Here is a 53,886-nt window from a genome sequence, read left to right as displayed (position 1 = left end):
CTACCGCCTGGCGTTCGCCGACCCCGAATTTTTGTTCCGCCGCGAGACGCGCGGCATCCGCTTCCAACTGGAGATGCTCAAGCCCGACCTGGGCCAGGCCGCACAGGGCATCGAGAGCACCGTGGTGGTCTATGGCAGCGCCCGCTTCGTTGCCCCCGATGAGGCGGCCGAACAGCTGACCGCAGCCGAGGCCAGCGGCGACGAGGCCCTCATTGCCAAGGCCCGGCAGGCCGTGCGCAATGCGCGCTACTACGACCTGGCGCGCCAGTTCGCCCGCCTGGTGGCCGAACACAGCGAACGCAATGCGCCGGCCGACCGCATCTACGTGTGCACCGGCGGCGGCCCCGGCATCATGGAGGCAGCCAACCGCGGCGCCCACGACGTGGGTGCGCTCAACGTGGGACTGAACATCGCCCTGCCCCACGAGCAAAGCGGCAACCGCTTCATCTCGCCCTCGCTGTGCTACAAGTTCCACTACTTCGCACTGCGCAAGATGCATTTCATGATGCGTGCCAAGGCGCTGGTGGCCTTCCCTGGCGGCTTCGGCACGCTGGACGAGCTGTTCGAGGTGCTGACCCTGGTGCAGACCGGCAAGGCCAAGCCCGTGCCCATCGTGCTCTTTGGCACCGACTACTGGAAGCGGCTGGTCAACTTCGACGTGCTGGTGGAAGAAGGCACGATCTCGAAGCAGGACCTGAAGCTCTTTCACTACACCGATGATCCCCAGGAAGCCTGGGACCTGATCAAGGCGTTCTACAAGATCTGACCTCCCCCTCTCACCACCGAAACGGTATCCATCAGCGTATCGGTGTCGGGGCGGGTGGAGCCGGAGGCAGCAGGATCACGCCGGGCGGCAGCACGAAGATGGGGATGGTGGTCGTCGGCGGTGGCGGCACCGGCCTGGGGGGCGTGGTCGTCGGGGGCGTGGTGGTTCCTGGCGTCGTGGTCCCTCCCGTGGCGGGCGGCGGCGTGGAGACCTGCGTAGTAGGCGGCGGCGGTGGCGGCACCACCTCGGGAGGTGGTATCGGAACCGGCACAGGCATGGGAGCAGGAACCGGCACGGGCACCGGTGCAGGGGGCGGCACTGGAACGGGGGCCGGTGGTGGTGCAGGAGTTGGTGGGGGTGGTGGCGGTAGTGGCACCACCGGATCGACCGGAGGTGGCACAATCGGCGGCGCTGGTGGTGGCGGAGGCACTGGCGGCGGCGGAATCACGAACACGCTGGTGCGGTGGCCATCGCCACCCAACTGATCGCCGGCCATCTGCGGCAGGGGCAGCGCGGGCAAGGGCAGCAGTGCGCGCGTGTTCGTGTACACCGGCAGCTTCTGGCTGGACAGCACCAGCACCGCCTCGCCGGCCTTCACGCCGACGCAACCAGCCTCGGTACAGACCTCGATTTCGTCCTGCTCGCCGGCCACCGTGAGCTGGCCCTGCGCATTGAAGCCCACCAGGAAGGCCGAGCCCCGAATGCCCACCACGGCCGTGGGCGTGATGACCTTGTAACTGCCCGGGTTGCGCTTGCCGATCAGGCCCGTGATCGCTCGCATGCCGCCGCGCAGCAAGGTCACCGCAAAGCCGTCCTGCGCCACGTCGCCACTGTCGGAATACCGGGTCACGGTGAACTGCGAGTCCGGGTACAGCGCCACCAGGCCGCCGTCGCTGAAGCGGATCTGGGCCCGCCCCGCACTGCCGGTGAGGAGCACATCGCCAGCGTCCACTTCGGCGCCCTTGGCCACGCCGCTGGTGGCATCGCCCCGGCGCAGGCTGACCTCGCCGGTGGCAAACTGCACCAGGCCGGCCGCAGCCAGGCCCGATGCCGGCCAGGCGGCCACCATGGCCATGAGCAGGGCGATACGGGACAGGCGAGGTTCGGTTTTCATGAAGCACCTCCTTTTTCTTTCTGCTTTACCCGACCCATGAAACTGGCGAGCCATAGGCCAGTGCCGCCGTGCAAGGGCCGCCCCGCCGCAGGGGCGGCGTCCCCCTGGGGGGAAGGCGCGAAGCGACTCAGGGGGGCCATCTAGAACTCGCGCCGAACGGTGACGGACCAGATGCGCCGCCGGTACTCCGACACGGGCAGCGTGGAATCGTTGTGCGTGCCGGTCCACTGCGGCGTGATGCGCCAGGCCGTGGTGGGAACCCATGACACCCCCAGCGAGGCATTCACCTGCCGGTCACGCCGCACCACAGCGAAGAACGGGTCGGCCGCGCCATAGCGGCGCCGCTCCCAGTCGAGGTTGGCGAACAGCGCCCAGTTGCGGGCCAGCGCCAGTTGTCCACCCGCACGCAGGCCCACCAGCCGGTGGCCCAGGTAGTCCACGCCGGCCGCGTCGGGCTCCTCGCGCCCGCCGTGCACGCCCGCATAGGCCACGCTGCCTTCGCGGAACACGTGGGCATACGTGGTACCCAGCACCGTACGCTGCACGTCGCGCAGCGGCTGCGTGGGGTAGTGCAGGCGCGCCGACTGCACAAAACTGCCCCACTGGCGAAAGCCATCGAGCCGGTAGATCCACTCGCCCAGCACCCCGCCGATGCTGCGCAGCCGCGTGCCATCCAGCGCATAGTAGGCGCCCTGCCCCTGCACGATCAATTCGTGGCGTTCCGAGCGCCAGGACACACCGGCGCTGGCATCGAACTGGTCGGAATCGAATGCGCCAGCCCCGCCCTCGTTGCGGCGTGGCGTACCCGCCGCCGCGCCGACCAGGGACCAGCGCGCGTCCATCACGTAGCGCCCGCGCACCGCCACCAGCGCCGCCAGGAAATCGGTCGACCGCGCCAGGGCCGAAGGCGCCAGCGTCCATGCCGGCGTGCCCGGCACCGGGGACGGGAGCAGCATCGATGCCGGCCCGGCGTTCACGTTCGAATCGTGGCCCAGCGCCAGCTCGGCATAGCCCTTGAGGCTGGAGCCGCCATCGCTTGCGGCCCGGTCGTAAGAGACCAGGAACTGGTCAATGCTGAGTGCGGCATCCACCGGGATGCCCTGTGCCCGGGCCAGGTCGGACAGGGCCAGCGCGCCGCGCTGGTCCCCCACGGCATACAGGGCGCGGGCCAGTGCCACCTGCGCGGCCATGTTGTCCGGCTGTGCGGCCACCACGCGCTCCCAGGCCATCACGGCGCGGCTGTACTGGCCTGCGGCATGGGCGGCGCTGCCCATGGCGGCGTCGAAGGCGGGGTCGCCCGCGCGGGCCGCTTCCTGGGCATCGAGCAGGTCAAAGGCCTCGCGGGCAGACCCACGTTGCACCAGGGCTGACGCCTGGTCGATCAGCGCGTCGGCCTGCGCCGCCACCACGGGCGCCAGCCACAGCAGGGATGAGAGGGCCAGCGGCCCTGCGCCACAGCGGGCGAGACGAAAAACACCCATGGGAAGTCTCCTCATGCGGGTTGGGCGTCTTGCCCCGAGAGAGCCGCAAGGCCACCAAGCCGGCACCCCAAAGCCGGGCCGGCCATGCAGCTTTTTGCAAACGATGTGAGCAGACGCTACCGAAATCTACTCCGATTTCAGCAGCAGAGGCGTTTTTTTACAAAAGGGCCGCCATCAGTGCACGGCCTGCGGCTTGCCCATGTTCCAGGCCAGGCGCGCACCGGCCCCCACGGCGGCGCCTACCACCCAGAACACCCCGCCCACGCCGATCACGGCACCGGCGGTGCCGAACAGCATGGGCATGAGCACGCTCGATGCGTTGATGGCCATCAGGCGCAAGCCCAGCGCCTCGCCATGGCGGTGGGAGGGCGTGATCTGGTGCAGCAGGCTCATCACCATGGGCTGCACCGAACCCAGCGCAAAGCCCAGCAGCACCGAGCACACGCCCATGGTGAGCGCGGTGGGCATCACCGGGTAAACCGCAAACAGCGCCGCCGTGGCGACCATGGCCGCGGCCACCACCACGCGCTCGCGCAGGTGCTCGGCCACCAGGGGCATCAGCACGCGGATGACCGCAGCGGCAATCGCAAACGCCCCCAGGATGGAGCCAATGACCGATGCCGACAGCCCGCGCTCATGCCCGATCAGCGGCACCACGAAGGTGTGCACATCCCAGCACGAGGAGAGGATCCAGTTGACGATGAGCAGGCGCCGGAACGGCACCTCGTTCATCAGGTCCCAGGCGCGCTGGGGCGGACCGCCGGCCGCAGCGATCACCGGGGGCAGCTCCACCGTGTCGCGCACCCAGAACCAGGTGGCCAGCGGCAGCAGCGCCATGAGCGCGAACGCAGCGCGGTAGCCCTGGGTGTCGCCGGCGATGACGCCGGCATGGTCGATCATGAGCCCGGCGCAGAACGGCCCGATGAAGTTGGACACCGCCGGCCCGATGGCCAGCCAGCTGAACACCTGCTTTAGCGCCGTGGCATCGTGCGCGGCGCGCCCCACATGGCGCTGCAGCGCAATGGTGGCCGCGCCCGTGGCGCCCCCCGTGGCCAGCGCCGCCAGGCACAGCACAGGGAACACCGGGAACACCAGCGCGGCGGCAGCGCCTGCGGTGGCCACGGCCACCGCATAGCCCACCGGGCGCTTGAGGCCATGGCGGTCGGCATAGCGCCCGGCGGGCAAGGCCAGGAACACCTGGGTGAGCGCGAACAGCGCCAGCAGCACCCCCACGGCGGCGGCGCTGTAGCCTTCGCGCAGGGCCAGCAGGGGGGCGGCCAGGCGCATGCCCGCCATGCAGGCGTGCACGCAGATCTGGCCGGCGATCAGGCGGGCCAGGGCCGCGTTCACAGCAGCTCGTCCTGCGCGTCGGCGGCCGACATCGGGGGCCGCAGCTTGGGCACGGCGCCGGCCACGTCGGGTGCGGGCAGGTCCTGCACGTCGCGCAGGCGCTTCTGGATGGCGCGGGTGCGCACGCCGACTTCTTCAAAGCGCTTGGCGGCCGAGTCGATGGACTTCTTGGTGGCCTCGACCACGTCGCCGAACTTGGCGAACTCGGTCTTGACCATGCCCAGCAGGCTCCAGACCTCGGACGAGCGCTTTTCGATGGCCAGGGTCTTGAAGCCCATCTGCAGGCTGTTGAGCATGGCCGCCAGGTTGGCGGGGCCGGTGATCATCACGCGGCAGTCGTTCTGCAGCGCCTCCACCAGGCCGGGGCGGCGGATCACCTCTGCGAACAGGCCCTCGGTCGGCAGGTAGAGCACGGCGAAATCAGTGGTATGCGGGGGCGAGACGTACTTGGCAAAGATCTTCTTCGCCTCAAGCTTGATCGAGGTCTCGAAGGCGTTGCCGGTCGAGGCGATGAGCCCCTTGTCCGCCGCGTCCTGCGCGTCCATGAGGCGCTGGTATTGTTCCACCGGGTACTTGGAGTCGATGGGCAGCCACACGGGGTGCTCGTCGCTCTTGCCCGGCAGGCGGATGGCGAATTCCACCAGGTCGTCGCTGCCTGGCACGGTCTTCACGTTGCGCGCGAACTGGTCGGGCGTGAGCACGTTCTCGATGATGGCGCCGAGCTGCATTTCGCCCCAGGTACCGCGCGACTTCACGTTGGTCATCACGCGCTTCAGGTCGCCCACACTGCCGGCCAGGGTCTGCATCTCGCCCAGGCCCTTGTGCACCTGCTCCAGGCGGTCGCTCACCAGCTTGAAGGACTCGCCCAGGCGCTGCTCCAGCGTGGCGTGCAGTTTTTCGTCCACCGTGCGGCGCATCTCTTCGAGCTTGGTGGAGTTGTCGGCCTGGATGGCGGCCAGGCGCTCGTTGAGCGCATTGCGCAGCTGCTCGGCATTGGTCTGGCTGCCTTGCAGCATGCCCGTGAGCTGCTGCGAGACGGCGTCCTGCAGCACCGAGAACTGGTGGCGGATCTGGTTGCCGTTGGCTTCGAGCTGGTCCTTGAGCGCGCCGGACATGGTGCCCAGCTGGCTCTGGATGTCGCCCTTGAGCGAGTCGAGCGTGGTGCGCGTGGCCAGGGTCAGCGCCTCGAAGCGCTCCTGGATGCGTTTTTCGAACAGCACCCCGCTCTCGGCCATGGCCTCGCGCGACTTGACGCTCTCGGCCGCCAGCCCCGCCGTGGTGGTGGTGAGCTCGGTGCGAAAACCCGTCAGAGTGTCCGACAGCTCCTTGCGCGCCACGGCCGAATCGGCCTGGCCCTGCGCCAGGTTGGCCAGCAGGGCCTTGCTGCTTTCCTCCAGCCGGCCCGCCACGGACTGCTGCAGCCCGTCGAAGCGCTTGGCCAGTTGTCCCTCGAACACGCCGAATGCCGCCAGCAGCTCGGCCCGGCCATTGCGCGACTCGGTCACGGCCTGGGCCAGGCGCTCGTCCACCGCGTGGCGCACGGTTTCGAGCGTGGCCTGCGTGGTCTGCGTGAAGCCGCGCATCTGCTGGGCCAGGGCTTCCATGGCCCCATCGTTGCGGGCCACGGCCAGTTGCGTGGCCTGGGCCGTCTGCTCCAGCGCCTGCAGGCGGGCGGCCAGCTCGGGCGGCAGATCGATGCGCGGGCGGCGCAGCAGCACGAGCACCAGCAGCAACAGGACAAGGGCCAGCGCGGCCAGCAGGATGAGGGTGTCGGTAGTCAAAAAAGAAGCCTGGCTAGGAGATTGCGCACCGATGCGGTGCGCGGTGGCAGGCGGCTATTGTGTATGCAAAAACGGATCAGCGTGCGCGTGGCACAGGGGTGTTGACAGGGGTCAGCGGTGCCCCAGCTTCGAAGAAGGCGATCAGGTTGTCCGCCGCCAGATTGGCCATGGCACGGCGCGTGGGCACGGTGGCGCTGGCGATGTGCGGGGTGAGCACCACGTTGGGCACGGTGAGCAGATCGGGGTGCACGCCGGGCTCACCCTCGAAGACGTCGAGCCCCGCCGCCGCGATGCGCTGCTCGCGCAGGGCCACGGCCAGGGCCGCGTCGTCGACGATGCCGCCGCGCGCAATGTTGATCAGCGTGGCCGTGGGCTTCATCAGCGCCAGCTCGGCCGCGCCGATGGTGTGGTGCGATGCCGGCGTGTAGGGCACCACCAGCACCACGTGGTCGGCCGTGCGCAGCAGCTCTTCCTTGCCCAAGTAGCGGGCCCTGCATTCGGCCTCGAGTTCATCCGACAGGCGCGATCGGTTGTGGTAGACCACGTTCATGCCAAAGCCGTGCGCGCCCCGGCGCGCAATGCCCTGGCCGATGCGGCCCATGCCGATGATGCCGAGCGTGCTGCCGTGGATGTCCGAGCCCGAGAACATGTCGTAGCTCCACTTGGTCCACTGCCCGGCGCGCAGGTAGTGCTCGCTCTCGGTCATGCGGCGCGCGGTTGCCATCAAGAGCGCAAAGCCGAAGTCGGCCGTGGTCTCGGTCAGCACGTCGGGCGTGTTGGTGCCCTGCACGCCTGCGGCGGTCATGGCGTCCACGTCGAAGTTGTTGTAGCCCACGGCCATGTTGGCCACGATGCGCAGGCGCGGCGTGGCCGCCAGCAGTCCCGCGTCGATGCGCTGGCTGCCGGTGGTGAAGGCGCCGTCCTTGTCGGCCAGGCGCTGGGCCAGCTCGGCCGGGGTCCAGATCACGTCCTCGGGATTGTCCTGCACCTCGAAGTGCTGGCGCAGGCGCTCGACGATGTCGGGGAAGATCGCGCGGGCGACCAGGATGCGGGGCTTGCTCATGAAAGTTCGATCTCCAGATCAGCGAAACCAGATGAAGGTCATCAGAATGAACAGCGGCACCAGAATGCCGCCCGACCACAGCATGTAGCCGAAGAAGCTGGGCATCTTCACGCCCCGGTCTTCGGCAATCGCCTTGACCATCATGTTGGGCGCATTGCCGATGTAGGTGTTGGCACCCATGAACACCGCCCCTGCCGAGATGGCGGCCAGCGTGGGTGCCAGCGTGGTCATGAGCACGGCCGGGTCGCCCCCGGCGGTGTTGAAGAACACCAGGTAGGTGGGCGCGTTGTCCAAAAAGGAGCTGAGCGCCCCCGCAGCCCAGAAGTACATGGCCGGGTCGGGCGAGCCGTCGGCCCGCGTGACAGCCGAGACGATGGCACCGAACGGGCCGTTGACGCCGGCCTTGAGCATGGCGATCACCGGGATGATGGTCAGGAAGATGCCCGCGAACAGCTTGGCCACCTCCTGCATCGGGCCCCAGCCGAACTGGTTGTCCGCATGTACCTGGGCGGGGGTGAGCTTGAACGATACCAGCGCCACGACGATCAGGCCGACATCGCGCATCAGCCCGGGCAGGCCGACCTCGGCGCCAGCTATGGTCCAGGACACCGACGACTTCCAGAAGCCGCTCGCCAGCACCAGCGCCACCACCACGCCGAGCAGCACGAAGTTGAGCTTGCCGTCGAATCCGATGGCCCGGCTGTCGGGCGTGGGGTCCACCGGCAACGTCTCTTCGCGCCGGTGGTAGTACCAGGAGTCCAGGGCGTAGAAGATGGCCAGCAGCGCGCCCACCAGGAACAGGGTCTCCGGGAAGATGTGGCTGACCGTCCAGAAGAAGTCCACGCCCTTGAGGAAGCCCAGGAACAGCGGCGGGTCCCCCAGCGGCGTGAGCGATCCGCCCGCGTTGGAAACGATGAAGATGAAGAACACCACCACATGCGCCACGTGCTTGCGGTTGTCGTTGGCGCGGATCAGCGGGCGGATCAGCAGCATCGATGCGCCCGTGGTGCCCATGAAGCTGGCCAGGACCGCGCCGATCGCCAGGATGGCGGTGTTCAGCCCCGGGCTGCCATGCAGGTTGCCACGGATGTAGATGCCGCCGGACACCGTGTACAGCGCCGTCAGCAGGATCACGAACGGGATGTACTCGGCCACCAGCGCATGCACCAGGCTGATGCCTGCGGCCGGGGCACCGAACATCACGGCAAACGGCGCCAGAAAGGCCAGGCCCCAGGCAGCCGCCACCTTGCCGAAGTGGTGGTGCCAGAAACTGGGCACCAGCAAAGGCATGAGGGCGATGGACAGCAGCAGGCCGGCAAACGGAACACCCCACAGCACGGACAAGGCGCTGCCATCGATGTCCGCCGCCATGGCCATGCCCGGCAGCGCGGCAAGGCCCGCAAGGGCCAGCCAGCGTGAAATCTTCATACGCATAACTCCATCAACTCAAAAATCGGGGTGCGCCGCTGGCGCAGAGCGGTCAGGCGCTGGCGGGAATGTCGAACACCTGGCGCAGGTAGGCCAGGTACTTCTCGTCGTCGCACATGCCCTTGCCGGGGGTGTCCGACAGCTTGGCCACGGGCTGGCCGTTGCACTGCGTCATCTTGATCACCACCTGCAGCGGCTCGTGCTCGGGCGGGCTGCCCAGGTCGTTGGTCAGGTTGGTGCCGATGCCGAAGGCCAGCTGGCAGCGGCCACGGAACTGCTGGTACAGCTCGATGGTGCGCGGCACGGTGAGGGCGTCGCTGAAGATCAGCGTCTTGGTCAGCGGGTCCACACGGTTCTTGCGGTAGTGGTCCAAGAGGCGCTCGCCCCAGGCGAACGGGTCGCCGCTGTCGTGGCGTGCGCCATCGAACAGCTTGCAGAAATACAGGTCGAAGTCGCGCAGGAAGGCGCTCATGCCGTACACGTCGGACAGGGCGATGCCCAGGTCGCCCCGGTACTCCTTGGCCCACACCTCGAAGCCGAAGACCTGGCTGTCGCGCAAGCGTGGGCCCAGCGCCTGGCAGGCCTGCAGGTACTCATGCGCCATGGTGCCCAGCGGCGTCACGCCCAGCTTCATCGCATACAGCACATTGCTGGTGCCGGCGAACTGGCCGGGCCCCACGGGCGCGCCGGGCCGGCGGTCGCCCGTGCCCAGGCGCGCGCACAGCACGCGCAGCACTTCCTCGTGCCAGGCGCGGCTGAAACGCCGGCGCGTGCCGTAATCGGCGATCTTGAGCTCCGACAGGCCATCGGCCTGCAGTTGGGCGATCTTGGTGTCCAGCCGGCGGCGGCCCTCGGGGAAATTGGGCACCTTCTGCGTGTTGCGAAAGTAGACCTCGTTGACGATGGCCAGCACCGGGATCTCGAACAGGATGGTGTGCAGCCAGGGCCCGCGGATGGTGATCTCGATCTCGCCGTTGTGCTGCGGCGTGATGGTGATGTACTTCTCATTCAGGCGGAACAGCCCGAGAAAGTCCACGAAGTCGCTCTTGATGAAGCGCATGGAGCGCAGGTAGGCCAGCTCGGCGTCCTGGAAATGCAGGCTGCACAGCGAGCGGATCTCGTCGCGGATCTCGTTGGCGTACGGCGCCAGCTGCACGCCGGGGTTGCGGCACTTGAAGCGGTACTCGACCTGCGCCCCGGGGAATTGGTGCAGCACCACCTGCATCATCGTGAACTTGTACAGGTCGGTGTCGAGCAGGCTGGTGATGATCATTGTCGAAGCGGGCCGCGGCAGATGGCCCAAGGAGCGCCGCCAGTCAGGGGCAGCAAAGCCGCAAAGTGTAGGCCATCGGGCGCCTTGCTGCAGAGCATGTCCGCCCGGGGTTTGCGCCTATGGACGGACGGCCTGGATCAGCCAGCCACCTGCAGTGCCTGCAATACCTGGCGCAGCGCTTGGGGCACCGGCACCGGGCGGCGCGTTGCGCGGTCCACATACACGTGGATGAAGTGCCCGGCCGCAGCGCAGAGCGGCTCGCCTTCGGCGAACAGCCCCACCTCGTAGCGCACGCTGGAGCCCCCCAGCCGCGCCACGCGGATGCCGGCCTCCACCATCTGCGGGAAGGCCAGCGGCGCGAAGTAGTTGCACTGCGTCTCGATCACCAGGCCGATGGTGGTGCCGGCGTGGATGTCGAGCACGCCCTGCTCGATCAGGTGCGCGTTCACGGCCGTGTCGAACCAGCTGTAGTACACGACGTTGTTCACGTGGCCATAGACATCGTTGTCGGCCCAGCGGGTGCTGATGGAGCGGAAGGCGCGGTAGGCGCTGCGCGGCTGCGGGGCTGGCCGCGCGGAGGCTGCGCAAGAAGCGGTATCGGTCATGGTCAAACAGAGGGTTGCAAGAAATTCTGCCAGCGCTGCTGGTACTGGTGGGCCACGCGCCAGGTGGTGAGCTGGGCCTGCACGGTGTCGGCAATGTCCGTGCCGTAACCGCCGCCCATGGCAAAGGCCACGGGCACGCGCCGCTGCCAGGCCCAGTCGAACACGCGCCGGTCACGCGCCTCCAGCCCGTCGTGGCTGATGTGCAGGCGCCCCAGGCGGTCGCCCACATGCGGGTCGGCCCCGGCCAGGTAGAGCACCAGGCCGGGAGCGAAGCGCTGGTCCAGCGTGTCGAGCGCCTGCTCCAGGGCCTGCAGGTAGTCGTCGTCGCCACAGCCGTCGGGCAGCTCCACGTCCAGGTCGCCCGCTTCCTTGCGGAACGGGAAGTTGCGCGCGCCGTGCAGCGAGAGGGTGAACACCGAGTCGTCGCCCTGGAAGATGCGCGCCGTGCCGTTGCCCTGGTGCACATCGAGGTCGATCACGGCCACCCGCAGCGGCAGCGGGTTGGCGCCCATGGCCGAGGCGGCGCGCGCATGCTCGTCCTGCATCAGCCGCGCGGCCACGGCCATGTCGTTGAACACGCAAAAGCCGCTGCCCTTGTCGGCATAGGCGTGGTGCGTGCCGCCAGCCAGATTGCCCGCGATGCCGCCCCCCTCGCCAGCCGCCATGGCCACGCGGCAGGCCGCGATGGTGGCGCCCACCGAGCGGCGCGCGCGCTCGGCCATGGCCGGGCTCCACGGAAAGCCGATCTCGCGCTGCGCGGGCGCCGGCAAGGTGCCGGTGGCGATGGCGTCGATATAGCCCGGCGTGTGGGCCAGGGCCAGCTCGCTGTCGGTCGCGGGCGGCGCCACCTGCAGCGCCACGCCCGGCAGGTGCGCAGCCACGGCGTCGCGCAACAGGCGGTACTTGGCCATGGGAAAACGGTGCCCCTCGGGCAGCGGCAGCACAAATTGGTCTGCGTAATAGGCATGCATGACGCCATTGTGGCAACGGCAGCGCTGTTGGGGTGTCACCTCTAAATTGCTGCAGCGCAACAAAAAGCACTTGCAATCATCCACCAAGTCCCTAAAATTCAACCCATGCTGCACTGCAACATGACTCACCAGGTCAACGACAGCGCAGATTGTCTGTAAACCACCTCGGCCCCCCGGGCCTTACTTTTAGGAGATATGACATGTCGCTGACCGCTGAACAAATTCTGGCATCCCACAAGGCCAACATCGAAACCCTGTTTGGTCTGACCACCAAGGCTTTCGAAGGCGTCGAAAAGCTGGTCGAGCTGAACGTGACCGCTTCGCGCGCTGCCCTGTCGGAAGCCTCCACCCACACCCAGGCTTTCCTGGGCGTGAAGGACGCACAAGAACTGCTGGCCCTGCAAGCCGGCCTGTTCCAGCCCCTGGCTGAAAAGACCGCTGCCTACAGCCGTCACCTGTACGACATCTCTTCGGGCACCGCAGCCGAATTCGGCAAGGCTATCGAATCGCAAGCTGCTGACGCTCAAAAGAGCTTCACCAACCTGGTCGACAGCGCTGCCAAGAACGCCCCAGCCGGTTCCGAAACCGCCGTGGCCGTGATGAAGAGCGCCGTCTCTGCTGCCAACAACGCGTTTGAATCGGTGCAAAAGGCCGTCAAGCAAGCGTCGGACGTGGCCGAAGCCAACTTCAACGCCGTGGCCAGCACCGCTGCCAACGCCGCCAAGACCGCTGCTCCCCGCAAGCGCTAAGCCATCTACTGCGTCTGGAGTGCAGACTCTAGGCGCAACGCAGGGATTACCCTGATAATTCAACCCATGGCCCGGAACGCAGTTCGGGGCCCCCAGTTGTCTCCTTGGATCCTCTCGAAACCCCCGTTTCCTGGATCCAATTCAAAGCCCGGTTACCCCCGGGCTTTTTTTTGTCCGGTTTGCTCCTCATTTAATAGCATTCAGGCGGCCTGCGATTTCGCTTGCCATGGATGGATCCACGCCCTTGGAGCACGGCATCAAATCCATCCCTCCCCCCTTGGTTTTTATTAAGAATAATTCGCGTTTGTTTTATCATCGCACCGTCGTTACACCTCGAAAGATGCATTCCATGTCGAAGACCGTGAAAGCCCTGCTGACCGCCTGCGCACTGGCCGCAGCCGCTGGCGCCGTATCTGCCCAGGAGCAGGTGGTGAACCTGTACTCGGCGCGCCACTACTCCACGGACGAAGCGCTGTACACCGGCTTCACCAAGGCCACGGGCATCAAGATCAACCGCGTGGACGCGGACGATGCCGGCATCCTGGCGCGCCTGAAGGCCGAGGGCACCGCCTCCCCCGCCGACGTGATCCTGCTGGTGGACGCAGCGCGCCTGTACAAGGGCGAGGTCGATGGCCTGTTCCAGCCCATCCAGTCCAAGGTGCTGAGCGACGCCATCCCCGCCAACCTGCGCAGCATGCCTGCGGCCGATGGCGGCATTGCCTGGTTCGGCCTGTCCACCCGCGCCCGCGTGATCGTCTACAACAAGGTCAAGGTGCAAAAGGAAGATGTGGACACCTACGAGGAACTGGGCGACCCCAAGAACAAGGGCAAGCTGTGCATCCGCTCGGGCTCGCACCCCTACAACCTGAGCCTGTTCGGCGCCGTGACCGAGCACATGGGCGAGCAAAAGGCCGAGGCCTGGCTCAAGGGCATGGTGGGCAACCTGGCCCGCGCCCCCAAGGGTGGCGACACCGACCAGATCAAGGCCGTGGCATCGGGTGAATGCGATATCGCCGTCACCAACAGCTACTACCTGGCGCGCATGATGCGCTCGGGCAAGCCCGAAGACGTGGCCGTGGTCAACAAGGTGGGCGTGGTGTTCCCCAACCAGCAATCGTGGGGCACGCACCTGAACATCGCCGGCGGCGCCGTGGCCAAGAACGCCAAGAACCGCGACAACGCCATCAAGTTCCTCGAGTACCTGGCCAGCGCCGAAGCGCAGAACTACTTTGCCAACGGCAACAACGAGTGGCCCGCCGCCAAGGGCCTGCACATCGACAACCCGGCGCTCAAGGCCATGACGGGCAATGCGCCCTTCAAGAGCGAGACCATCCCGATCAGCGCCGTAGGCGCCAATGTGACCAAGGTGCAGCAGATGCTGGACCGCGTGGGCTTCCAATAAGCCCACCACCCTGCCCCGGCCCCGGCCGGCGGCACCCCGATCAAGCCCGGCAGCGCCCGGGCTTTTTTGCGCCCGCATGGAGCTGGGCCATAATTGACGTTTACGTTAACGTCACTTACTTTTCAGGAGACAGCACATGGACATCAAGGGCAAGGTATTCATCGTGACCGGCGGCGCATCGGGCCTGGGCGAAGGCACGGCGCGCATGCTGGCCGCCCAGGGCGGCACCGTGGTCATTGCCGACATGCAGGCCGACAAGGGCGAAGCCGTGGCCAAGGACATCGGCGGCGCCTTCGTGAAGTGCGACGTGAGCAACGAGGCCGACGGCCAGGCCGTGGTGGCCAAGGCCGTGTCACTGGGCAAGCTGGCCGGCCTGGTGAACTGCGCCGGCATCGCCCCCGCGGAAAAGACCGTGGGCAAGAACGGCGCGCACGCGCTGGCCGTGTTCAGCAAGACCATCACGGTGAACCTGATCGGCAGCTTCAACATGATCCGCCTGGCCGCCGAAGCCATGAGCAAGAACGAGCCCGAAGCCACCGGCGAGCGCGGCGTGCTGATCTCCACTGCCAGCGTCGCCGCGTACGACGGCCAGATCGGCCAGGCCGCCTACGCCGCATCCAAGGGCGGCGTGGTCGGCATGACCCTGCCCATCGCTCGCGACCTCGCGCGCAACGGCATCCGCAACATGACCATCGCCCCCGGCATCTTCGGCACCCCCATGCTGTTCGGCATGCCCCAGGAAGTGCAGGACGCACTGGCCGCCGGCGTGCCCTTCCCCAGCCGCCTGGGTACCCCGCAGGACTATTCCAAGCTGGTCAAGCACATCCTCGAAAATGACATGCTCAACGGCGAAGTGATCCGCCTGGACGGCGCGATCCGCCTCGCACCGAAGTAAGCGCCCTGAAGCAACCGACAACGCCCTGGCCTGTGCCGGGGCGTTGTCGTTTACGGAGCCTGCCCAGGCGCCACCGTCACGCACCGTCCGCAGCCACCGTCGCGGGCAATGCGCCGTCACCCACGCCCAGGGGCCGCTGCATCAGCACCGTATCGAGCCACTGCCCGTGCTTGAACCCCACCGACCGCAGGGCCCCGATGCGCGCAAAACCCATGCGCGCATGCAGCGCGATGGAGCCCGCATTGCCATCGCCCTGCCCTATGGTTGCCAGCATCTGGCGCCAGGGCCCGGCCTCGCAGCGCGCGATGATCGCGGCCAGCAGCGCGGCGCCAAGGCCCTGCCCCGCCATGCCCTGCGCCACATAGACCGAGTCCTCCACCGTGTGGCGGTAGGCCGAGCGCGGGCGGTACAGCGTGGCATAGGCATAGCCGGCCACCACGCCATCAAGCTCGGCCACCAGGTAGGGCAGGCCCGCGGTGCGCACAGCGGCAAGGCGTGCGCGCAGCTCGTCCACGCCGGGTGGCACCTCCTCGAACGAGGCCAGGCCATGGAGCACGTGGTGGGCATATATCGCCTGGATGGCGGGCAGATCGGCGTCGGCGGCATCGCGCACGTGCGGCGCCGCGAAAGAGGAGGAAAGGGGCGAAGTAAGCGCAGAAGAAGAATGCATGGCGCCAGTGTGGCGCGCCACAGCCCATAAAAGAAGCTTTCACACCTTATGCAAAGTATGAGAAATTCTTTGGCATGGAACGCATCAACCTCGACCAACTGCACGGCTTTGCCACCGCCATCGAACTGGGCAGCTTTTCGGCCGCCGCCCAGCGGCTGGACCTGACCCAACCCGCCGTGAGCCTGCAGGTGCGCCAGCTCGAAAAGCGCTTGGGCACGCCGCTGGTGGAGCGCGTTGGGCGCGTGCTGCGCCCCACTGCGGCGGGCGCGGAGTTGATGGTGCACGTGGCCCGCATCGATGCTGCCGTGGCCGACGCTCTGGCCGCCGTGGCCCACCACGCCAGCGGCACCACAGGCCGCGTGCGCCTGGGCACCGGCGCCACGGCCTGCATCTTCTTGCTGCCGCCGGTGCTGGGCGCGCTGCGCCAGCGCTTTGCGGGCCTGGAGATCACCGTGCGCACTGGCAACACCACCGACATCGTGCAGGCCGTGGAAGACAACACGCTGGACCTGGGCCTGGTGACCCTGCCCGCCAGTGGGCGGATGCTCGACGTGACGCCCGTGCTGCAGGACGCCTTCGTCGCCATCGCGCCCAAGGGCACCGCCCTGCCCAGGAAGGTGACCGCCGCCGACCTGGCCCGCCACCCCGTGCTGCTGTTCGAGCCCGGCGGCCAGACGCGCCGTATTGCCGACGCCTGGTTCGCCAAGGCAGGCGTGGCCCTGCAGCCCGCCATGTCGCTGGGCAGCGTGGAAGCGATCAAGGAGCTGGTGGCCGCCGGCCTGGGCTGCGCCGTGCTGCCCGGCATGGCCGTGCAGGGCAGCCATGGCAACGCCGTGGAGGTGCGCCCGCTGTCACCACCCCTGGCCCGAACCCTGGCCGTGGTGGTGCGCAAGGACAAGCGGCTGCACCGGGGGTTGAGGGAGACGGTGGCGGCCTTGCAGGCGCTGGGGTCGCCCCGCACCGCGCACAAGCGCTCCCAGGCCACGAAACTGCTGCAGTCCTAGCAGGCTGAAGAAATACCTCCCGACCGGCGTTTCCCAGAAATCTTCGACCTCGTAGAACGCGCTACAAGCGACTTTTCTGACGCTGGCAAGGGGTAAGGCACCCTCGAATCGAACAAATTTCCGATCCGAGAACAGTATTTCTTCAGCCTGCTAGGTGGCGGCCCGGGTCACCCACCGAACCTGCTTCCTGTACGGACCGTGCACCCCATTGCTCCGTTTGCGCTAAAGTCCGTGCGCCTGGAATACCCGTGGTGCGCGGCCGCCCGGCCTCGCACCCGGTCCGTAACGGGAATCGGTTTGCAAACGAAAACACAAGGAGGGTGCCATGGAGCCAATTTTCGGATTTATTCTCTACTTCGTCGCAGTCGTCACCGTGGTCGTCATCGCCCACAAGAGAGGTCAGAAAGTTTGGCTTTATGGTCTTATCTGCATCGTCGCTGCACCCGTGGTTGCACGGCTTACGTATGGGGTGAGCGGCTCGGGAACCACAGCAGGCCTCGCCGCCTTCCTGGTGCCCATTGCAGCGCTGTTCGTGGCACTGTCAAGCAACACCAGCCAGCAAAAGGCAGTGGCCACCGGCGAACATGGAGACTTCAAGAAATGCCCCTTCTGCGCAGAATCGGTGCGCAAGGAAGCCATCAAATGCAAGCACTGCGGCAGCGACCTGGCTGCCGACCCCACGGCGTGACGCAAGCCATCATCGGCAAAGCGAAAAGCATTGCTGCAGGCCCCCAAAGCCTCCGAGCAGTGCATCTGCCTCCCGTGCCGCGCTTGATTCGGCGAGGAGCAAATCAGCAGCGCTGACACCTGGGTTACCCATAGTCCCATCGGCATCCGCAAGGCCAGCTCAAGGAAAGCCGCGCAGGCTGCGGTCCTTTCTGGCCTGTTCCAGTCGGCGCTGGCGCCCCTCTTTGTCCACGGCGTCCATCTCCTCGTCCAGCAGCACCTGCCAGTCGTAGCCAACCCGCGTCTCCTTCGCCATCGTCAAACCGATCTGCACTGTGTACAGGCCATTGGGGTTCTGCCGGTCCGGTGAGTAGATCTGGATGGTCAACTGGTACTGGCCGCAGCGCATGTCCAGCACCACCCCGCCAAAGCCGTCCCGCTCACGCACGCACGGCCCACGGTAGAGCGTGGGCAACAGGTCTCTGTACTTTTCGGCCAGGGTGAAGGCGGCGGTTCGCTCCGGCAGGCTCTTGGTCGCGTAGATGTTGCCGATGGTGTAGGTCTTGGGGGTGGTGAGCAGTTCGAGCTTCTCGAACTCGGGCGGGATCTCGGGCTTGTCGACAATGATGATGGCCCGCCCCTGGCTCCAGTAGCCCATGGTGGTCGGGGTCGTCGCGAGGCGGGCACCCAGGCGGTGGCCGAACAGGTCGCCATCGGTCACAGCGGCGGATGCGGCTGTGCAGACGCTGCCCCCCAAGGCGATGCAGCAGCCCGCCTGCCATGCGGCCCGCCTCCAAGCTGCAAATCCTTGATGGATCATGGATGTTCTCCTGTGCATCGCCAGCCGGACCAAATCGTAGCGGCTGCAGCGCGCCGCCGCCGCCCACGGCCGCCCCCAAGCTCACAGCTCGGCCTTCAACCGGGCAACCACCGCCTTGATCGCGTTCTCGTTGCGTTTGTAGTAGGACCACTTGCCGCTGCGCTTGACGGTGACCAGACCGATGCGCGCAAGGTCTGCCAGGTATTTGGATGTGGTGGAAAAAGCCAGGCCCTGGCCCGCCTGGATGGACGACACGCACACGCCATCCTGCACAGGATCACCCTCGTCCTGCGGCGGAAAGCTGGTGCGGGGCGACTTGAGCTTGCGCAGGATCTCCATGCGCTGCTCGTTGGCCAGGACATCCAGAATCTGTATGAGGGGTAGCTGTTCTTCGTTCATCACTCGGCTGCGGGTTCAGGGCTGCTTCGCATGCCATGTGCTGCCATGCCGAAGATGGAAACGACTCTAGCAGCTTGCTGAGGCCAGTGCGGTGCCGAGGGTTCTGAAACCGGCCGCCTTACCAGAGAAGGCACCCACCACGCCCCCGCGCACACGTAGGCCCTGAATGCAGCGTGGGCAATTTCAACGCAACGTCATTTCGCAAAACATCGATATGACAATAGAGCCTGCGCGCTGCTGATGAAGCCGTTCAGGCGCTCACCAGCGTGCAGCAGATGGCCGTCGCACGCCACCTGCCCCAGCCCAACCGTTACTGAAGGACAGTGAAATGAAAGCAATCGTTCTGACAAAATTTGGCGGCCCCGACAGCTTTGAGCTGCAGGATGTGCCGGTTCCCGAAGTGGGCATCGGCGAGCTGCTGGTGCGCGTGATGGCCACCGCCATCAACCCGCTCGACTACCAGATTCGCCGGGGCGACTACCCCGACCATGTGCCCCTGCCCGCCATCATCGGCCACGACGTATCGGGCGTGGTCGAAAAGGTGGGCCCTGGGGTGACAGGCTTTGCAGTGGGTGACGAGGTGTTCTACACCCCCAAGATCTTTGGCCCCAAAGGGGGCTCGTATGCCCAGTACAACGTGGTTCCCGAAGCGCTGGTGACCCACAAGCCGGCGAACCTGTCGCACGAGGAAGCCGCCTCGACCACCCTCGTCGGCGGCACCGCCTGGGAGGCACTGGTCACGCGCGCCAAGTTGCACCCGGCCGAGTCCGTGCTGATCCACGGCGGAGCGGGTGGCGTTGGCTCCATCGCAATACAGCTGGCCAAGGCGATGGGGGCCACCGTGTACACGACCAGCAGGGGCCATGACCTGGAGTTTGTTCGCCAACTGGGCGCGGACCATGCCATCGACTTCACCGGCAAGAACTACACCGAAGAGATCGCCGCACTGACGGGGCGCCAGGGGGTGAACGTGGTGCTCGACACCATTGGCGGGCTGACCCTGAGCCAGTCGCCCCACGTGCTCGCCGATGGCGGCCGGGTCGTGACCCTGGTGGACCTGGCCACGCCCCAGAACCTTGTCGCCGCATGGGGCGTGAACGCCGAGTACCACTTTGTCTTCACCCGCCAGAACCGGGGCAAGCTGCAGGCATTGAAGACGCTGCTGGAAAGCGGGCGCATCCGCCCGGTCATTGGCGCCAGGTTCTCGCTGGCGCAAATCCCGCAAGCCCACACCGCCCTGGAGCGAGGCGAGGTCGATGGCCAACCCATCCGCGGAAAAGTAGTGATTTCGGTTGCCTGATCCAGGCAGGTATGCCCTGGCAGGCCCACCCTGCCAGGGCTCAACCCAATCGACCAACCCATCTATCTGCATACAAGGAAACCGCTTCATGTCGACCACCGCACAAGTTCTTGACAGCCACGAAGCCGCTCTGGGCGAGCAGAACGCCGCCAAGGTATCAACCCACTACGCACCGGACGCCGTGGTCATCGCCAACGGCAACACCTACCATGGCCCCGAAGCAATTGCATCGATGTATGCCAAGTTGATCCATGCACTGCCCGACGCAGCCTGGCGCACCAACGTGGCTGTGGTCCACGAAGACCTGGCCTATGTGGAATGGGCGTGCGAGTCTGCCGTGTCGAAGGTGGAGTTCGGAACGGACACGTTCATCGTGGCCGATGGCTTGATCACGCGGCAGACGGCGAGCTTTTCGGTCATCGACAACAACTGACCGGATTGCGGTCTGTCTGTCGCAAAGCCCGGCAGCACCTGCTCGAAAACTCTTTGGTTCGCCCGACGACCTGACGATCAGACACGACGCATCGGGACGACGGAGCGGCAGATCACGCCAAAAGGCCAGACAACACGCGGGCCGGTACTTGGCTGTCCCATTGCGGAGTCGGGGACACCTCATCTATTCCAATGTCAAACACACCGTCATCGAACCTCACTCCGCAGGCCTCCATGGCTGCTTTATGTGCCGCGTGAAAGGCATCGAAGCGTTTGCCGTCCACATCCGCAAAGTTGTGGTCATCGGGGCAGCCCAGGTCGTCCCAGCACTCCATTTCAAAGCGCGCGTCCATGGCCTGCTCAAGGGTCACGCCCATTCTCTCCAGCGTGGCCATGGCGGCTGCCTTCGCTCGCTCCAGGGTCTCAGGCGAACAGTTGAGGTGTGGTGCGTAGATCGTGATCGTGTATGTCATGGTGAGGCTCTCCATTGAGGTGTTCGACTGGCGGTGGTGTGAGCAGTCGCTGTGCTTGCTGAACAGTGCCGAATAGCCATGCGCCCACGTCACGGGCCTCGATGGATATGACACTGCGCTTGTCCTGGTGAGCGCGAGGTCGTCGGGTCGTCGGGTCCAACTTGGGCTTGTGCATGCGGGACATCACCGGGTGGTCGTCGGCGTTGACCGTGAGCATCGAATAGCTCTCGAAGGGCTGTCCCGTCGCTAGATCAACCCACGTATTCCACAGGCCCGCCAGCGCCCACGGCCTACCGTCAACCCGATGGAACCGCCACCACACATTGGCGCCGGTCTCCCAGCACGGCTCATCGAAGCTCAAAGCGGGTATCAGGCACCTCTGACCGCGCAGCCACGGATCGCGGTAGCTCGGCTTGGACAGCAGTTCCTCTGACCTGGCGTTGCTGGTGGTGAAGGCCACCTGGTGCGTCGCGCAGAAGCCCGGGATGAGTCCCCATTGGCCAATGACCAGCTCAACGGGGCTAGCGCCACCACCGGGTGCTCTCCTCACAAACGGGCCCGCGTATTGGGGGTGCAGCACCTCCTCCCACCAGCGATTCGGGTTGCGGTTACCTATGTGCCAGTCACGCTCAATGTCGCGGTCGTGGGGAGGGATGTACCGGGTGCACATGGTGTAACACTGTACATATTTACAGTATTTTCCGATACAGTCATCCCCATGCGAGTGAAGGTCATGTTGGTGCGGGAAGAGGGTCAGCTGCAGGTCCCGGTGCGCCGGCGGGGCTATGGAGACCTGTGGCTGAAGCACGAGAAGTCGGTGGGCGAGGACAAGACCTATGAGGTGCTGGAAGCCCTGGGATCAGGCTTCCCGAAGCTGTATGAGCCCCGGTTGACGTACATCACCGCAGGGATGATCCGGTTCATTGGGTACGAGCGGATCGACCGCGTTTGGTACATGCAGGAGTGGTACTGTGAAATCGACCGATCCAAATAGGCACCTGTGGGTCGGCGGGGCTGACGAGAACATCCCCAGGGGCCACCCTACCCTCCTCCGGGTTCCCGCCAAGAACGGCGCCGTTCTGGATGACCGCGTACTGCCGTTGCCCATTGATCACTACGAGGTACTGCGCCACGGGGAATGGTGCACGGTGATGGTCATAGCGACCGGCGAGGTAGTGTTCCAGGGCGAAGGGCGCGCTGAAGTGGTGGTGTCTCGGGCGCCGTTTTGACCGGCCCAAACGGGTGAAATTGGCGAATAAAACTTGCAGCACCGAGCATTCCGTGTAGCATATTGATACAGATGACACCATTGCCAGATCGACATCTTGAATGGATAACTCTGAACCAACTCACCAAATTAGGATAATTAAATGGGATTGATTGCGCTCACCTGTGAAAAATGCTCAGCACAGCTAAATATCGACGATGAGGCATCGACGTATACCTGCAAGTACTGCCTGACGAAGTATGAGCGCGAACAATTAAATATCTCCACACCAACCCCTAGCTCCCTGAAAATTATGGCTGAAAGAGCCATTGCCAGTGCCGAGTATGGGAAAGCGATGCAATTTATCGAGCAAGGCCTCTCCATCGAGCCAGGCAACAAGGACTTGCTCTCATTGGAAGTAAAGGCGAGAGAAGGGCTTGCTGGCTTGGCATCGATGCTGACCAATCTAAGCAAGGAAGAGTCGGCACAAAGAGAAAATCGTGCGGAAGCCGATCAATATCAGCTACAAGCTCAGTTTATTTTAAATGAGCTGCAAGCAAACAAAAAAGTTTATGGATCAAACTCAGCACTTACAGGTGCCACCCCAGCAAACATTGATTTAGCATTGCAATACATCAATCGATCACTTGAATTATTTCCAGATAGCCCGGTGTACCTCAACCTTAAAGCTCTTCTATTATGGGAAGGCAAAGGCTCAAAAGAGCAAGCTGCAGCCCTCCTAGAAAAAGCGGCCACACTCGCACCACGCGATATTAATATTCAGAACAATCTCAAAGTTTTAAAATCTTCACCTTGCTTTATAGCAACCGCCGCATTCGGAACACCTCTTTCCCTTGAAATTAATATTCTAAGAGCATGGCGAGATGAGCGCTTGATAAATTCTGCATGGGGAAAACGATTTGTAGCCATCTATTACTTCACCAGCCCTCCCATTGCAAACTTCATAGCTACGCGCCCCATATTGAAAAGGGCGACACGCCTGCTACTTGCACCGTTTATAAAGCTTCTATCCAAAAAATACCCTGCTTTGAGTTAGCATGGATGCCATCGCAACAGGCAAACTCCTATGTCCAACTATAAAGCACTCATCGCCCGCAAAGCCGAACTCGACCGGCTCATCGAGGAGACCCGCAAGGCAGAAGTCTCAGGCGCTGTCGCCGAAGCACGGGCCCTCATCGCTGAGTTCGGACTGACTTCCGAGGATGTGTTCGGCGGTTCCAAGGCCAGGAAAGCTTCCAGCGCCAAGGGCACAAAGGTTGAGGCGAAATACCGCGATCCCGCGACGGGAGCGACCTGGACGGGTCGGGGACGTGCTCCGGTGTGGATTGCGGACAAGGATCGCTCTGCTTTTGCCATCTGAGCACTACAACCTAGATGCTTAAGGCTGGCCCGCGTTCCAAATCCTGTTGAAGTCGTTGTGCAGCCTATCTAGTGCTTGGGCAAATCCCGCAGGAGACATTCCTTGTAACCCATCCCAAGGCTTGCCCTCTCGATCCACTGGATAGCGATGCTCGATACTAAAAGGAATGCGCCCCTCGATCCGCTTGCGGTCCTCTTCAGATAACTTGATTGAATAGCCATTTGCACCAATCATGCTCTCTGTTGTGACCATGAAAGGGATCTCCCAGTGAAAGCGCTTTTGATCGTATAGCAGTCGGTGCCGTTGAGCTAGCCGAGCGATGTTATGGTCCTGCAGCTTTGAGTGTTTGATGCTCGGCTCTTTCAACAAGATCGTTGCCTTCAAGAAGAGCTCCACAGCATGGCAGGCATTCCACAACACTACCGTGGCGTCTGCCCACTTGATTTCGATTTCCAGCGCTCTCGCATTCAAGACTTTTGCGGCGTTGAGATACGCAATGGAGTAGTCGAAAAACTGCTGAGAGACCGAAGTGGAGCCCCCTTCGCGAACGAGCATTTGCAAGGACATAGATCCGCCTGCTTTTTGTGAACGAGCCCAGATGGTAGGCGCAGCGCGGTCGGGCTAATGGCGACCACCATAGCAAACTCTTCTTGGCGCATCATCGTTGTGCCGGCATGATCGCCCTTCACCCGCCCCTTCAACAAGAGCGACACAACATGAGGAGACAGCGCATGAGACGGGGGTTCATCTGTGCAGGAATGGCGCTGTGGTCGATCTCATGCAGTGCGGAAGTCCCGGCGATCCTGCTTGAGGCCTGCAACGCCATGGAGCCCGCGAGCAAGCGTATGGAGTGCCTGCGTGCAGCCAACCAGACCGGCAGCTCCTCAACAGGCGAGGTCACCTCCAGCGGCACCGCGCCACGGTCCGCATACGCGCCTCAGCCCAACCGCGCCGCACCAGCCAGGCCCACCACTACCAGCAATGGGGCAACATGCCATGTCGGGCCACGTGGGGGCACCTACACCATCACCGCAAGTGGTCGGAAGAACTACGGTGGCTGTTGACCTGTGCCGCAAATCCAAAACATCCAGAACTCAGCAATATGCCAACAAAAGTATTGACCAACAGAGCTGCAGCTACGGCCGCAGTAGTCGAGCAACTGAACAACTGCCAGAGCGCCGCCTGGGCTATCGCTTGGGTTACGCCCAACAAGGCCTACGATGCTGCGATCGCAAACATCGCCAAATTTCGGCACCTCGTAGTTGGCACACACAGCTTCCACACAGCGCCTGAGTGCTTGCGTGAACTGAGGTCGCACTCCGCAGTTTCAGTGAAGGGCAATGCAGGCCCTTTATTCCACCCAAAGCTCTACCTCTTCGAACACGAGGATAAGTACACAGCCATCATCGGCAGCCACAACCTTACACGGGGCGCCTTCGAAATGAACATCGAGCTGAGCACCCTGACTGACTTCGCCAAGGACGACCCGGCAGCGCGCGAACTTCTGTCGTTCATTGAGGAGCAGGAAAAAGAAAAGATCATCGTCAGCAACGCATTCTTGGACCGCTACGAGGATCTCCACCGACTCGCCAAGCGCCAGAAGAGGGATCTCGACAGCCTCTACCAGACCCTGCCCGACAGGAGAACCGAGGAGGCCCGAAAGAAGGCTCCAATCCACATTGGGTGGGACACTTGGTTTGAAATGATCCGCAAGCAGGACACTCATGGCCTTGAGCCCCGGCTAGAAGTCCTGAGCCGCATCAAAAAAATCTTCGGCGATAGCAGCAGCTTTGCAGCAATGGACGTGTCTGATCGGCGACGTGTAGCAGGCCTCGCCACTGCCGAAATGGTCCGAACGGATGGCGTCGACTGGAACTACTTCGGAGCGATGTCGAACACATTGCGCTTCGACCAGGCCTTCGGACACCTTGCCTTGGAGGAGCCACAAGGCATCTCCGACGCACTCGATCTAATTCCCTTGGACCGCCCCGTCATTGAAGAAGATTGGAACGCCTACTGGAACGCACTCAGGGCCGCCGTCGGCGATGAGGGAGGGATTGGACGAGGCGTCGCCACCCGCCTCGCATGCGTCAAACGACCGGACGTCTTTGTGCCACTGAACAACAAGAACGCGCAGAAGCTGGCAAGAATTTTAGACAAGAAGCCATCACACCTCATGGATGCAAAGCACTACTGGGAACAGGTTGTGGCACCCATGAGGATGTCGCCTTGGTGGAGTTCAAATCGTCCCGTGGACAGCCTGCAAGCCGAAGCTTGGGAGGGGCGCGCAGCGCTTTTGGACGCTCTGGTCTATGAACCCACAAGGTCCACTGCGACGTAGACATTCGCCCCACGGAATGGTCACTTGGGCTCCCATCTGCGGCCAAGCGAAGGAGCTACACAACCCTAGCTTCGGCCGCTAGAACTGAGTGGGCTGGTGCGATTGCCGCACCTCAGCAAACACACTTCACAACGCTATGTACGACAACATTCTTGAATTCATGCGGGCCTTCGGGACGCCTCTTGCCGCGTGTGTGGGCGCCTATGTAGCCTTTCGCTTCGGCAACATTCAAGCCGACATCGCCCGCAGGCAGGCTGACACCGCACGAGACGCGGCCCTCACGGCCAGGAACAAGTTACGAATGGACATGTACCAAGAGCGACTGAAGGTCTACAACTCGGTCATCGCCATGTTCGCCGACTTCGGCATTTCAGGAAGCTTGGCCAAAGAGCTTGAGGACAATTATTGGGCTGGCATCGTCAGTTCAAGATGGGTGTTCGGCAAGGACATGCAGGAATTCTTGGAGGGAGACCTGTGGCACAAGATGGTGGACTATGTAGCGGCACAGAACAGCTATGACGAACATGCACCTCAAGAACTTCGTGCCCAGCTCGGAAAAGCGAAGGGCGAACGCAGGAAAGAGCTGATGGCCATGAAGCCAGAGGTTGATCAGCGCTTTGCAAAGTTCATGGAGTTTGAGCGCGACCCGATTGATCGGCTGTTCGGGTGAGCCCAAGCTGGCCCAGGCTGGCCCACAGTCATAGCCGCCATCAATGCACCCGGCATCAATCCGCGCGCCATCAATCGCCTCAATGAGCCCTGCCCAGGTGACCTGGCATCGAGGCCCCTGCGAGACCTACACATAGCGCCCGCCGATGCCGGCCATCATCAACCCATAGCCGAGAGTTCGCAGATCAGAGCAGTCCGCTGAGCCTCGTCACGCAACAACCTCGCCGCCGAACCCACCGAACCGCACCGACCCGCGATGCCCTTCGCCATCAACCGATGATGTACACCTCATCGCAGCGTCCTATGACAAGCATGACCGGCCGCCCCAAAGCAAAAAGGCCACCCCGCAAAGGGTAGCCTTTTACTGCCAATGAATGGCTCCTCAACCTGGGCTCGAACCAGGGACCTACGGATTAACAGTCCGGCGCTCTACCAACTGAGCTATTGAGGAATGATTGGTACTAATTCAAGCCAGCCTGCTCATCGGCTGACTAAGTGAAAGGCCCCGCGTACACATGCAGGGCCTGGCACTGAATTTTTGGCTCCTCGACCTGGGCTCGAACCAGGGACCTACGGATTAACAGTCCGGCGCTCTACCAACTGAGCTATCGAGGAACATCAAGACTTAGATTATATACACAAAACTTGGGCGTTTTCCACTCGGCGCGATGATCTTGGCCATCGGGCTGTGTTCCGCGCGGAACATGCACGGGTGGCAAGGGGCTCGCGGGCCCTGTCGCTGCGGGGTTGGCGGCCTTGCGGCATGATGTGGCCGACCCTGATGACAGCACGCATTCATCCACTCATTGCTTCCAGCCCCATGACCATACACACCATCCTGAAGATGGGCGACCCGCGCCTGCTGCGCGTGGCCCAGCCCGTGGCCGCGTTCGACACGGACGAGCTGCACCTGCTGGTGCGCGACATGCTGGAGACGATGCAGTCCGTGAACGGCGCGGGGCTGGCGGCGCCGCAGATCGGGGTGGACCTGCAACTGGTGATCTTTGGCTCCAACGAGCGCAACCCGCGCTACCCGAGCCGGCCCATCGTGCCACCCACGGTGCTGATCAACCCGGTGATCACGCCGCTGGGCGATGAGGAAGAAGAGGACTGGGAGGGCTGCCTGTCGGTGCCGGGCCTGCGGGGCAAGGTGCCGCGCTGGGCGCGCATTCGCTACACGGGGTTCGACCTGTATGGTGACCCGATTGACCGCACGGTGGACGGCTTCCATGCCCGCGTGGTGCAGCACGAGTGCGACCACCTGATCGGCAAGCTGTACCCGATGCGGGTGCGGGACTTTACCCAATTCGGGTATACGGAGATTCTCTTCCCCGAAATCAGCGCCCAAGAAGACGATTGAGCGTCTGGAGAAAACTCTTCTGGCGTTGTTGCTGCGTCTTGTCGTACTAGTCGTACTGCCTGCGACGCAGCGCCTAGCCAGAACCGCTTCGCTGAGTTTTTCCAGCCGCTCTCCTTCTTCAAAAAGAGGGAGAAGCCGGCTCAAAACACCGACTTAGGCACCACCTCGCCCTGCTCCATCAGGATCCGTTCGCGCATCGAGCTTGAGTTGCAGAAAGGCCAGGTCCAGCCATTGGCCGAACTTGGTGCCCACTTCGGGCAGCAGGCCCACCTGGGTGAAGCCCAGGCGCTCGTGCAATTGGATCGATGCGGTGTTGCCGGCCTCGATGCCGGCCACCATGACGTGCTTGCCGATGGCGCGGGCACGCTCGATGAGGGCCTGCATCAGCAACTTGCCCAGGCCTGCGCCGCGGGCGTTCTGGTGCACGTAGACCGAATGCTCGACGGTGTGGCGGTAGCCGTCGAAGGCGCGCCAGTCGCCAAACGAGGCGTAGCCCGCCACGGCGCCCTGGTCGTCAACGGCGACGAGCACGGGGTAGCCCAGGCGCTGGCGGTCGGCCAGCCAGGCGGCGCGGTTGGCGGCGTCCACCAGGGTTTCGTTCCAGATGGCGGTGGTGTTGGCCACGGCGTCGTTGTAGATGGCGAGGATGCCTTCGATGTCGCCCGCATGGGCATCGCGTATCTGTAGGGTGGTCATGGCTGTCAGGGGTTGCAGGTTTCGCCATCCACTATGATGGACGAATAACGTATTTTGGTGGATTATTGTCCACGATGATAAAACACATGTCCACCAAAGTAGATGCTGCAGTCGATAGCCTGAGCCAGCGCATTGGCGCGCGCGTGCGCATCGAGCGCGAGGGCCGGGGTTGGTCGCTGACCGACCTGGCGGCGCACTCGGGCGTGTCGCGGGCCATGGTGCACAAGCTGGAGCGGGGCGAATCGAGCCCCACGGCGACGTTGCTGGCGCGGCTGTCGGGCGCGTTCGGGCTCAGCATGTCGCAGCTGATCGCGCGCGCCGAGGCCAAGGAAGGCCGGCTGCTGCGCCGGGCCGACCAACCGGTGTGGACGGACCCGCAGACCCGCTATGTGCGCACGCATGTGTCGCCCCCTTCCGACCTGCCGCTGGACCTGGTGCAGGTGGTGCTGCCTGCGGGCGCGCGGGTGCCGATGCCTGCAGCGGCCTATACGGCCAAGCGGCAGCTCATCTGGGTGCTGGCCGGCTCGCTGGTGTTCATGGAGGGCGACACCCGGCATGCGATGGACGCGGGTGATTGCCTGGAGCTGGGGCCGCCTGCGGACTGCGTGTTCAGCAACGAGACGGCGGCGGACTGCACCTACGCCGTGGTGCTGTTGCACAGCAACTGAACCACCTACTGCCAAAGCGTTGGCAGGACAGCGAGCACCGGTGCAGCCGACAGGGTCCTACAAGCCGCCATAAGCAGCGCGCCTAGCATGAAGGCTTCAATCCCCAGGAGCACGCCATGCCCAGCAACACCCCCAAGCCCGGCTACAACCAGTATGGTTTGAAAGACGAAAGTGGCACGCCCGGCCCAGCGTACGCCAACCGGCCCGGCGGAGAGCAGCCAGGGGTGGGGCCGGTAGATGCGGTAGACCCATCGGGACACCGGCTGGGCGCCATTGAAGAGCATCCGAACCCCAAACCGGCATCGCGGCAGGGCACCGGCGTGACAGGTGAGACCGACGACAAGACGCGCTAAGAAACGGCTGACAAAACTCTTCTGGCGTCGTTGCTGAGTCTGGCCGGACGACTCCTACTGCCTGCCTGCACCAGTTGCCGCTGAGAAGGGATGCGATGACACCTATAGAGGACTTTATCGAGGTCTCGGGGGCTCAGGCTTTCACGTCGATGTGGTACAGGCCCCAGGGGCACAGCGCGAAGCGTTCCTTCACGGGCTTGTCCTTGAAGGGGGCCACGTTGTCCGCATCGTACACGGCCCACTGCGGCCCCAGGCCGCCGAGCGCCATGGGCTGGCCGTCGATGCGGGTGGCGACGATCATGCGGTACTGCGCCGCATCGGCCAGGCTGATGGCAACGTTGTAGCCATCCACCGCGCGCAGGCCCAGTTGCACGTTGCTGTTGCGCGGCACGCCTGCGGCTTCGAGCACGGTGACCAGCAGCGGGCCTTCCAGCGTGTGGGGCTTGCTGTCGTATTCGAGCGTGGGCTTGATGGTCACCGCAGGCAGGCGCTGCAGCGCGGCTGCGTCGAACGCGAAGGCCTTGCTGAACTGGATGCTGTGCTTGCCCATCATCTGGTCGATAACGGGGTCGAGCGCGCCGCGGTTGGTCTTGCCGACGGTGCCGCTCACCGTCAGCAGAACGGGTTGCGCATTGCCGGCTTTGTTGCCGGGGGCCGCGATGGCATTGGCAGCCGGCAGCATCACCCCTGCCAGGCCGACGCTGGCGACAAAATCACGCTTGTTGATCATGATGGTTTTCTCCGAGTGGTTGGTTGTTGGTATGGATCGCTGGTGCGGGGCCGTAGCGTGCGTTTGGCATGCGCTTGTGTCAAGCGGCAATTGGCCTGGCGGGGTCTTATGATTTCTGCCAGCCGCACGATTCGCGCGCAAATTCTCACCGAGCAGGAACCCCGCCATGCCGACCACCCTTGTCCAGCCCTTGTTGCGCCTTGCCCTGGCGGCACTGTTCGCAGCCCTGGCCCCCTTGGCCAGCGCTGCCAGTTTCGATTGCGCCAAGGCCCGCTCGGCCATGGAAAAGCTGATCTGCTCGGATGCCCCGCTCTCCGCGCTGGATGACCAGCTCAACACCGCCTTCAAGGAGGCCATCACGCGCTCCAAAGCCCGGCCGCAGTTGGTGCAGTGGCAGCGCGAATGGCTCCAATCCTATGAGGTCACGCAGTGCAAAGACGCCCGCTGCCTGGGCCAGGAGTTCGCGGGCCGCATTGCCCTGCTGCAGAGCGTTGCGCCCGCCACCGCAGCAAGCGCCAAGTGGAATGGCACCTACACCCGCTACCACCAGGGCAAGCCCGACAAGGACAGCGCCAGCCTGGCCATCGTTGGCCTGCAGGACGGCAAGGTCTACCTGGCGGGCGATGCCGTCTGGTACGGCCCCAACGCCGCCAACGGGCAAGTGAATGTGGGCGAGATACGCGGCGTGGGCACCCTGCGCAACGGGCTGCTGGCGTACGACGGTGATGGCTGCACGGCCACGCTGGCATTGCAGCGCGGTGGACTGGCCGTAAAGGAAGATGACGGCTGCGGCGGCATGCACGTGACCTTTGTGGGCGAGTACCGGCGCAAGTAGCGCCGTGGCGGCCAGCCGGTCTACAGGCTTATTTCCACGTGGTCGATCTTCCACCCGCCCTCGTTTACCAGGCGCACCTTTTGGCTCTCTGGCGATGTGGACGTGCTGCCGCACACATCCGTCTGTCGGTAGGTGAGCTCGGCCACATTGCCAGACACGCTCTGCCCAGCCAGCTCGATTTTCTTGCACCGCGCGAGTGTCTGGGACATGTCCAGATAGACGCGTGCTACATCGTCGCGCGTCTTTCCCATCATCTTCATCATCGCAGGAATCTTCTGCTCTACATCGGCGCGCTTCCTGGCGGAATAGAAATGGGCTTCTTCCTCCAGGGTGGCAATGCCGCTGGCCGACTTCTGGTAGTAGCGCTCATATAAAGCATCGGGTGCTTCCTGCTTCTGGCAGCCTGCGAGCACGGTGAGCAGCAATGCCAATCCATATCCACGGCGCATGGGATCCCTCTCCTGTCTTGTGATCGCGGCATTGTGCAGGCCGCTGGCACCGGATGGCGCATGCCATGGCGATGCAGCAGGAAATCTGTCGCCTGTAGCCGACATAGCGCACACGGCCCGCGCCACGGTGGAACGGGATGTTGCCGCACAATCCAACAAACCACCCTTCGCAACCCCTGCCCCCATGCCCGCCCAACTCCCCTGGCTGGAACCCCATGACCCCTTCCCCCACCCGGCCAGTGCCTGGGGCCCCCGCGATCCGGCGCCGGGCCTGCTGGCCGCCGGTGGAGCGCTGGACGTGGAGCACCTGCGGGCGGCCTATGGGCAGGGCACCTTCCCCTGGTTCAGCGAGGGCCAGCCCATTCTGTGGTGGGCGCCCGACCCGCGCATGGTGCTGCCGGTGGCCGAGTTCCGGCTGCACCGCTCGCTGCGCAAGACGCTGCAGAAATTTGCCGCCGCCAGCAGCCACTGCGAGGTGCGCGTGGACACGGCCTTTGGCCAGGTGATACGCGCCTGCTCGTCCACCCCGCGCGAGGGGCAGGCGGGCACCTGGATCGTGCCGGACATGGTGCGTGCCTACGAGGCGCTGCACGCAGCGGGCTCGGCCCACAGCGTGGAGACTTGGGTCGATGGCCAGCTGGTGGGCGGGCTGTACTGCGTGGCGCTCGGGCGCGCGGTGTTTGGCGAGTCGATGTTTGCGCACGCGACCGATGCCTCCAAGATCGCGCTGGCGGCGCTGGTGGCACTTTGCCGCGTGCAGGGCGTGGCGCTGATCGACTGCCAGCAGAACACGCGCCACCTGGCGTCGCTGGGGGCGCGCGAGATCCCGCGCAACGAGTTCTTGCGCAAGATCGCCGTGGCGCAAGACCTGCCGGGCGGCACGTGGACTTTCGAGCCCGTATACTGGAATCAACTGCTGGCCCACCCCACGCCCATGGCATGACGCAACTCAACGACCTGCCGCTGCAGACCCTGCAGTTCTATGCGACAGCGCCCTATCCGTGCAGCTACCTGCCGGACAGGCAGGCGCGCTCGCAGGTCGCCACGCCCAGCCACCTGATCCAGAGCGATGTGTACTCGGGCCTGGTGGCCACGGGTTTCCGGCGCAGCGGCATGTTCACCTACCGCCCCTATTGCGATGGCTGCCAGGCCTGCACCCCGCTGCGCGTGCGCGCCAGCGAGTTTCGCCCCGACCGCAGCCAGCGCCGCTCGGCGGTGCAGCACGGTGCGCTGCAGGCCCGTGTGCTGCGCCTGTGCTTCGTGCCCGAACATTACCAGCTGTACCTGCGCTACCAGAACGGCCGCCACGCGGGCGGCGGCATGGACCAGGACAGCATCGACCAGTACACCCAGTTTTTGCTGCAAAGCCGCGTCAACTCGCGGCTGGTGGAGTTCCGCGAGGTGGATGCCGCTACCGGCGAACCCGGCGCGCTGAAGATGGTGTCCATACTCGACGTGCTCAACGATGGCCTGTCGGCCGTGTACACCTTCTACGAACCCGAGGCGCGCGCCAGCTACGGCACCTATAACGTGGTCTGGCAGATCGAGCAGGCGCGCGCAATGGGCCTGCCCTATGTGTACCTGGGCTACTGGATCGCCGCGAGCCCGAAGATGAACTACAAGGCGCGCTTTCTGCCGCACGAGATCCGCCAGGACAATGTGTGGCACTGCGTTGACCGCAGTCACGCAGGCGGCACCCCGGGTGGGGCCGCCCAGGGCACCTGATGGTGCCATTGCATTTCACAAGGTAAGATGCAGCGATCAGAGGATGTTGTGGATATCCCTTACTCCACACCGTTCCCGCATTCCTGCAGCCCATGAAAAAAATCGACCCTGGCATCCCGATCAAACCCAGCGTCCAGGTACTGGAGCGCATGTTCACGCTGATCGACGTGCTCGCATCGCGCGAGGACGCCATCTCGCTCAAGGAAATCAGCGAGAAGACGGGGCTGCACCCCTCCACCACGCACCGCATCCTCAACGACCTGACCATCGGCCGCTTTGTGGACCGGCCCGAGTCGGGCAGCTACCGGCTGGGCATGCGCCTGCTGGAGCTCGGCAACCTGGTGAAGGCGCGCCTGAGCGTGCGCGATGCGGCGCTAGCCCCCATGCGCAACCTGCACAAGCTGATCCAGCAGCCGGTGAACCTGAGCATGCGCCAGGGCGACGAGATCGTGTATGTGGAGCGCGCCTACAGCGAGCGCTCGGGCATGCAGGTGGTGCGCGCCATCGGCGGCCGTGCGCCGCTGCACCTGACCTCCACCGGCAAGCTCTTCCTGGCGCTGGACGACCCGCAGCGCGTGCGCGCCTATGCCACCCGCACCGGGCTGGCCGGCCACACCCGCAACAGCATCACCCAGTTGCCCGTGCTTGAGCGCGAGCTGGCCAAGGCGCGCCAGTACGGGATTGCCCGCGACAACGAGGAGCTGGAACTGGGCGTGCGCTGCATGGCTGCCGGCGTGTACGACGACCAGGCCAAGCTGGTGGCCGGCCTGTCCATCTCGGCCCCGGCCGACCGGCTGGACGAGGGCTGGATGGCCAAGCTGCAGGCCACGGCGCAGGAGATCTCGCTGGCGCTGGGTTACGTGCAGGCCAAGGCGCCTACGCCCGCCCTGTCCTCATCGCTGCACGGCAGCGACATGGCGCACACGCCCGCCGACTGAAAGGTGCGGCCGGCAAGGCCGACCATCAGGTACAAAAAACAAAACCCCGGGGCTCGCGCCACCGGGGTTTTGTTTTTGTCTACTACCTACACGCCCGCAGGGTTGGCAAAAGCCTTCCTGCGGATTTGCATTCGACCGGATAACCAGGCGGGGAGCCGCAGACAGTGCTGTAGCACGGCAAGGCTCCCCAACGACGTTAGCCGGTTGAAGGCAAAGCCGTATCAGCCGTTGGTGTTGCCGTGGACGACAGTCTTCACGGGGCTGATGGCGGCGGGCATGGATTCGACCCAGTGGCGCACGCGCTCGGCGTCACCCAGGCGGCTGAACTTGCCGGCCGAGTCCAGGAACACCATGATGACCTTGCGGCCGGCGAATTGGGCCTGCATCACCAGGCAGCGCCCGGCTTCGGAGATGTAGCCGGTCTTTTGCAGGCCGATGTCCCAGGTGGGGTTCTTCACCAGGCCGTTGGTGTTGTTGAACTGCAGGGTGCGCGCGCCCAGGGCCAGCTCGTAGCCGGGCGAGGTGGACAGCTCGCGCATGACAGGGTCGCCATGGGCCACGTTGACCAGCGTGGCCAGATCGCGGGCGCTGCTCTGGTTGCGGCTGGACAGGCCCGTGGGCTCGACGTACTTGGTGTCGGTCATGCCCAGCAGGCGCGCCTTCGCGTTCATCTGCGCCACGAACACGTCCAGCCCACCGGGGAAGGTGCGGCCCAGGGCGTGGGCGGCGCGGTTCTCGCTGGACATCAGGGCCAGGTGCAGCATTTCGCCACGGGTCATGGTGGAACCGACGGTCAGGCGCGAGCGGCTGCCTTTTTCGGTGTCCACATCGTCCTGGGTGATGGTCAACTGCTCATCCATGGGCAGCTTGGCCTGGGAGATGATCAGGCCGGTCATGAGCTTGGTGAGCGATGCGATCGGCAGAACGGCGTGATCGTTCTTGCTGAGCAGCACTTCATGGGTGTCCTGGTCGATCACCAGGGCCACGCTGGACTTGAGGTCCAGGGGGTCATTGACTTCGTGCAGGCCAGCCAGCTGGCCAAAGGAAGGCTTGGCGGGGATGAAGGCCACGCGGGTGGCGGCCCTGGAGGTCTTGGCCGAGACGCGCACCGGCTTGGCGGCAACGGCGGCCTTGCGCGGGCCGGCGGACTTCTTGGCGGTGGCGGATGCCACCTGCTTCTTGGCGGGCGCCTTCTTGCGCTCGTTGGCATGTGCCATGGGCGACGCAAGCGCCGCACTCACAACAACAAAGCCCAGAAGCTGGAAAAAACGGTTCATTGCGGTGCTGCGGCCATGGTGCATCAAAGTGCTCCAAAGGGTAAGAAGTGTGGGCCAGTGTACAGAATCAAAAAAAGTCGCGCAAGATCAAGACCTTGCGCGACTTTCCAAGAAAGTGAATGAATTATAAATTCAACACTTATCCCTGTGCAGCCACCCGGTCAGCTTTACTTTGTAATTTGTTCAACGCGCTGAGGTAGGCCTTGGCTGACGCGACCACGATATCGGGGTCAGCGCCCACTCCGTTGACCACGCGGCCGCTGTTCTGCAGGCGCACGGTGACCTCGCCCTGGCTCTCGGTGGAGCCGCTGATGGCGTTGACGGAATACAACACCATCTCGGCACCGCTCTTGACGTGGGACTCGATGGCCTTCAAGGATGCATCCACCGGGCCATTGCCTTCGGACTCGCCGCGCACTTCGTGGCCGTCCACCGTGAAGACAATGCGCGCACGGGGGTGCTCGCCGGTTTCGCTCTGCTGGAACAGCGAGACAAAGCCGTACTGCTCCTTCTCGGCGGTCACGCTCTCGTCGCTGACCAGGGCCAGGATGTCCTCGTCGAAGATCTCGCTCTTGCGGTCGGCCAGCTCCTTGAAGCGGGTGAAGGCGCTGTTGACCTCGGTCTCGCTCTCCAGGCTCACGCCCAGCTCCTGCAGGCGCTGCTTGAAGGCGTTGCGGCCGCTGAGCTTGCCCAGCACGATCTTGTTGGCGCTCCAGCCCACGTCTTCGGCGCGCATGATCTCGTAGGTATCGCGCGCCTTGAGCACGCCGTCCTGGTGGATGCCACTGGCGTGGGCGAAGGCGTTGGCGCCGACCACAGCCTTGTTGGGCTGCACCACGAAGCCGGTGGTCTGGCTGACCATGCGGCTGGCGGCCACGATGTGCTTGGCGTCGATGTTCAGGTCCAGGTCGAAGTAGTCGCGGCGCGTCTTGATGGCCATGACGACTTCTTCGAGCGAGCAGTTGCCGGCGCGCTCACCCAGGCCGTTGATGGTGCACTCGACCTGGCGGGCGCCGCCGATCTTCACGCCGGCCAGGGAGTTGGCCACGGCCATCCCCAGGTCGTTGTGGCAGTGCACGGACCAGATGGCCTTGTCGCTGTTGGGAATGCGCTCGCGCAGCGTCTTGATGAAGTTGCCGTACAGCTCGGGGATGGCGTAGCCCACGGTGTCGGGCACGTTGATGGTGGTGGCACCCTCGGCGATCACCGCTTCGAGCACGCGGCACAGGAAGTCCGGGTCGCTGCGGTAGCCGTCTTCAGGGCTGAACTCGATGTCGGCCACCAGGTTGCGGGCAAAGCGCACCGACTGGCGCGCCTGCTCGAGCACCTGCTCAGGCGTCATGCGCAGCTTCTTTTCCATGTGCAGCGCCGAGGTGGCGATGAAGGTGTGGATGCGAGCGCTGTTGGCACCCTTGAGCGCTTCGGCCGCGCGCGAGATGTCGCGGTCGTTGGCGCGCGAGAGCGAGCAGATGGTCGAGTCCTTGATGGCGTGGGCAATGGCCTGCACGGCCTCGAAGTCGCCGTTGGAGCTGGCCGCAAAACCCGCTTCGATCACGTCCACCTTCAGGCGCTCGAGCTGGCGTGCGATGCGCAGCTTTTCGTCCTTGGTCATGGAGGCGCCGGGCGATTGCTCGCCGTCGCGCAAGGTGGTGTCGAAAATGATGAGTTTGTCGGCCATGGGGTTCTCCTGGTATTGATGGTGGGGTGGTCCGCAACGCTGAATTCTGGCGCCCAAAGCAAAAGGCCCGTTGCGGGTGCATACGGGCCTTTGTGGAAAACGTGTGCGCGTGCGCCTACCGTCTCCGCCCGTGGGGAGCTAGCAGTAGGATTGCAATGGCCAACGTGTTCATGCCGTGCAATGTAGCACAAGTGCAGCCAATGCGGCGCGCTGCCGTCATTTGTGCAGGCCGCGCTCGTCGGGTTCGTCGGTGGAGGTGCTGATCACGCTGCTGTGCTGCCCCTTGGCCTTGCGCCAGGCGTACACGCCGTAGCCGCTCAGGCCATACAGCACGAACACGCTGAACAGCATGATGGGCGGCGAGATGTTGATGACGGCGATGCCCAGCGCGATCAGCACGATCACGACGAAGGGCACGCTCTTTTTCACCTGGATGTCCTTGAAGCTGTAGAACGGCACGTTGGTCACCATGGTGAGGCCGGCGTACAGCGTGAAGGCGAACATGATCCAGGTGACCTGGTTCCAGGTGAGCCAGGTGTCCATGCCGCGTTGCACCCCGAGCTCGGTCATGAGCCAGATGAAGCCAGCCACCAGCGCAGCGGCTGCAGGCGACGGCAGGCCCTGGAAGTAGCGCTTGTCCACCACGCCCGTGTTCACGTTGAAGCGTGCCAGGCGCAGCGCGGCGCAGGCGCAGTAGACGAAGGCCGCGATCCAGCCCCAGCGGCCCAGACCCTTGAGCGACCATTCGTAGGCGATGAGCGCGGGTGCGGCGCCAAAGGACACCATGTCCGACAGCGAATCCATCTGCTCACCGAAGGCGCTTTGCGTGTTGGTCATGCGGGCCACGCGCCCATCCAGGCTATCGAGCACCATGGCGCAGAACACGCCCACGGCCGCCAGGTCGAAGCGCCCGTTCATGGCCATCACGACGGAATAGAAGCCCCCGAACAACGCCGCCAGCGTGAACAGGTTGGGCAGGATGTAGATGCCCTTGCGCCGCTTGCGCACCATCACACCAGAACCGTCGGCGGAATCCTTGCCGTCATGCATCGAACAAATCTCCATCGCCAGACCGGCCGGCGTGAACAGCTACCCAATTTATAGTATTCGGCACCTGCGCCGCACGGCGCATGGCACCCCCTCCGAGAGAACCGAAGGCGCAGTGTAGCTGCACCGGCAGGCACCCGGGCCATGTACCTGTTAACAATTGATTACGCAAGGCCATGCGGCCCGCCGCAGGCAACATGCCCAGCCCCACCCGGCAACGAAAAAGGCCACCGAAGTGGCCTTTGGGATCGTGTACGCAGGGCGCAGTGGATCGCGAGATCAGTTGCGGGTCTGGTCGACCAGCTTGTTCTTGGCGATCCAGGGCATCATGGCGCGCAGCTTGCCACCCACCACTTCGATGCTGTGGTCGGCGGTGTTGCGGCGGCGGGCCGTCATGCTGGGGTAGTTCAGGCGGCCTTCCTGGATGAACATCTTGGCGTATTCGCCGCTCTGGATGCGCTTCAGGGCATTGCGCATGGCAAGGCGCGACTGCTCGTTGATGACTTCAGGGCCGGTCACGTACTCGCCGTACTCGGCGTTGTTCGAGATCGAGTAGTTCATGTTGGCAATGCCGCCTTCGTAGATCAGGTCCACGATGAGCTTGAGCTCGTGCAGGCATTCGAAGTAGGCCATTTCAGGGGCGTAGCCGGCTTCGACCAGGGTTTCGTAACCCATCTTGATCAGCTCGACGGCACCGCCGCACAGCACGGCCTGTTCGCCGAACAGGTCGGTCTCGGTTTCTTCCTTGAAGTTGGTCTCGATGATGCCGGCCTTGCCGCCACCATTGGCCATGGCGTACGACAGAGCCAGGTCACGGGCCTTGCCGGACTTGTCCTGGTGCACGGCCACCAGGTGGGGCACGCCGCCGCCCTGGGTGTAGGTGTTGCGCACGGTGTGGCCAGGGGCCTTGGGGGCGACCATCCACACATCGAGGTCGGCGCGGGGCACGACCTGGTTGTAGTGCACGTTGAAGCCGTGGGCGAAGGCCAGCGAAGCGCCTTGCTTGATGTTGGGGGCCACGTTGTTGGTGTAGACCTCGCCGATCTGCTCGTCGGGCAGCAGGATCATGACCACGTCGGCGGCCTTGACCGCGTCGTTGACTTCCATCACGTTCAGGCCGGCCTTGCCGACCTTGTCCCACGAGGCACCGCCCTTGCGCAGGCCGACCACGACCTTCACGCCGCTGTCGTTCAGGTTCTGTGCGTGGGCGTGGCCCTGCGAGCCGTAGCCGATGATGGCAACGGTCTTGCCCTTGATCAGGCTCAGGTCACAGTCTTTGTCGTAGAAAACTTTCATGGGTCGCTCCGGTTGAAATACGTTGTTTGGGTTGAAAAATAAACAGTCGATTGTCTTACATCGGATTTGGATTCGACCGGATGGCTAGGCGGGGAGCCGCAGACAGTGCTTTGGCACGGCAAGGCTGCCCAACGACGCTAGCCGGTCGAAGGCAAATCCGTTACACGCGCAGGATTCGCTCGCCGCGGCCGATGCCGCTGGCGCCGGTTCGCACGGTTTCCAGGATGGCGGTGCGGTCGATGGCCTGCAGGAAGGCGTCGTTCTTGGACTGGTCACCGGTGAGCTCGATGGTGTAGCTCTTCTCGGTCACGTCGATGATGCGGCCGCGGAAGATGTCGGCCATGCGCTTCATCTCCTCGCGCTCCTTGCCCACGGCGCGCACCTTCACCATCATGAGCTCGCGCTCGGTATAGGCACCCTCGGTGAGGTCGACCACCTTGACCACTTCGATGAGGCGGTTCAGGTGCTTGGTGATCTGCTCGATCACGTCGTCGGAGCCCGTGGTCTGGATCGTCATGCGCGACAGCGATGGATCCTCGGTAGGCGCCACGGTGAGCGATTCGATGTTGTAGCCACGGGCAGAGAACAGGCCCACGACGCGCGACAGCGCACCGGGTTCGTTCTCCAGCAAAACGGCAATGATGTGTTTCATGGTGAAGACATTCCTCTTTTCGCTGCCCTCCCCTGCGCACGGTAATGCGCAGGCTCGGCAGGCAATAGATTCGTCGAAGTGAAGCTATCAGGTTGATAGCAGGAGATTGGCCTGCAGCAATCGCAATCGCAATTGCCGCCTGCTGCAGGCCGCAGCGGGAGCCGAAGGCCTGCGTTTACAGGTCTTCGGAGCCCAGCAGCATTTCGGTGATGCCCTTGCCGGCCTGCACCATCGGGAACACGTTCTCGGTGGGGTCGGTACGGAAGTCCATGAACACCGTGCGGTCCTTGAGCTTGCGCGCTTCGCGCAGCGCGGGCTCGACGTCCTTGGGGTGCTCGATCAGCATGCCGACATGGCCATAGGCCTCGGCCAGCTTCACGAAGTTGGGCAGCGCGTCCATGTAGCTGTGGCTGTAGCGGCCGGAGTACTCGATCTCCTGCCACTGGCGCACCATGCCCAGGTAGCGGTTGTTCAACGAGCAGATCTTGATCGGCGTGTTGTACTGCAGGCAGGTCGACAGCTCCTGGATGTTCATCTGCACCGAGCCTTCGCCGGTGATGCAGAACACCTCGGCTTGCGGCTTGGCCAGCTTGATGCCCATGGCGTAGGGAATGCCCACGCCCATGGTGCCCAGGCCGCCGGAATTGATCCAGCGGCGCGGCTCGTCGAAGCGGTAGTACTGGGCTGCCCACATCTGGTGCTGGCCCACGTCGGACGTGATGTAGGTGTCCACGTCCTTGGTCATGTTCCACAGCGTTTCCACCACGTACTGGGGCTTGATGACGTCGGGACTGCCCATGCTGTACTTCAGGCAGTCGCGCTTGCGCCAGCCTTCGATGGTGTCCCACCAGGCGGCCAGGGCGCCGGCATCGGGGCGGGTGCTGCTTTCGCGGACCATGGAGATCAGCTCGGTGAGCACGTCCTTCACGTCGCCGACGATCGGGATGTCGACCTTCACGCGCTTGGAGATGCTCGACGGGTCGATGTCGACGTGGATGATCTTGCGGTCGTTCTGCGCGAAGTGCTTGGGGTTGCCGATCACGCGGTCGTCGAAGCGCGCGCCCACGGCCAGCAGCACGTCGCAGTTCTGCATGGCGTTGTTGGCTTCGATGGTGCCGTGCATGCCCAGCATGCCCAGGAACTTGCGGTCCGACGCGGGGTAGGCACCGAGGCCCATCAGCGTGTTGGTGACCGGGTAGCCCAGCATGTCCACCAGCGTGCGCAGCTCGTTGGTGGCATTGCCCAGCAGCACGCCGCCGCCGGTGTAGATGTAGGGGCGCTTGGCGGCCAGCAGCAGTTGCAGCGCCTTGCGGATCTGGCCGCTGTGGCCCTTGCGCACGGGGTTGTACGAGCGCATTTCCACGCTCTGGGGGTAGCCGGTGTAGGCCGCCTTCTTGAAGGACACGTCCTTCGGGATATCGACCACCACCGGGCCGGGGCGGCCGGTGCGGGCGATGTGGAAGGCTTTCTTGAGCGTGATGGCCAGGTCGCGCGGGTCCTTGACCAGGAAGTTGTGCTTGACGATGGGGCGCGTGATGCCGACGGTGTCGCATTCCTGGAAGGCGTCGAGTCCGATGGCGGGCGTGGGCACCTGGCCGGAGATGATCACCATGGGGATCGAATCCATGTACGCCGTGGCGATGCCGGTGACGGCATTGGTCAGGCCGGGGCCCGAAGTGACCAGGGCGACGCCGACTTCACCCGTGGCGCGGGCGTAGCCGTCGGCGGCGTGCACAGCCGCCTGCTCGTGGCGCACCAGAACGTGCTGGATGGTGTCCTGCTTGTACAGCGCGTCGTAGATGTACAGAACCGCGCCGCCGGGGTAACCCCAGATGAACTGGACGTTCTCTGCCTGGAGCGACTTGATGAGGATCTCGGCACCCATGAGGTCCTGAGAGCCGGAAGCGGAGGGGGTGTTGTTGCCCTGCGAAGCAGCGGCTGCCGAAGTGAGCTCGGCCTTGGAGATTTCCATGATCAACCTTTGTGAATTTCTCTGACGAAAAACCTTGGGTGCCCCTTGCATGGACTCTTGTGGAGCCAGCTTGGAACTTGAGGCCAAGGACATGGGCGGGATGATTGCCGCGCCGGACCGTGACCCGTTTGCCTTTTGAATTGCAGCCGCGATTATCGCACTGCAACACGTGCAAATGCATGCTGCGTCTAAAAAAACACCAGAGGATGCGATAATCGGCGGCTGGGCTCCTCTCAGGAGGGGCTCTGCACCTGTTGTTGGGGCGCCGCGCTGGCGCATACCCTGCAGCATCCCATTCCCGGGCTGACCCGTCTTGGCAACCGAACAAGAACTCTCCGATTTCCTCAAAAGCGTAGAAAAGCGTGCCTTCAAGCGCTCGGTCTACCACGTCCGCAATGAGGAAGCGGCCCTGGACATCGTGCAGGACAGCATGCTCAAGCTGGCCGAACACTATGGAGACAAGCCGGCGGCCGAGCTGCCCATGCTCTTTCAGCGCATCCTCTCCAACTGCACACTGGACTGGTTTCGGCGCCAGAAGACACGCAATGCACTGTTTTCGAGCATGAGCGACTTCGAAGGGCCCGGCGAAGATGGCATGGATTTTGATCTGCTGGAGGCGTACTCCGGCCCCGACGACGGAGACAAGGCCGAAAGTGCCGAAGACCTGACCCGAAGGGCCCAGACCTTCCACCAGATAGAGGCCGAGATAGAAGAATTGCCAGCACGTCAACGGGAAGCCTTCCTCATGCGTTACTGGGAAGAAATGGATGTATCAGAAACGGCAGCCGCCATGGGTTGTTCGGAAGGCAGTGTGAAAACGCACTGTTTTCGTGCCATACAAACCCTGAGCAAGGCACTGAAAGCCAAAGGAATAGAACTGTGAACACCGCCCCGACACTCTCCCAGGAAGCTGCAGCAGAACGTTTTGCCCGCCGCGTATCGGCGCGGCTGACGGATGGCTCGCAGGATCTGCCCTATGACATCTCGGAGCGCCTGCGCGCATCGCGCATGCAGGCACTGGCCCGGCGCAAGGTGCTGGCCCCCGTGCGCGCACCCGCCAGGGCAGCCGCTCCGGTGGTGCTGGCCGGCGGCGCCTCGGCCGCCCTCGGCGGTGGCGGCAGCGAAGGCAACAGCTGGTGGAACGCCCTGGTGTCCGCCGTGCCGCTGATCGCATTGGTGGTGGGCCTGTTCTTCATCAGCACGGTGCAGGACGAGTTTGGCGCCAACGAGATCGCCGAGGTCGATGCCGCCCTGCTGACCGACGAACTGCCTCCAGAAGCCTACTCCGACCCGGGATTTGTCCAGTTCCTCAAGACGGCAGCGCAGAATCACTGATTTGGCCCACTGCCCGATGCATGCATAAAGGACTTCCCGACGCCCCCCCACCACTGCCAGCCATCGTGCTGGCTTTGGCGCTTCTGGGCGCGCTGACCGCCTTCGCCGTGACGGTCGTGCAGCAGGTGGGCATGGCACCCGCCACCCTGCTGCCGTCGGCCGCCACGCGCCCCACCCCTGCAGCGGCAACGGCCCTGCGCCCCGCAGGCGGAGCCACCGCCCTGCCTTCCGAAGGCCTGGCCGAAGTGTCTGCAGGCCCGGGCTGGGAAACACTGAACACCCGGCAAAAGCTTGCGCTCTACCCCTTGGCCGAACGCTGGTCGCTGATCAGCGAGGTGCAAAAGCGCCGCTGGCTGGCGTTGGCAGTGAATTTCCCCGAGCTGCCCGGAGAGGAGCAGGCCAAGCTGCACAGCCGCATGACCGAATGGGCCAGCCTGAGCGCGCAGCAGCGCAGCCAGGCCCGCCTGAACTACGCCAGCACCAACCGCCTGGCCGGGGACAACAAGCTCGCCCAGTGGGAGGCCTACCAGGCCCTGACCGCCGAGGAGCGCGACCTGCTGGCCGCCACGGCCCCACCCAAGCCCCGGGGCGCAGCGACCGCGCTGCACCCGGTATCCCCACGCAAACTGGTGCAGGTGCCCGCCGCCACGCAGGCCAACCCCCTGCGCCCCAATGCACCCAAGATCCCGCCGGTGACCGACCATGGCCCGCGCCTGGCCATGCCGGTCCCCGCCGCAATGCCCGCTTCGGAGGCCTCGGCCTCTGGCCCCGCCAGCCCCGTGGTGGTGGAAACAGCCCCTGTGGCCGTGCCCACCGCCGTGCCGGCCGCGCTGCCACCGCTGGCGCCTGCGGGCTCCGACCCGGCAGCCCCTTCAGCACCGCCCAGCGCCGACAATTCCGGCCTGTACCCCAACAACTGACGGCGTCAGCCGTGCCGATCGCGCAGCCCGGAATGCCCGCCTCCCCCACCCCCAGCACGCCGCAGGCAGACATGGCCCCCCAGGCCACGGCACCCGCCACCACCCCAAGCCTCATGCGCCGCATGGCCTGCTGGCTGTACGAGGGCATGCTGATGTTCGGCGTGGTCTTCATCGCCGGCTACCTGTTCGGCACCTTGAGCCAGACCCGCAATGCCATGGACAACCGCCATGCGCTGCAGGCCTTTCTGTTCGTGGTGTTCGGCATCTACTTCACCTGGTTCTGGGCCAAGGGCCAGACCCTGGCCATGAAGACCTGGAACATCCGCGTGGTGGACCGTGCCGGCCGCCCCATCAGCCAGCCGCGCGCCCTGCTGCGCTACGTGCTCAGCTGGCTGTGGTTCTTGCCGCCGCTGGCTGCCGTGTCTCCCTTCGCGCTCTCGGGCGGCGAAACCACGGTCCTGGTCATCGGCTGGGTGGCTGTCTGGGCCATTCTGGCGCGCTTCCATCCACAGCAGCAGTTCTGGCACGATGCACTGGCCGGCACCCGGCTGGTGCATTTCGAGCACAGCAAGAAGTAAGCACCTCGGTGCGGGCTTCTTTGAGCAGGTTCTTAAGCCCACCGTCATAACACTGCGCGAGAATCCCGGTTTTTCCTTATGTCCACACCCCAGCCCACCGCCCCCGCCAATCCCCAGAAAGCCCGCACGGGCCTGAACCGCATCTGGCATGCCGCCGGCTACTCGTTCGAAGGCCTGCGCGCCGGCTGGGGTGAAAAGGCCTTTCGCCAGGAAGCCATCGCCGCCATCGTGCTGCTGCCGGCTTCGCTGTGGCTGGGGCGCAGCTGGGTGGAAGTGGCCCTCCTGGCCGGCTCGGTGGTGATCGTGATGATCGTCGAGCTGCTCAACACCGGCATCGAGACCGCCATCGACCGCATCGGGCCAGAATGGCACGACCTGTCCAAGCGCGCCAAGGACATGGGCAGTGCCGCCGTGCTGCTGGCGCTGCTGCTGTGCGCGGGCATCTGGGCAGGGGCCATTTTTCAAAGGATCGCGCATGGCTGAACCGGCTTTTTCCATCTGCGTGTACTGCGGTTCGCGCCCCGGCGAGAACGAAGCCTATGCCGAAGCGGCCGCGGCCGTGGGCACATGGATCGGCGCGCATGGCGGGCAACTGGTCTATGGCGGCGGGCGCAGCGGCCTCATGGGCACGGTGGCAGAGGCCACGCGCCAGGCCGGTGGCCGCGTGGTGGGCGTCATTCCCCAGGCGCTGGTGGACAAGGAACTGGCCAACCGCCAGTGCGACGAATTGCACATCGTGCAGACCATGCACGAGCGCAAGGCCATGATGGCCGAGCGCAGCGATGCCTTCATCGCCATGCCCGGCGGCATCGGCACCTTCGAGGAGCTGTTCGAGGTCTGGACCTGGCGCCAGCTCGGCTACCACGACAAGCCCCTGGGCCTGCTCAACGTGGCCGGCTACTACGACGGCCTGCTGGCCTTTTTGAACCACAGCGTGGCCAGCGGCTTCATGGGCGAATGGCAGATGGGGCTGCTGCACGCCGCCAGCGACACCCCCACCCTGCTGCAGACCTTGGTGGAACAGGCCGGCAACAACGCTCGCCAGATTCCGCTGCGATCAGTGATCTAAGCCATGCGGCCGCGCATTGCGCGTGGCCAGCCGATTTGCGGGTGGTGCACGGCCCGCAAATCGGCATCACACCGCAGCGTCGTCCAGGTCGCCGGTGCGGATGCGTACCGTGCGCTCCACAGCGGTCACAAAGATTTTGCCGTCACCGATCTTGCCGGTGCGCGCGACGTTGACGATGGCGTCCACGCAGCGGTCCACGTCCTCGGACTTGACGACGACCTCGACCTTCACCTTGGGCAGAAAGTCCACCACGTACTCGGCACCGCGGTACAGCTCGGTGTGGCCCTTCTGGCGGCCGAAGCCCTTGACCTCGGTGACGGTCAGGCCCGTCACGCCGCATTCGGCCAGGGCTTCGCGGACTTCTTCGAGCTTGAAAGGCTTGATGACGGCGGTGATCATTTTCATGGCGGGTCTCCTGGAGATGAAAAAAAGGGAACGGGCTGCTCGTGGCCTGGGCTCAGGCCGTCAGACTGCATCAAGCGCGAAAGCTGTTGGTGATAGGGTAACGCCAATCCTTGCCGAAGCTGCGGCGCGTGACGCGAATCCCTACGGGCGCCTGCTGGCGCTTGTATTCGTTGATCTTGATGAGCCGGGTCACGCGCTCCACGTCGGCGCGCGCAAAGCCGGCGGCGATGATGGACTCGATGGGCTCGTCGTTCTCCATGTAGCGCGAGACGATGGCGTCCAGCACGTCGTAGGGCGGCAGGCTGTCCTGGTCCTTCTGGTCGGGGCGCAACTCAGCACTCGGCGGGCGGGTGATGATGCGCTCGGGGATGGGGCTGGCGCCCGTGCCATACGGGTCGTGGGCATTGCGCCAGCGGCACAGCGCGAACACGGTGGTCTTGGCCACGTCCTTGATCACGGCGAAACCGCCGGCCATGTCACCGTAGAGCGTGCAGTAGCCAGTGGACATTTCGCTCTTGTTGCCCGTGGTCAGCACGATGGAGCCGAATTTGTTGGAGAGCGCCATGAGCAGCGTGCCGCGGATGCGCGCCTGCAGGTTCTCCTCGGTCGTATCTTCGGCCAGGCCCGCGAAGTCGCTGGCCAGCGCGGCCTTGAAGGCCTCGAACTGGGGTTGGATGGAAATCTCGTCATAGCGCACGCCCATGCGGGAGGCCATGTCGCGTGCATCGATCCAGCTGATGTCGGCGGTGTAGGGCGAGGGCATCATCACCGCACGCACCTTGTCTGCGCCCAGCGCATCCACGGCGATCGCCAGCACCAGGGCCGAGTCGATGCCGCCCGACAGGCCCAGCAGCACGCCGGGGAAGCGGTTCTTGCCCACATAGTCGCGCACGCCCATCACCAGCGCATCCCACAGATCGGCCTCGGCACTGCGCAGCGGGGCGATTTCACCCTGGAGTGCCAGTTGCACGGCGCCGCTGCCAGCTTCCACCCGCACAGTGAAAAGCTCTTCCTCGAAGCCCGGGGCCCGCGCCACCACGGCACCATCGGCGCCGAGGGCGAAGGACCGGCCCTCGAACACCACCTCGTCCTGCCCGCCTACCAAATGGGCGTATACCAGGGGCAGCCCCGTCTCGCGCACGCGCTCGCGCATGGTGTCCTCGCGCTCCGCGCTCTTGCCCAGGTGGAAGGGCGAGGCATTGATCACCGCCAGCAGCTGTGCACCGGCGGCGGCTGCATCGCGCGCGGGCGCGGCGAACCAGGCGTCCTCGCAGACCAGCAGGCCCACGCGCACGCCAGCCACCTCGAACACGCAGGGCGCCTGGCCTGCAACGAAGTAGCGCCGCTCGTCGAACACCTGGTAGTTGGGCAGCTCGCGCTTGGCATAGGTCTGCTCCACCACGCCATCGCGCAGCACGCTGGCGGCGTTGAAACAGGCACTGAAAGCCGGGGCATCGGCACGCACGGCTTGCGGATGCCCGAGCACGATGGCCAGGCCTTTCAACCCCGCAGTCTCACGGGCCACGGTTTTCACGGCATCATCGCAGGCGGCGATGAAGGCCGGGCGCAGGAACAAATCCTCCGCCGCGTAGCCGCAGATCGCCAGCTCGGGCGTGAGCAGCAACTGCGCACCCTGGGCATGGGCATCCCGCGCCGCGGCAATGATCTTTAGTGCATTGCCGGGCATGTCGCCCACCACGAAATTGAGTTGCGCTGTGCAAATGGAGAGCGTCATGGAACTGGAGAAGGCCCTTGGGGCCAGGTTGAAGACAACCGCCAATGCAGGCCCGCAACCCGCCGCAGACCGCCATCTGGCAGTGCATTGCAGGCTGCTGGGCACACATGGCTGAGCAATTGCACATTATCGCCCGCGTGCTGGCCTCCCCGCAGGAGGTGGACGCCAATGCCTGGAACGGCTTGCTGGCATTGCAGAGCCATCCCACGCCCTTTTTGCGCCACGAGTACCTCATGGCCCTGCACGAGAGCGGCAGCGCCACGCCCAAACGCGGCTGGACGCCGCGCTTCATGACGCTGTGGGATGGCGACACGCTGCTGGCCGCCTGCCCGCTGTACCTCAAGAGCCACTCGTATGGCGAGTACGTCTTCGACTGGGCCTGGGCCAGCGCCTACGAACAGCACGGCGTGCCCTACTACCCCAAGGCCACCATCGCCGTGCCCTTCACGCCCGTGCCCGGCACCCGCCTGATGGCACGCGACGAAGAGCGCCGCGCCCTGCTCGTGCAGGCCGTCTGCCAGTGGTGCGAGAGCCAGGGCGTATCGTCGATGCATGTGCTGTTCGCCAGCAATGACGACATCAAGACCAGCGCCGACGAGGGCCTGATGCTGCGCCATACGGTCCAATTCCATTGGAAGAATGAATCGCCGACGGCAACCATGTCACCCGCATCCCCGGATGGCAACAACCCGCCACCGGCCCGCTACGCCAGCTTCGACGATTTCCTCGCCAGCCTGGCCCAGGACAAGCGCAAGAAGATCCGCCAGGAGCGCCGCCGCGTGGCCGAGGCGGGCGTGACGTTCCGCTGGTCACGCGGCGCCGACATCAGCCCCGCTGACTGGGATTTCTTCTATCGCTGCTACGAGCGCACCTACCTGGAGCACGGCAACCCGCCCTACCTCACGCGCGACTTCTTCGCGCGCATGGCGCAGACCATGCCCGAGGCCTGGCTGCTGTTCATCGCCGAGAAGGATGGCCATCCGATCGCCAGCAGCCTGATCGCGCTGGGTGACTACGGCACGGATGGGCTCGTGGCCTATGGCCGCTATTGGGGTGCGCTAGAGCGTGTGGACTGCCTGCACTTCGAGGCCTGCTACTACCAGCCGCTGCAGTGGTGCATTGAACACGGCGCCCAGCGCTTCGAGGGCGGCGCCCAGGGCGAGCACAAGATGGCCCGCGCCCTGCTGCCCGTGCAAGCCAGCAGTGCCCACTGGATCGCGCACCCGGCGTTTGCCGAAGCGGTGGAGCGCTTTCTGGAGCGTGAAGGCCAGGGGGTGGAAGGCTATCTGGAGGAACTGCAGGGGCGCAGTCCGTTCAGGAAGGGGTGAAGTGCAAGCAGAAATGGAAATTCAAGCCCTCTGAAGGATCTGAAACCGATCTGGCCATTGCTTCAAAGCAGAAAAATCGACCTTCCAGATATCGATCTCCATCGGCTGTCCGCAAGCATCGGCATTTAATGCAGCCAAAACCGTCACCCCATCTGCATCCCGAAACTCGCAGTCGGCCACACACCGCCCGAATGAAGGCGCAACATCCGCGCGCTCAATCTGAAGGCTCCCCATCCTTCCATCATCCATCGGCTGCACTTTCAGGACGTTGAGGTCGACCGTCAACCCTACCGATTCAAACAAATAGGAGATCAAAGGGTATTCCGACTCCGTGATCAGTCTCATTGCTCACCCCGCTCCCGCACAAAATCCACAAACGCCCTCAGCGGCGCCGGCAGGTACCGCCGCCCCGAATAGTAGAGAAACGGCCCCGAAAAAGGCCGCGCCCAATCGCTCAGCACCGGCACCATCGCCCCGCTGTCGAGATGGGGCTGCAGCCAGCCTTCGAACATGTGGATGATGCCGCAGCCCGCAAGCGCCGCCTCCACCGCCAGGTCCACACCGCCCGATATGCGCACGATCAAGGGGCCGGACGGATCCACAACGACCACCTCGCCACCGCGCTCGAACTCCCAGGCGGGCATGGTGCCGCTGGCAAAGCGGCCGCGCAGGCAGGCGTGCTGCATGAGCTCGCGCGGGTGTTCGGGCCGGCCGCGTGCGGCCAGGTACGCGGGCGAGGCGGCGGTGGCCATGCGCTGCCAGCGCGGGCCGATGGGCAGGGCGATCATGTCCTGCTCCAGCCGCTCGTCGTAGCGGATGCCGGCGTCGCAGCCCTCGGCGAGGATGTCGACAAAGCCCTCTTCCACCACCACGTCCAGGCGGATGTCGGGGTAGGCCGCCAGGAACGGCGGCACGATGGCGGGCAGCACCAGGCGCGCGGCGCTGGCGGGCACGTTGAGGCGCAGGGTGCCGGCGGGCCGGTCGCGAAAGCCGTTGACCACGTCGAGCGCGGCCTCCACCTCGCCGAGCGCCGGACCCAGGCGTTCGAGCAGGCGCGCCCCGGCCTCGGTGGGCGCCACGCTGCGCGTCGTGCGGTGCAGCAGGCGCACGCCCAGCCGTGCTTCGAGCCGGCGCACCGCCTCGCTCAGGCTCGACGCGCTGACGCCGCCCAGGCGCGCCGCCTCGCGGAAACCGCCGCCGCGTGCCACCGCGACAAAGGCGGCCAGATCACCCAACTGCTCGGCCATGGAAGGATCCCTTGATGGATTGTTCGCTGTGCCGCACAACCCGTGCGCACTCAACCGGCTTATCGTACACAGGCTGCTTGCCTACAGTCGATGCATCCCCATTGAAAGGACTCTCCCATGACAGCAATCGACAAGGCCGGCAGCTACCGGCTCGGCCACCGTGATGTGAAGCGCCTGGGCTATGGCGCCATGCAACTGGCCGGCCCCGGCGTGTTCGGCCCGCCCAAGGACCGTGCAGCCGCCGTAGCCGTGCTGCGCGCTGCCGTGGAAAGCGGCGTGGACCACATCGACACCAGCGACTTCTACGGCCCGCACGTGACCAACCAGATCATCAAGGAGGCGCTGCACCCCTACCGGGACGGCCTGACCATCGTGACCAAGGTGGGCGCAAGGCGCGGCGACGATGCCTCGTGGCTGCCCGCGTTCTCGGCCGCGGAACTCAACCAGGCGGTGCACGACAACCTGCGCAACCTGGGCCTCGACGTGCTGGACGTGGTGAACCTGCGTGCCATGTTCAGCGTGCACGGCCCGGCCGAGGGTTCGCTGGAGGAACCATTGACTGCGCTGGCCGAGCTGCAGCGCCAGGGCTTGATACGCCACATTGGCCTGAGCAACGTGACGGCGTGCCAGGTGCAGGACGGGCGCAGGATCACCCCGATTGCCTGCGTGCAGAACATGTACAACCTGGCCCATCGCGAAGACGAGGCCCTGCTCACACAACTGGCCGCCGCAGGCACGGCCTATGTGCCCTTCTTCCCGCTAGGCGGTTTCACGCCGCTGCAGTCGGGCGTGCTGTCAGACGTGGCCGCTGACCTCGGCGCCACGCCCATGCAGGTGGCGCTGGCCTGGCTGCTGCAGCGCTCACCCAATATTCTGCTGATTCCGGGTACCTCGTCCGTCGCCCACCTGGAGCAGAACCTGGCGGCGGCGCAACTGCAATTGCCTCCCGAGGCAGTGGCACGGCTGAACACCCTGGAACAGCCGGACACCACACCAGTGCACTGAATCAGCCGTTGATTCTTGAGCACGATGGGGCTTGAGCCCCATCAAATGCACCACAACGATTCAACCAGCCACCCAAAAAGCACCAAACAAGGGCATCTCACAACCATTTTGCTATCGCGCGCCAAAAACGCATCACTTTGGTGCAATCGCCGCTCCTGCCAAGCGCAGAACCTGCACGCCGTCTCAGAAGCTTTCCCACTCATCATCGGACGCCGCCTTGGCGGTCGCCCCCGCTGCAGGTGCAGTCGGTTTGGCAGTGGTTTTTGCCACGCTGGGTGCCGGTGCCGCAAGCTTGCGCGGCGCCACGCTGGCGACCGGTTTGCGAGCGGCAGGTGGCGACACCGGGGGAGAAGGGCGCGGGCGAGGCGCGGTGGCGGCCTGGGCCGCTGGCGCATCCGCCGACAGCTTGAACACCTCTACCGCGCCCACCAGGGCCTGGGCCTGGTGGCTCAGGCTACCGGCGGCGGCGGCCATTTCTTCGACCAGGGCGGCGTTCTGCTGCGTGACCTGGTCCATCTGCGTGACGGCATCGCCGACCTGGGAGACACCCTGACTCTGCTCGGTGCTGGCAGCGCTGATCTCGCCCATGATGTCGGTCACGCGGCGGATCGAAGCCACCACCTCGGTCATGGTGGCGCCCGCCTTGTCGACCAGCGCGGTGCCCTGCTCGACCCGCTCCACGCTGGCGTGGATCAGGCTCTTGATCTCCTTGGCCGCGTCTGCGCTGCGCCCGGCCAGGCTGCGCACCTCGCTGGCTACCACGGCAAAGCCCCGGCCCTGCTCGCCCGCACGGGCGGCTTCCACGGCCGCATTGAGCGCCAGGATGTTGGTCTGGAAGGCAATGCCGTCGATTACGCCGATGATGTCGGAAATCTTCTTGCTGCTGTCGTTGATGCCTTTCATGGTCTCCACCACTTCGGACACCACGTCGCCACCCTGCACGGCCACGGTGGAGGCGCTCATGGCCAACTGGTTGGCCTGGCGCGCGTTGTCGGCGTTCTGGCGCACGGTGGAGCTCAGTTCCTCCATGGAGGCGGCCGTTTGCTGCAGGGCACTGGCCTGCTCCTCGGTGCGGATGGACAGGTCGTGGTTGCTCGAGGCGATTTCGGCGCTGGCCGAGGCCACGCCCTGCGCATTGCCACGCACCCCCGATACCACCTGGGCCAGGTTGTCACGCATGGCGGTCAGGCCGGTGAGCAGGCGCGCGATCTCATCACGCCCCTTTACCGGGATGGCCACCGTGAGATCGCCGCGGGACACGGCATCGGTGATGTCCACCGCATTGCCCAGCGAACGCGAGATCTGGCGGATCATCGAGCCGCCCACCAGCACCGCCAGCAGCACGCCCAGCACCACGGCGCCCACGGCCAGGGCGCGGATGGTCTGGTAGCTGGCTGCGGCACGGTCGTACTCCATCTTGGCCTGGTCGAGCTGCACCTGCATGAGCAGGCCCAGCACCTCCTGCAGCGGGTCCATCGCCGGGTACAGGTCCTTGGCGGCAAAGGTGGTGAGGGCCGGTACGTCGCCCGCACGGAACAGACCCGCCAGGGCCTCGGTGGCGGCATCCGCCTTGGCCTGCAAGGGCTTGAAGCGGTCCACCAGGGTCTTTTCCTCGGGCGCCAGCTTCGTCGCCAGGTAGGCGCTCCAGTTGGTGTCGATGGCCTTGCGCGCATCGGCCACCGACTGCAGGCCCTGCGCGGCGGTCATGCCGCCGTCGCGCACCTTGTGCGCTGCATCGACCACGTTGACCGCGTACATGTCGGCCACGATCTTGATCTGCTTGAGGGGCACCACCCGGTCGTCATACACCGATTTGAGCCCGGCGTTGGACTGCCCCATGCCCAGCAGACCGGCACCGCCGACCAGCAGCACAAGGCAGCACAACACAGCCAGAAGCCCCGCCAGGCGGGTGGAAATCTTGAACCGATTCATGGCCAGTCTCCTGAGGTAACGATCTGTAAACACAGAATCGCAAGATCCAGGCCAGCACACCTCCTCGTTCAAGGCCTCTTTGCCCTCCCGGCGTGTCACCGCATGAGAGGTGCCTTACGCCAACAGCAACGGGGAATCAGAAGCTCTCCCACTCATCATCCCCACCCCCGGCCGCCTTCGCCGGCGCCTTTGGCGCTGGCGCAGGGCTTGCCGCCGCTGCGGCCTTGGGCGCCGCCAGCCGGCTGGCCACCGGGGCCTTGGCCGCTGGCCTGGAGGTTACGGCCGCGCGCGCTGCCGGTGCCGGCATGGCCACTGGCTTGCGTACCGCTGGGGCCGGTGCAGTTGCCGCGCTGCGCTGGTTGGCGGCACCGCTGCCATCGCCCGCCAGCCTGAACACCGCCACCGCGTTCACCAGC

General features: G+C 64.7%; 57 protein-coding genes, 2 tRNA genes and 1 pseudogene (1 of these 60 only partly in view). 28 read left to right on the top strand and 32 right to left on the bottom strand.

What is annotated here, in order from left to right; genetic code table 11:
* Positions 1–766, top strand: partial view of a TIGR00730 family Rossman fold protein gene (locus ASE31_RS27640; protein ID WP_057205872.1) — the 3' portion only. Its footprint begins 98 nt before the window's first position; the window shows 766 of its 864 coding nt (coding positions 99–864); the start codon falls outside the window, past its left edge; the stop codon is at positions 764–766.
* A 31-nt stretch (positions 767–797) separates the two neighbouring features.
* Here the strand turns inward: ASE31_RS27640 and ASE31_RS27635 are convergent, their stop codons facing one another.
* The 9 genes from ASE31_RS27635 to ASE31_RS27595 form a co-directional block, all read right to left on the bottom strand.
* Positions 798–1,880: a FecR domain-containing protein gene (locus ASE31_RS27635; protein ID WP_057205870.1), complete on the bottom strand. Its 1,083-nt coding sequence runs from the start codon at positions 1,878–1,880 to the stop codon at positions 798–800.
* 140 nt (positions 1,881–2,020) lie between these two features.
* Positions 2,021–3,361, bottom strand: a complete 1,341-nt coding sequence (locus ASE31_RS27630; protein ID WP_057205868.1) for a surface lipoprotein assembly modifier — start codon at positions 3,359–3,361, stop codon at positions 2,021–2,023.
* A gap of 174 nt (positions 3,362–3,535) precedes the next feature.
* Complete coding sequence (locus tag ASE31_RS27625) at positions 3,536–4,711, bottom strand: MFS transporter (protein ID WP_057205866.1); 1,176 nt, start codon at positions 4,709–4,711, stop codon at positions 3,536–3,538.
* Positions 4,708–6,492 (bottom strand): DNA recombination protein RmuC, encoded by a 1,785-nt coding sequence (gene rmuC, locus ASE31_RS27620; RefSeq protein ID WP_057205864.1) that lies wholly within the window; start codon positions 6,490–6,492, stop codon positions 4,708–4,710. Before rmuC ends, ASE31_RS27625 begins: the two co-directional genes overlap by 4 nt.
* 76 nt (positions 6,493–6,568) lie before the next feature.
* The gene (locus ASE31_RS27615) at positions 6,569–7,555 is read right to left on the bottom strand and encodes a D-glycerate dehydrogenase (RefSeq protein WP_057205862.1); all 987 of its coding nucleotides are present in this window, start codon (positions 7,553–7,555) and stop codon (positions 6,569–6,571) included.
* Between the two features lie 18 nt (positions 7,556–7,573).
* The gene (locus ASE31_RS27610) at positions 7,574–8,983 is read right to left on the bottom strand and encodes a sodium:proton antiporter (protein WP_057205860.1); all 1,410 of its coding nucleotides are present in this window, start codon (positions 8,981–8,983) and stop codon (positions 7,574–7,576) included.
* Positions 8,984–9,035: 52 nt separating this feature from the next.
* Positions 9,036–10,256, bottom strand: a complete 1,221-nt coding sequence (gene pncB, locus ASE31_RS27605) for a nicotinate phosphoribosyltransferase (RefSeq protein ID WP_057205858.1) — start codon at positions 10,254–10,256, stop codon at positions 9,036–9,038.
* A gap of 137 nt (positions 10,257–10,393) precedes the next feature.
* Complete coding sequence (locus ASE31_RS27600) at positions 10,394–10,861, bottom strand: thioesterase family protein (protein ID WP_057205856.1); 468 nt, start codon at positions 10,859–10,861, stop codon at positions 10,394–10,396.
* A gap of 2 nt (positions 10,862–10,863) precedes the next feature.
* The gene (locus ASE31_RS27595; RefSeq protein WP_057205854.1) at positions 10,864–11,832 is read right to left on the bottom strand and encodes a histone deacetylase; all 969 of its coding nucleotides are present in this window, start codon (positions 11,830–11,832) and stop codon (positions 10,864–10,866) included.
* Positions 11,833–12,032: 200 nt separating this feature from the next.
* On the opposite strand from ASE31_RS27595, the gene ASE31_RS27590 reads away from it, so the two are divergent.
* The 3 genes from ASE31_RS27590 to ASE31_RS27580 all read left to right on the top strand — a co-directional run bounded on the left by ASE31_RS27590 (position 12,033) and on the right by ASE31_RS27580 (position 14,878).
* Positions 12,033–12,581, top strand: a complete 549-nt coding sequence (locus tag ASE31_RS27590; RefSeq protein ID WP_057205851.1) for a phasin family protein — start codon at positions 12,033–12,035, stop codon at positions 12,579–12,581.
* Positions 12,582–12,930: 349 nt separating this feature from the next.
* On the top strand, positions 12,931–13,983 hold the full coding sequence (locus ASE31_RS27585; protein ID WP_057205850.1) for an extracellular solute-binding protein: 1,053 nt from the start codon (positions 12,931–12,933) through the stop codon (positions 13,981–13,983).
* Positions 13,984–14,119: 136 nt separating this feature from the next.
* A complete protein-coding gene (locus ASE31_RS27580) occupies positions 14,120–14,878 on the top strand; it encodes a 3-hydroxyacyl-CoA dehydrogenase (RefSeq protein ID WP_057205848.1) in 759 nt (252 codons plus the stop codon).
* A 76-nt stretch (positions 14,879–14,954) separates the two neighbouring features.
* On the opposite strand, the gene ASE31_RS27575 is transcribed toward ASE31_RS27580, so the two are convergent.
* Positions 14,955–15,548 carry a GNAT family N-acetyltransferase gene (locus ASE31_RS27575; protein WP_057205846.1) on the bottom strand — a complete coding sequence of 198 codons (594 nt, stop codon included), beginning with the start codon at positions 15,546–15,548 and terminating at the stop codon, positions 14,955–14,957.
* A gap of 74 nt (positions 15,549–15,622) precedes the next feature.
* Between ASE31_RS27575 and ASE31_RS27570 the strand changes: the two genes are divergently transcribed.
* Both ASE31_RS27570 and ASE31_RS27565 read left to right on the top strand, forming a co-directional pair.
* Positions 15,623–16,552, top strand: coding sequence for a LysR family transcriptional regulator (locus ASE31_RS27570; protein ID WP_057205844.1), 930 nt, complete (start codon positions 15,623–15,625; stop codon positions 16,550–16,552).
* A gap of 325 nt (positions 16,553–16,877) precedes the next feature.
* Positions 16,878–17,240: a zinc ribbon domain-containing protein gene (locus ASE31_RS27565; protein ID WP_057205842.1), complete on the top strand. Its 363-nt coding sequence runs from the start codon at positions 16,878–16,880 to the stop codon at positions 17,238–17,240.
* 159 nt (positions 17,241–17,399) lie between these two features.
* Here ASE31_RS27565 and ASE31_RS27560 read toward each other — a convergent pair whose 3' ends face one another.
* Complete coding sequence (locus ASE31_RS27560) at positions 17,400–18,038, bottom strand: hypothetical protein (RefSeq protein WP_157412687.1); 639 nt, start codon at positions 18,036–18,038, stop codon at positions 17,400–17,402.
* An 81-nt stretch (positions 18,039–18,119) separates the two neighbouring features.
* A complete protein-coding gene (locus ASE31_RS27555) occupies positions 18,120–18,437 on the bottom strand; it encodes a helix-turn-helix transcriptional regulator (protein WP_057205838.1) in 318 nt (105 codons plus the stop codon).
* A gap of 328 nt (positions 18,438–18,765) precedes the next feature.
* On the opposite strand from ASE31_RS27555, the gene ASE31_RS27550 reads away from it, so the two are divergent.
* Together ASE31_RS27550 and ASE31_RS27545 are read left to right on the top strand one after the other, a co-directional pair.
* A complete protein-coding gene (locus tag ASE31_RS27550; RefSeq protein WP_057205836.1) occupies positions 18,766–19,737 on the top strand; it encodes a zinc-dependent alcohol dehydrogenase family protein in 972 nt (323 codons plus the stop codon).
* Between the two features lie 88 nt (positions 19,738–19,825).
* Entirely contained in the window at positions 19,826–20,170 is a 345-nt protein-coding gene (locus ASE31_RS27545; protein ID WP_057205835.1) for a nuclear transport factor 2 family protein, read from the top strand.
* A gap of 112 nt (positions 20,171–20,282) precedes the next feature.
* Here ASE31_RS27545 and ASE31_RS27540 read toward each other — a convergent pair whose 3' ends face one another.
* Positions 20,283–20,642: a hypothetical protein gene (locus ASE31_RS27540; RefSeq protein WP_157412686.1), complete on the bottom strand. Its 360-nt coding sequence runs from the start codon at positions 20,640–20,642 to the stop codon at positions 20,283–20,285.
* Entirely contained in the window at positions 20,593–21,312 is a 720-nt protein-coding gene (locus ASE31_RS27535) for an SOS response-associated peptidase (protein WP_082604396.1), read from the bottom strand. Before ASE31_RS27535 ends, ASE31_RS27540 begins: the two co-directional genes overlap by 50 nt.
* A gap of 48 nt (positions 21,313–21,360) precedes the next feature.
* Here ASE31_RS27535 and ASE31_RS27530 point away from each other — a divergent pair, with 48 nt between their 5' ends.
* The 3 genes from ASE31_RS27530 (at position 21,361) to ASE31_RS27525 (ending at position 23,230) form a co-directional block, all read left to right on the top strand.
* Positions 21,361–21,636, top strand: coding sequence for a hypothetical protein (locus tag ASE31_RS27530; protein ID WP_157412685.1), 276 nt, complete (start codon positions 21,361–21,363; stop codon positions 21,634–21,636).
* A gap of 376 nt (positions 21,637–22,012) precedes the next feature.
* A complete protein-coding gene (locus ASE31_RS31965) occupies positions 22,013–22,906 on the top strand; it encodes a CFI-box-CTERM domain-containing protein (RefSeq protein ID WP_157412684.1) in 894 nt (297 codons plus the stop codon).
* 30 nt (positions 22,907–22,936) lie between these two features.
* Entirely contained in the window at positions 22,937–23,230 is a 294-nt protein-coding gene (locus tag ASE31_RS27525) for an H-NS histone family protein (protein WP_057205829.1), read from the top strand.
* Between the two features lie 18 nt (positions 23,231–23,248).
* Here ASE31_RS27525 and ASE31_RS27520 read toward each other — a convergent pair whose 3' ends face one another.
* The gene (locus ASE31_RS27520; RefSeq protein WP_157412683.1) at positions 23,249–23,791 is read right to left on the bottom strand and encodes a hypothetical protein; all 543 of its coding nucleotides are present in this window, start codon (positions 23,789–23,791) and stop codon (positions 23,249–23,251) included.
* Between the two features lie 541 nt (positions 23,792–24,332).
* Between ASE31_RS27520 and ASE31_RS27515 the strand changes: the two genes are divergently transcribed.
* Both ASE31_RS27515 and ASE31_RS27510 read left to right on the top strand, forming a co-directional pair.
* Positions 24,333–25,571: a phospholipase D-like domain-containing protein gene (locus ASE31_RS27515; protein WP_162261445.1), complete on the top strand. Its 1,239-nt coding sequence runs from the start codon at positions 24,333–24,335 to the stop codon at positions 25,569–25,571.
* A gap of 136 nt (positions 25,572–25,707) precedes the next feature.
* Positions 25,708–26,241, top strand: coding sequence for a hypothetical protein (locus tag ASE31_RS27510; protein ID WP_057205823.1), 534 nt, complete (start codon positions 25,708–25,710; stop codon positions 26,239–26,241).
* Positions 26,242–26,615: 374 nt separating this feature from the next.
* On the opposite strand, the gene ASE31_RS27505 is transcribed toward ASE31_RS27510, so the two are convergent.
* Together ASE31_RS27505 and ASE31_RS27500 are read right to left on the bottom strand one after the other, a co-directional pair.
* Positions 26,616–26,691, bottom strand: a tRNA-Asn gene (locus tag ASE31_RS27505).
* Positions 26,692–26,779: 88 nt separating this feature from the next.
* Positions 26,780–26,855, bottom strand: a tRNA-Asn gene (locus tag ASE31_RS27500).
* Between the two features lie 205 nt (positions 26,856–27,060).
* On the opposite strand from ASE31_RS27500, the gene def reads away from it, so the two are divergent.
* Positions 27,061–27,600, top strand: a complete 540-nt coding sequence (def, locus tag ASE31_RS27495; protein ID WP_057205821.1) for a peptide deformylase — start codon at positions 27,061–27,063, stop codon at positions 27,598–27,600.
* 153 nt (positions 27,601–27,753) lie between these two features.
* On the opposite strand, the gene ASE31_RS27490 is transcribed toward def, so the two are convergent.
* Positions 27,754–28,296, bottom strand: coding sequence for a GNAT family N-acetyltransferase (locus tag ASE31_RS27490; RefSeq protein WP_057205819.1), 543 nt, complete (start codon positions 28,294–28,296; stop codon positions 27,754–27,756).
* Between the two features lie 86 nt (positions 28,297–28,382).
* On the opposite strand from ASE31_RS27490, the gene ASE31_RS27485 reads away from it, so the two are divergent.
* Both ASE31_RS27485 and ASE31_RS27480 read left to right on the top strand, forming a co-directional pair.
* Positions 28,383–28,964 (top strand): XRE family transcriptional regulator, encoded by a 582-nt coding sequence (locus ASE31_RS27485; protein WP_057205817.1) that lies wholly within the window; start codon positions 28,383–28,385, stop codon positions 28,962–28,964.
* Between the two features lie 116 nt (positions 28,965–29,080).
* Positions 29,081–29,317, top strand: coding sequence for a hypothetical protein (locus tag ASE31_RS27480; protein ID WP_057205816.1), 237 nt, complete (start codon positions 29,081–29,083; stop codon positions 29,315–29,317).
* A gap of 133 nt (positions 29,318–29,450) precedes the next feature.
* Here ASE31_RS27480 and ASE31_RS27475 read toward each other — a convergent pair whose 3' ends face one another.
* Complete coding sequence (locus ASE31_RS27475) at positions 29,451–30,047, bottom strand: molybdopterin-dependent oxidoreductase (RefSeq protein WP_082604394.1); 597 nt, start codon at positions 30,045–30,047, stop codon at positions 29,451–29,453.
* A 166-nt stretch (positions 30,048–30,213) separates the two neighbouring features.
* On the opposite strand from ASE31_RS27475, the gene ASE31_RS27470 reads away from it, so the two are divergent.
* Positions 30,214–30,882, top strand: coding sequence for a lysozyme inhibitor LprI family protein (locus ASE31_RS27470; protein WP_057205814.1), 669 nt, complete (start codon positions 30,214–30,216; stop codon positions 30,880–30,882).
* 20 nt (positions 30,883–30,902) lie between these two features.
* Here ASE31_RS27470 and ASE31_RS27465 read toward each other — a convergent pair whose 3' ends face one another.
* On the bottom strand, positions 30,903–31,331 hold the full coding sequence (locus tag ASE31_RS27465) for a hypothetical protein (protein WP_157412681.1): 429 nt from the start codon (positions 31,329–31,331) through the stop codon (positions 30,903–30,905).
* A 184-nt stretch (positions 31,332–31,515) separates the two neighbouring features.
* Between ASE31_RS27465 and aat the strand changes: the two genes are divergently transcribed.
* From aat to ASE31_RS27450, 3 genes are all read left to right on the top strand, one after another.
* Positions 31,516–32,274 carry a leucyl/phenylalanyl-tRNA--protein transferase gene (gene aat, locus ASE31_RS27460; protein ID WP_057205810.1) on the top strand — a complete coding sequence of 253 codons (759 nt, stop codon included), beginning with the start codon at positions 31,516–31,518 and terminating at the stop codon, positions 32,272–32,274.
* Positions 32,271–33,056: an arginyltransferase gene (locus ASE31_RS27455; RefSeq protein WP_057205808.1), complete on the top strand. Its 786-nt coding sequence runs from the start codon at positions 32,271–32,273 to the stop codon at positions 33,054–33,056. The genes aat and ASE31_RS27455 overlap by 4 nt, the downstream gene beginning before the upstream one ends.
* A gap of 92 nt (positions 33,057–33,148) precedes the next feature.
* The gene (locus tag ASE31_RS27450; RefSeq protein WP_057205806.1) at positions 33,149–33,994 is read left to right on the top strand and encodes an IclR family transcriptional regulator; all 846 of its coding nucleotides are present in this window, start codon (positions 33,149–33,151) and stop codon (positions 33,992–33,994) included.
* Between the two features lie 221 nt (positions 33,995–34,215).
* Here the strand turns inward: ASE31_RS27450 and ASE31_RS27445 are convergent, their stop codons facing one another.
* The 6 genes from ASE31_RS27445 to ASE31_RS27420 form a co-directional block, all read right to left on the bottom strand.
* Positions 34,216–35,295, bottom strand: a complete 1,080-nt coding sequence (locus ASE31_RS27445) for a serine hydrolase (protein WP_057205804.1) — start codon at positions 35,293–35,295, stop codon at positions 34,216–34,218.
* A gap of 115 nt (positions 35,296–35,410) precedes the next feature.
* A complete protein-coding gene (locus ASE31_RS27440) occupies positions 35,411–36,949 on the bottom strand; it encodes a 2-isopropylmalate synthase (RefSeq protein WP_057205802.1) in 1,539 nt (512 codons plus the stop codon).
* A 216-nt stretch (positions 36,950–37,165) separates the two neighbouring features.
* Entirely contained in the window at positions 37,166–37,999 is an 834-nt protein-coding gene (gene pssA / locus ASE31_RS27435; protein ID WP_057205800.1) for a CDP-diacylglycerol--serine O-phosphatidyltransferase, read from the bottom strand.
* A gap of 276 nt (positions 38,000–38,275) precedes the next feature.
* Positions 38,276–39,292: a ketol-acid reductoisomerase gene (ilvC, locus tag ASE31_RS27430; protein ID WP_057205799.1), complete on the bottom strand. Its 1,017-nt coding sequence runs from the start codon at positions 39,290–39,292 to the stop codon at positions 38,276–38,278.
* A 160-nt stretch (positions 39,293–39,452) separates the two neighbouring features.
* Entirely contained in the window at positions 39,453–39,944 is a 492-nt protein-coding gene (gene ilvN, locus ASE31_RS27425) for an acetolactate synthase small subunit (protein ID WP_007857867.1), read from the bottom strand.
* Positions 39,945–40,119: 175 nt separating this feature from the next.
* Positions 40,120–41,916 carry an acetolactate synthase 3 catalytic subunit gene (locus ASE31_RS27420; protein WP_057206217.1) on the bottom strand — a complete coding sequence of 599 codons (1,797 nt, stop codon included), beginning with the start codon at positions 41,914–41,916 and terminating at the stop codon, positions 40,120–40,122.
* A 313-nt stretch (positions 41,917–42,229) separates the two neighbouring features.
* Between ASE31_RS27420 and ASE31_RS27415 the strand changes: the two genes are divergently transcribed.
* The 6 genes from ASE31_RS27415 (at position 42,230) to ASE31_RS27390 (ending at position 45,818) form a co-directional block, all read left to right on the top strand.
* The gene (locus ASE31_RS27415) at positions 42,230–42,799 is read left to right on the top strand and encodes an RNA polymerase sigma factor (RefSeq protein ID WP_057205797.1); all 570 of its coding nucleotides are present in this window, start codon (positions 42,230–42,232) and stop codon (positions 42,797–42,799) included.
* On the top strand, positions 42,796–43,251 hold the full coding sequence (locus ASE31_RS27410; protein WP_057205796.1) for a DUF3619 family protein: 456 nt from the start codon (positions 42,796–42,798) through the stop codon (positions 43,249–43,251). Before ASE31_RS27415 ends, ASE31_RS27410 begins: the two co-directional genes overlap by 4 nt.
* Before the next feature lie 20 nt (positions 43,252–43,271).
* Positions 43,272–44,171: a DUF3106 domain-containing protein gene (locus ASE31_RS27405; RefSeq protein ID WP_057205795.1), complete on the top strand. Its 900-nt coding sequence runs from the start codon at positions 43,272–43,274 to the stop codon at positions 44,169–44,171.
* A 71-nt stretch (positions 44,172–44,242) separates the two neighbouring features.
* On the top strand, positions 44,243–44,749 hold the full coding sequence (locus ASE31_RS27400) for an RDD family protein (protein WP_057206214.1): 507 nt from the start codon (positions 44,243–44,245) through the stop codon (positions 44,747–44,749).
* Between the two features lie 78 nt (positions 44,750–44,827).
* The gene (locus tag ASE31_RS27395) at positions 44,828–45,232 is read left to right on the top strand and encodes a diacylglycerol kinase (protein WP_057205793.1); all 405 of its coding nucleotides are present in this window, start codon (positions 44,828–44,830) and stop codon (positions 45,230–45,232) included.
* Positions 45,225–45,818, top strand: a complete 594-nt coding sequence (locus ASE31_RS27390; protein WP_057205791.1) for a TIGR00730 family Rossman fold protein — start codon at positions 45,225–45,227, stop codon at positions 45,816–45,818. Before ASE31_RS27395 ends, ASE31_RS27390 begins: the two co-directional genes overlap by 8 nt.
* A gap of 66 nt (positions 45,819–45,884) precedes the next feature.
* On the opposite strand, the gene ASE31_RS27385 is transcribed toward ASE31_RS27390, so the two are convergent.
* Both ASE31_RS27385 and ASE31_RS27380 read right to left on the bottom strand, forming a co-directional pair.
* Complete coding sequence (locus ASE31_RS27385; RefSeq protein WP_015013651.1) at positions 45,885–46,223, bottom strand: P-II family nitrogen regulator; 339 nt, start codon at positions 46,221–46,223, stop codon at positions 45,885–45,887.
* A 70-nt stretch (positions 46,224–46,293) separates the two neighbouring features.
* Entirely contained in the window at positions 46,294–47,958 is a 1,665-nt protein-coding gene (locus tag ASE31_RS27380) for an NAD+ synthase (RefSeq protein ID WP_057205788.1), read from the bottom strand.
* A gap of 107 nt (positions 47,959–48,065) precedes the next feature.
* Here ASE31_RS27380 and ASE31_RS27375 point away from each other — a divergent pair, with 107 nt between their 5' ends.
* Entirely contained in the window at positions 48,066–49,286 is a 1,221-nt protein-coding gene (locus ASE31_RS27375; RefSeq protein WP_057206212.1) for a GNAT family N-acetyltransferase, read from the top strand.
* Positions 49,287–49,307: 21 nt separating this feature from the next.
* Here the strand turns inward: ASE31_RS27375 and ASE31_RS27370 are convergent, their stop codons facing one another.
* Positions 49,308–49,631 carry a hypothetical protein gene (locus ASE31_RS27370; RefSeq protein WP_157412679.1) on the bottom strand — a complete coding sequence of 108 codons (324 nt, stop codon included), beginning with the start codon at positions 49,629–49,631 and terminating at the stop codon, positions 49,308–49,310.
* Complete coding sequence (locus tag ASE31_RS27365; RefSeq protein ID WP_057205786.1) at positions 49,628–50,533, bottom strand: LysR family transcriptional regulator; 906 nt, start codon at positions 50,531–50,533, stop codon at positions 49,628–49,630. Before ASE31_RS27365 ends, ASE31_RS27370 begins: the two co-directional genes overlap by 4 nt.
* Before the next feature lie 117 nt (positions 50,534–50,650).
* On the opposite strand from ASE31_RS27365, the gene ASE31_RS27360 reads away from it, so the two are divergent.
* Positions 50,651–51,538 carry an aldo/keto reductase family oxidoreductase gene (locus tag ASE31_RS27360; RefSeq protein WP_057205784.1) on the top strand — a complete coding sequence of 296 codons (888 nt, stop codon included), beginning with the start codon at positions 50,651–50,653 and terminating at the stop codon, positions 51,536–51,538.
* Positions 51,539–51,721: 183 nt separating this feature from the next.
* Here the strand turns inward: ASE31_RS27360 and ASE31_RS27355 are convergent, their stop codons facing one another.
* Together ASE31_RS27355 and ASE31_RS32160 are read right to left on the bottom strand one after the other, a co-directional pair.
* On the bottom strand, positions 51,722–53,470 hold the full coding sequence (locus tag ASE31_RS27355; RefSeq protein WP_057205782.1) for a methyl-accepting chemotaxis protein: 1,749 nt from the start codon (positions 53,468–53,470) through the stop codon (positions 51,722–51,724).
* 136 nt (positions 53,471–53,606) lie between these two features.
* A pseudogene (locus ASE31_RS32160) lies at positions 53,607–53,886 on the bottom strand (methyl-accepting chemotaxis protein); the annotation flags it as partial.

The organism is Acidovorax sp. Root217 (assembly GCF_001428645.1).
In the GTDB taxonomy this organism is placed as follows: Bacteria; Pseudomonadota; Gammaproteobacteria; order Burkholderiales; family Burkholderiaceae_C; genus Acidovorax.
This window is presented reverse-complemented; position numbering and strand designations above follow the sequence as displayed.

What these genes read in the sequence shown, in the direction of transcription:
- ASE31_RS27590 (WP_057205851.1), top strand. Translation starts at nt 12,033, where the DNA reads ATGTCGCTGACCGCTGAACAAATTCTGGCATCCCACAAGGCCAACATC.
- pssA (WP_057205800.1), bottom strand. Translation starts at nt 37,999, where the DNA reads ATGCATGACGGCAAGGATTCCGCCGACGGTTCTGGTGTGATGGTGCGC.
- ASE31_RS27455 (WP_057205808.1), top strand. Translation starts at nt 32,271, where the DNA reads ATGACGCAACTCAACGACCTGCCGCTGCAGACCCTGCAGTTCTATGCG.
- ASE31_RS27440 (WP_057205802.1), bottom strand. Translation starts at nt 36,949, where the DNA reads ATGGCCGACAAACTCATCATTTTCGACACCACCTTGCGCGACGGCGAG.
- ASE31_RS27565 (WP_057205842.1), top strand. Translation starts at nt 16,878, where the DNA reads ATGGAGCCAATTTTCGGATTTATTCTCTACTTCGTCGCAGTCGTCACC.
- ASE31_RS27465 (WP_157412681.1), bottom strand. Translation starts at nt 31,331, where the DNA reads ATGCGCCGTGGATATGGATTGGCATTGCTGCTCACCGTGCTCGCAGGC.
- ASE31_RS27370 (WP_157412679.1), bottom strand. Translation starts at nt 49,631, where the DNA reads ATGAGACTGATCACGGAGTCGGAATACCCTTTGATCTCCTATTTGTTT.
- ASE31_RS27560 (WP_157412687.1), bottom strand. Translation starts at nt 18,038, where the DNA reads ATGATCCATCAAGGATTTGCAGCTTGGAGGCGGGCCGCATGGCAGGCG.
- ASE31_RS27555 (WP_057205838.1), bottom strand. Translation starts at nt 18,437, where the DNA reads ATGAACGAAGAACAGCTACCCCTCATACAGATTCTGGATGTCCTGGCC.
- ASE31_RS27530 (WP_157412685.1), top strand. Translation starts at nt 21,361, where the DNA reads ATGCGAGTGAAGGTCATGTTGGTGCGGGAAGAGGGTCAGCTGCAGGTC.
- aat (WP_057205810.1), top strand. Translation starts at nt 31,516, where the DNA reads ATGCCCGCCCAACTCCCCTGGCTGGAACCCCATGACCCCTTCCCCCAC.
- ASE31_RS27485 (WP_057205817.1), top strand. Translation starts at nt 28,383, where the DNA reads ATGTCCACCAAAGTAGATGCTGCAGTCGATAGCCTGAGCCAGCGCATT.
- ASE31_RS27450 (WP_057205806.1), top strand. Translation starts at nt 33,149, where the DNA reads ATGAAAAAAATCGACCCTGGCATCCCGATCAAACCCAGCGTCCAGGTA.
- ASE31_RS27385 (WP_015013651.1), bottom strand. Translation starts at nt 46,223, where the DNA reads ATGAAAATGATCACCGCCGTCATCAAGCCTTTCAAGCTCGAAGAAGTC.
- ASE31_RS27525 (WP_057205829.1), top strand. Translation starts at nt 22,937, where the DNA reads ATGTCCAACTATAAAGCACTCATCGCCCGCAAAGCCGAACTCGACCGG.
- ASE31_RS27540 (WP_157412686.1), bottom strand. Translation starts at nt 20,642, where the DNA reads ATGACATACACGATCACGATCTACGCACCACACCTCAACTGTTCGCCT.
- ASE31_RS27535 (WP_082604396.1), bottom strand. Translation starts at nt 21,312, where the DNA reads ATGTGCACCCGGTACATCCCTCCCCACGACCGCGACATTGAGCGTGAC.
- ASE31_RS27515 (WP_162261445.1), top strand. Translation starts at nt 24,333, where the DNA reads ATGCCAACAAAAGTATTGACCAACAGAGCTGCAGCTACGGCCGCAGTA.
- ASE31_RS27545 (WP_057205835.1), top strand. Translation starts at nt 19,826, where the DNA reads ATGTCGACCACCGCACAAGTTCTTGACAGCCACGAAGCCGCTCTGGGC.
- ASE31_RS27635 (WP_057205870.1), bottom strand. Translation starts at nt 1,880, where the DNA reads ATGAAAACCGAACCTCGCCTGTCCCGTATCGCCCTGCTCATGGCCATG.
- ASE31_RS27480 (WP_057205816.1), top strand. Translation starts at nt 29,081, where the DNA reads ATGCCCAGCAACACCCCCAAGCCCGGCTACAACCAGTATGGTTTGAAA.
- ASE31_RS27365 (WP_057205786.1), bottom strand. Translation starts at nt 50,533, where the DNA reads ATGGCCGAGCAGTTGGGTGATCTGGCCGCCTTTGTCGCGGTGGCACGC.
- ASE31_RS27630 (WP_057205868.1), bottom strand. Translation starts at nt 3,361, where the DNA reads ATGGGTGTTTTTCGTCTCGCCCGCTGTGGCGCAGGGCCGCTGGCCCTC.
- ASE31_RS27575 (WP_057205846.1), bottom strand. Translation starts at nt 15,548, where the DNA reads ATGCATTCTTCTTCTGCGCTTACTTCGCCCCTTTCCTCCTCTTTCGCG.
- def (WP_057205821.1), top strand. Translation starts at nt 27,061, where the DNA reads ATGACCATACACACCATCCTGAAGATGGGCGACCCGCGCCTGCTGCGC.
- ASE31_RS27405 (WP_057205795.1), top strand. Translation starts at nt 43,272, where the DNA reads ATGCATAAAGGACTTCCCGACGCCCCCCCACCACTGCCAGCCATCGTG.
- ASE31_RS31965 (WP_157412684.1), top strand. Translation starts at nt 22,013, where the DNA reads ATGGGATTGATTGCGCTCACCTGTGAAAAATGCTCAGCACAGCTAAAT.
- ASE31_RS27615 (WP_057205862.1), bottom strand. Translation starts at nt 7,555, where the DNA reads ATGAGCAAGCCCCGCATCCTGGTCGCCCGCGCGATCTTCCCCGACATC.
- ASE31_RS27610 (WP_057205860.1), bottom strand. Translation starts at nt 8,983, where the DNA reads ATGAAGATTTCACGCTGGCTGGCCCTTGCGGGCCTTGCCGCGCTGCCG.
- ASE31_RS27360 (WP_057205784.1), top strand. Translation starts at nt 50,651, where the DNA reads ATGACAGCAATCGACAAGGCCGGCAGCTACCGGCTCGGCCACCGTGAT.
- ASE31_RS27570 (WP_057205844.1), top strand. Translation starts at nt 15,623, where the DNA reads ATGGAACGCATCAACCTCGACCAACTGCACGGCTTTGCCACCGCCATC.
- ilvC (WP_057205799.1), bottom strand. Translation starts at nt 39,292, where the DNA reads ATGAAAGTTTTCTACGACAAAGACTGTGACCTGAGCCTGATCAAGGGC.
- ASE31_RS27510 (WP_057205823.1), top strand. Translation starts at nt 25,708, where the DNA reads ATGTACGACAACATTCTTGAATTCATGCGGGCCTTCGGGACGCCTCTT.
- ASE31_RS27395 (WP_057205793.1), top strand. Translation starts at nt 44,828, where the DNA reads ATGTCCACACCCCAGCCCACCGCCCCCGCCAATCCCCAGAAAGCCCGC.
- ASE31_RS27490 (WP_057205819.1), bottom strand. Translation starts at nt 28,296, where the DNA reads ATGACCACCCTACAGATACGCGATGCCCATGCGGGCGACATCGAAGGC.
- ASE31_RS27595 (WP_057205854.1), bottom strand. Translation starts at nt 11,832, where the DNA reads ATGCATGCCTATTACGCAGACCAATTTGTGCTGCCGCTGCCCGAGGGG.
- ASE31_RS27375 (WP_057206212.1), top strand. Translation starts at nt 48,066, where the DNA reads ATGGCTGAGCAATTGCACATTATCGCCCGCGTGCTGGCCTCCCCGCAG.
- ASE31_RS27475 (WP_082604394.1), bottom strand. Translation starts at nt 30,047, where the DNA reads ATGATCAACAAGCGTGATTTTGTCGCCAGCGTCGGCCTGGCAGGGGTG.
- ASE31_RS27445 (WP_057205804.1), bottom strand. Translation starts at nt 35,295, where the DNA reads ATGCACCATGGCCGCAGCACCGCAATGAACCGTTTTTTCCAGCTTCTG.
- ASE31_RS27400 (WP_057206214.1), top strand. Translation starts at nt 44,243, where the DNA reads ATGGCCCCCCAGGCCACGGCACCCGCCACCACCCCAAGCCTCATGCGC.
- ASE31_RS27420 (WP_057206217.1), bottom strand. Translation starts at nt 41,916, where the DNA reads ATGGAAATCTCCAAGGCCGAGCTCACTTCGGCAGCCGCTGCTTCGCAG.
- ASE31_RS27390 (WP_057205791.1), top strand. Translation starts at nt 45,225, where the DNA reads ATGGCTGAACCGGCTTTTTCCATCTGCGTGTACTGCGGTTCGCGCCCC.
- ASE31_RS27355 (WP_057205782.1), bottom strand. Translation starts at nt 53,470, where the DNA reads ATGAATCGGTTCAAGATTTCCACCCGCCTGGCGGGGCTTCTGGCTGTG.
- ilvN (WP_007857867.1), bottom strand. Translation starts at nt 39,944, where the DNA reads ATGAAACACATCATTGCCGTTTTGCTGGAGAACGAACCCGGTGCGCTG.
- ASE31_RS27550 (WP_057205836.1), top strand. Translation starts at nt 18,766, where the DNA reads ATGAAAGCAATCGTTCTGACAAAATTTGGCGGCCCCGACAGCTTTGAG.
- ASE31_RS27380 (WP_057205788.1), bottom strand. Translation starts at nt 47,958, where the DNA reads ATGACGCTCTCCATTTGCACAGCGCAACTCAATTTCGTGGTGGGCGAC.
- ASE31_RS27585 (WP_057205850.1), top strand. Translation starts at nt 12,931, where the DNA reads ATGTCGAAGACCGTGAAAGCCCTGCTGACCGCCTGCGCACTGGCCGCA.
- pncB (WP_057205858.1), bottom strand. Translation starts at nt 10,256, where the DNA reads ATGATCATCACCAGCCTGCTCGACACCGACCTGTACAAGTTCACGATG.
- ASE31_RS27470 (WP_057205814.1), top strand. Translation starts at nt 30,214, where the DNA reads ATGCCGACCACCCTTGTCCAGCCCTTGTTGCGCCTTGCCCTGGCGGCA.
- ASE31_RS27580 (WP_057205848.1), top strand. Translation starts at nt 14,120, where the DNA reads ATGGACATCAAGGGCAAGGTATTCATCGTGACCGGCGGCGCATCGGGC.
- ASE31_RS27600 (WP_057205856.1), bottom strand. Translation starts at nt 10,861, where the DNA reads ATGACCGATACCGCTTCTTGCGCAGCCTCCGCGCGGCCAGCCCCGCAG.